Below are 54,618 nucleotides of genomic sequence, written 5' to 3' on the forward strand. Positions count from 1 at the left end.
CTCAGTGGCGGGCAGCAGCAACTGGTGTCCATCGCACAGACGCTGGTGCGCGAGCCGGAAATCCTGCTGATGGACGAACCGACCAGCGCCCTCGACATGCATCGGCAAGCGCAGGTTCTGAACTTCATGCGCAGCCTCGCGCGGCAACGCGAGGTGATCGTGTTCATCGCGATTCATGATCTGAATCAGGCGCTGCGGTTTGCCGATCAGGTGCTGGTTATCGCTGATGGCACCGCCCAGGGCAGCGGCCCTAGCAGTGAGGTGATCACCGAGCAGATGCTGCGCAGCGTGTACAAGGTTGAAGCGCGGATCGAACAGTGCAGCCGCGGGCTGCACCATATTCTGATCGACGATATCGTCTGAGGCGCAGCGATCAGGGATCGACCTGCGCCATCAACTCCGGCACCGATTCCGGCCGGCGCGCATACCGCTGGGCCAGCACCGCGCAGACCATCAATTGGATCTGATGGAACAGCATCAGCGGCAGGATCAGCACGCCGATGGTGCTGCCGGCGAACAACACCTGCGCCATCGGCACACCGGTGGCCAGGCTCTTTTTCGAACCGCAGAACAGAATGGTGATGCGGTCCTCCTGATTGAAACCAAACGCCTTGCCGAGCAGGATCGACGCCAGCAGCACCAGCGCCAGCAGGATGCAGCAGACCACGATCAGCCCGAGCAATTCGAACAGCGGAATCTGCTGCCAGATGCCCTCGTTGACCGCCTCGCTGAACGCGCCGTAGACCACCAGCAGAATCGAACCCTGATCGACGAACTTCAGCCAGTGCTTGTTGCGCCCGACCCAGGCGCCGATCCAGCGCCGGGCGATCTGCCCGGCAATGAATGGCAGCAGCAGCTGCACGCTGATTTTCAGGATGGCATCGAGCGTCGAACCACCATCACCGTGGACGTTGAGCAATAGCGTGACCAGCAACGGCGTCAGGAAAATCCCGAACAGACTCGACGCCGCCGCGCTGCAAATCGCCGCCGGGATATTGCCCCGCGCCAGCGAAGTGAAGGCAATCGCCGATTGCACCGTGGCAGGCAATGCGCACAGGTACAGCATGCCCATGTACAGCTTGTCGCCGATCAACGGTGACAGCAGCGGTTTGAGCGCCAGGCCCAATAGCGGGAACAGCACGAACGTCAGGCCGAACACCAGCAGGTGCAGGCGCCAGTGACCGGCGCCGGCGATGATCGATTCGCGCGACAGTTTGGCGCCGTGCAGGAAAAACAGCAGCGCGATGGCGAGGTTGGTCAGCCAGCCGAAGCCGACCGCGACCTGGCCGCTGGCCGGCAGAAAACTCGCCAGCAGGACCACGCCGATCAGCGTCAGGGTGAAGTTGTCGGGTAGAAAACGTGGACGTGTCATGGTCGTTGATCCGGGGTTGCCAGTGCGTGCGGAGGACTTTAACGTGGCTGGCAATTACCGACTAACGCCGAAGAGCCGCAAGATGCCGCCTAAAGGACATAGCAACAGCGTTCGCCGCAGCATCCCCGGGCTGCCCAGCCTGCCGCGCCCGCTGTACGGCAGAACCGAATCGCTGCCCAATCGGGCCCTGACCCGCCGCCACAGTCACCCGTGGGTGCAGTTGTCCTACGCGATCCAGGGCGTACTCGAGGTGCAGACCAGCGCCGGGCGTTTCGTCGCCCCGCCGGAGCGCGCCGTGTGGATTCCCGCCGGTGTACCGCACCGGGTATTCAGCGCGCCGCACACCGAAATGCGCAGCCTGTACATCGATTGCAGCGTTTCGAGTTGGGCCGCCGGGCATTGCCATGTGTTGGCCGTCAGCGATCTGCTGCGCGAACTGATCCGAGCGTTCAGCCTGGTGCCGGTGGAATATGACGAGAACGGCGCGCACGGGCGTCTGGCGCAAGTCATCCTCGATCAGCTCGCCGAGGCGCCGCAAATCGATCTGATGCTGCCACTGCCGCAAGACCCGCGCCTGAAGCAGATCTACCAGAGCCTCGAACAACATCCGGAACAACAAACCACCCTCAGTTACTGGAGCGAGCGGTTCGGCGTCACCGAAAAAACCCTCACCCGCCTGTTCCTGCGCGACACCGGCCTGACCTTCCGCGCCTGGCGCCAACGCCTGCGCCTGCTCGGCGCGCTGACGCCGCTGGAGAAAGGCGAACGGGTGACCGATGTGGCGCTGGCCTGTGGGTATGACTCGACGTCGGCGTTCATTGCGGCGTTTCGGCAGCAGTTTGGGCAGACGCCGGGCGAGTTTTTTCGCTAGGAAAATCTCCAACACTTCGGTTTTCTCGAACCACTGCCCAAAAATAAACGATTTTTCCTGCGCATAAATCCGTCGTTAGCATGGCCCTGTCTGACCTCAAGCCCATCGACAGGGAGCGTGACATGCCAGCGACCAACCTCAATATCGGCGAACCGTGGATGTGGGGCGCCTTCATCGTTTTTGTGCTGGCGATGCTGGCACTGGACCTGTTTGTTTTCGGCGGGCGCAAGGCGCATCGGGTGTCAGTGCGTGAAGCGCTGGCCTGGGTGATTGCCTGGTGTCTGCTGGCGCTGAGCTTTGCCGGTTTGCTCTGGTGGTATCTGCACGGCGAATTCGGCGGTGAGATCGCCCGGCAGAAAACCCTCGAATTTCTCACCGGTTATTTGATCGAGCAATCGCTGTCGATCGATAACATGTTCGTCTTCGTGATGATTTTCAGCTACTTCGCCGTGCCACCGGAATTGCAGCGACGGGTGCTGTTGTACGGGGTACTCGGGGCGATCGTGATGCGCGCGGTGATGATCTTTGCCGGAGTGTGGCTGGTGTCGCAGTTCGAATGGCTGCTGTATGCGTTCGGGGTGTTCCTGATCATCACCGGGATCAAGATGCTGGTGTTTGCCGAACAGCAACCGGACCTGGATAAAAACCCGCTGCTGCGCTGGGTCCGCAATCACATGCGCATCACCAGCGGCTTTCACGGCGAACGGTTTTTCATCCTGCAGAACGGGGTGCGCTGGGCGACGCCGATGTTTTTGGTGCTGGTGCTGATCGAGGCCAGTGACCTGATGTTCGCGGTCGACAGCATCCCGGCAATCTTCGCCGTGACCACCGACCCGTTCATTGTGTTCACTTCAAACATCTTCGCGATCATGGGATTGCGCGCGCTGTACTTTTTGCTTGCGGACATGGCTGACCGCTTTCATTTGCTCAAGTACGGATTGGCGATTGTGCTGGTGTTCATCGGCGGCAAGATGGTGCTGATGCCGTGGTTCCACATGCCGGTGGAATGGTCCCTGGCAGTGGTGGGCGCGGTGATTCTGGGTTCGGTGTTGCTGAGCCTGGTGATGACGCGCGAGGGTGAACGCCGCACTGAATGACACAACACAAAAACCTTGTAGGAGTGAGCCTGCTCGCGATGGCGGTGGGTCAGGTGACTCAAATGTTGGCTGACACATCGCTATCGCGAGCAGGCTCACTCCTACAGGGGAAGCGCTGTTATTTATCGGACTTGATGCTGGTCCACACGCGGGTCCGCACGCGTTCGAGTTTTTGTGGCAACGGCTGAACCACGTAGAGTTTTTTCAGCGCTTGCGGGGTCGGCGTCAGGTTCGGGTTGTCGGTGATCTCCTTGTTGATCAACGCCAGCGAATCCTTGTTCGCGTTCGGGTAGCCGAGGAAATCGCTGATCGGCGCGATCACTTTCGGGTCGAGCAAGTGGTTGAGGAACTCGTGGGCCTCGGTAACGTTTTTCGCGCTTTTCGGAATCGCGAAGGTGTCGAACCAGATCGGCGCGCCTTCCTTCGGCAAGCGCCAGTCGACCACCACACCATTGCCCGCCTCTTTGGCGCGGTTGCCGAACTGGTAGAAGCTACCGGAGTAACCGATGGCCACGCAGATGTCGCCGTTGGCGATGTCGGTCATGTACTTGGCCGAGTTGAAATAGGTCACGTACGGGCGAACCTTGAGCATCAGCGCTTTGGCTTTCTCATAATCGGCAGGGTTCTGGCTGTTAGGGTCGAGACCAAGATAGTGCAACGCCAGCGGCAGGATTTCCGTCGGCGAATCGAGCATCGCCACGCCGCAGGATTTGAGCTTTTCCATGTTCTCTGGTTTGAACACCAGATCCCAGCTGTCCACCGGCGCGTTGTCGCCCAGCGCCGCCTTGACCTTGGCCGGGTTGAAACCGATCAACACGGTGCCGACCATGTACGGCACACCGTACTGGTTGCCGGGATCGTTCTTGCCCAACAGGTTCAACAGTTCCGGGTCCTGATGGCTCCAGTTCGGCAATTTCGACTTGTCGAGTTTCTGGAACACACCGGCCTTGATCTGCGTTTCGAGGAACTGGTTGGACGGCACCACCAGGTCGTAACCGGAGTTACCGGTGAGCAACTTGGCTTCCAGCGATTCGTTGGTGTCGAAGGTGTCCCAGGTCACTTTGATGCCGGTTTGCGCGGCGAAATCCTTGGGCACGGCGGGCAGGATGTAATCAGCCCAGTTGTAGACGCGCAGTTCGCGTTGCTCGGCCTGGACGGCGCAGGCCAACAGCGTCAGCCCACACACAGTAGCACCCAGAATACGTTTCATCGTGACCATGGTTGTTCCCCAAAAGCGGCGTGAGTTCGATGGTTTTTATGTTCTGTACACGGCAGTGGCCGAAATGGCGGCCAAGGGTAATAAGGTCGAGCGTTTCGTTGTGCCTTTGATTCTTGCCGAGAGCGCCAAGGGATTACAGTGGGGCATCGGCCAAAAGGGGATCGATATGGCCAATTTAGATGACCGCCGGGATGCGCAGACGACAATGCCCGGCACAGGGCCGGGCATTGATTGAACAGCGGATCGACTTAAGCCGTATCAGTCACCTTAGTCGGTATACCCCAACTTCGCCGCCCTGCTCTGCTGCGCCTGACCACGGGTCGCCAGGCAGTAATACAGCGGCACGGTGACCACCAGACCAACCAGCCACGACAGATCGGCGCCTTCAACCAGATTGGCGTACGGCCCGACGTACAGCGAGGTGTTGGCGAACGGCAACTGCACGATGATGCCGATGAAATAGGCAATGATTGCGTGCAGGTTGAAGCGTCCGTAAATCCCGCCGTCGGCGCGGAAGATCGAGCTGATGTCGTAGCAGCCGCGCTTGATCAGGTAGAAGTCGATCAGGTTGATCGAAGCCCACGGCACCAGCACCAGCAACAGCGCCAGAATCAGCCCGATGAACTGCGAGATAAAATCCGCTGAAGCGCCCAGCGCGACCACGCAGCAACCGGCGAGCACCACGCTCGACAACACCACGCGCACCTTGATGCTCGGCGTCCACTGACTGGCAAAGGTCTGGATCGAGGTGATGATCGACAGTACCGCGCCATACAGATTCAGCGCGTTGTGGCTGATGATGTTGAGCAGAAACAGCACCATCAGAATCGGCCCCAGCCAACCGGTCGACTGCTTGACCGCCGCCATCGCTTCGGTGCCTTCCGTGGTCGCCAGCACCGCCACGGCGCCGAAGGCAAACGACAGAATGGTCCCTAGCGTCGCGCCCAGATAGGTCGCCCAGAATGGCTTGGCAATGCCGATATCGGCCGGCAGGTAACGCGAATAATCGGACACGTACGGCGAGAAGCTGATCTGCCAGATGATCCCCAGCGACACCGTCGCCAGCCAGCCGGACAGGTTGAAGCTGCCACGGGTGAAGAAGTCTGCGGGCAGATCATTGGCGAAGATGTAAATGAAGCCGGCGAGCAACGCGCCGCCCATCACCCAGGTGCCGATGCGGTTCAGCGTGTGGATGAAGTTGTAGCCGATCACCCCGATCGCCGTGGCCGCCAATGCACCGATCAGAATGCTCAACGGCGCTGGCACCGAAGGCGCAATGCCGACGATCGATTTGCCCGCCAGGACGATATTGGAAATAAAGAAACCGATGTAGATAAGCGCCGCAAAAAACACGATCAGCAGCGCGCCATACCGGCCGAACTGGCCGCGACTCTGGACCATTTGCGGAATGCCCATGCGCGGGCCCTGGGCCGACGCCAACGCAATCACCACGCCGCCGATCATGTGCCCCAGCGCAATCGCCAGCAGCCCCCAGAGCAGATCGAGATGGAACACCTGAACCACCATGGCGCCGGTGACGATGGGCAGTGGCGCAATGTTGGTGCTGAACCAAAGGGTGAACAGGTCGCGGGCCTTCCCGTGGCGTTCCGCGAGTGGGACGTAATCGACCGTGTGATTCTCGATCAACGGATCTTGCCGGGACATCTGGGACATATGCATGAACTCGAGTTTGTCTGTTCTTATCTTTGTATGAAGCCAAACCGGGGGGACTCTCTGGTCGCCCCTCAGATGCAGACCATATTATGGTATTCCAAGCTTTTCACAAGACTGATCCGTGATTTAACGCGCCATCTGATCCGCCATCCTCGCCCATAGCAGCGCTGCCAAGCCAGCTAAAAGCCCCGTAAACATTGAGTTTCCGACGAGCGTGGCACGTTTATCGGTTCAGCTTGAAAGCGCTTGCAAACTCAGTTTTCTGGTATACCATCAGACCATTAATTTAATAAAAACCGCTGCACACACTCGAGGAATGACCAATGATCGATGCTGCCATTTACAAACAAGTCATGGGCTCGTTCCCGTCCGGCGTCACCGTGATCACCACGCTCGACGATGACGGCCAGATCGTTGGCCTGACCGCCAGCGCCTTCAGCTCGCTGTCGATGGACCCGGCGCTGGTGCTGTTCTGCCCCAACTACAGCTCCGACTCCTACCCCGTGCTGATCAAGAACAAGCGCTTCGCGATTCACGTTTTGTCTGGCGGCCAGCAAAGCGAAGCCTACGCCTTCGCACGTAAAGGCAAGGAAAAGGCGCAAGGCATCGAGTGGACGTTGAGCGAACTGGGCAACCCGATCCTCGCCAATGCGACCGCAGTGATCGAGTGCGAACTGTGGCGTGAATACGAAGGTGGCGACCACGCGATCATGGTCGGCGCGGTGAAAAACCTGATCGTGCCCGAGCAAGTGGCCGGGCCGCTGGTGTATTGCCACGGCAAGATGGGGGCTTTGCCGGTACTGGTTTGATTTCGAATCCGCCTTGGATTCCATGTGGGAGCGAGCCTGCTCGCGATAGCGGTGTGTCAGTTGACTTATATGTTGGCTGACACACCGCCATCGCGAGCAGGCTCACTCCTACAGGGGTTCGGTGTAGTTTGAGCTACTGGTTAGGTACGAAACCGGCTCACCAACTGATTCAACGTCTGCGACAGTGCCGTCAGATTCTGCGCATCCTGACGGGTCGAATCCGCCAGACTCGCCACCAGTTGCGCATCACCATGAATCTGGCTGATGTGCCGATTGATATCCTCGGCCACCTGATGCTGCTCCTCGGCCGCTGTGGCGATCTGCGTGTTCATGTCGCGGATCACGTCCACCGACTCGCGAATCAACTCAAAACTCGCCCGCGCCTCGTTGATCGACACCACGGTTTCCTGCGATACCTCGAGGCTGGCATGCATCTGCTTGCCCATCTGATGAGTACGCCGCGCCAGATTGCCCAGCAGCGCATCGATCTCGCCGGTTGAATCCGAAGTGCGCTTGGCCAGTGCACGAACCTCATCGGCCACTACCGCGAACCCACGCCCCTGCTCGCCCGCCCGCGCCGCTTCAATGGCGGCGTTGAGCGCGAGCAGGTTGGTCTGCTCGGCGATCGAGCGAATGGTGCCGAGGATCGACTGGATGTCGTTGCTGTCCTGCTCCAGTTGCTGCATCGACTCGGCGCTGTGACCGATTTCCTCACTCAGACGGCCGACGTTGCTCACCGCCGCATCGATCTGCTGCTGCCCGGTGTGCGCTTGACGCTGGCCGTTGTCTGCCGAGTCCGCGGCCTGGCTGCAGGAGCGCGCGACTTCATTGGAAGTGGCGACCATTTCATGAAACGCGGTGGAGACCATGTCCACCGCCTCGCGCTGACGCGACGCCACTTCAGCCATCTCTGCCGAGACTTCCGTGGCGCTGCCGGAGCTGCTGTGTATCTGCCCCGCCGCCTGGCCGATGCGCTGAATCAAGGTGCGGATCGCTTCCAGGAACTGGTTGAACCAGCCGGCCAGTTGCGCCGTTTCGTCCTGCCCGCGCACTTCAAGGCGTGCGGTCAGATCACCCTCGCCCTGGGCGATGCCTTCCAGACCACTGGCGACACCGCGAATCGGCTTGACCATCAACCCGGCAAACCACGCCCCGGCCATGGCAAACAGCAGCGCGCAGACGACAGCGATAACGCCGATGATCCAGGTCAGCCGCGTGGCCCCGGCCATCACTTCACTGGCCTTGACCAACCCGACAAACCGCCAGCCCAGCGCCTCGGACGGCCAGACCAGCGCCATGTAGCGCTCGTCGGCCAGTTCCACTTCCACCAGGCCTTTACTCGCCTCGGCCAGTTGCCGGTAGCCATCGCCCAGTTCGTTGAGTTTCTTGAAGTTGTGCGCCGGATCGCTCGGATCGACCAACACGGTGTTGTTCGCCTCCATCAGCATCAGATAACCGCTGTCACCGAGGCGGATCTGCTTGACCAGATCGGTCAGTTGCTTGAGCGAAACGTCGATATTGACCACGCCGGCATTGCTGCCCAACTGGTTGTTGAAGCTGCGCACGGTGCTGACCAGCACGACATCATCGGCCGCCCAGTAATAGGCTTCGGTGCGCAAGGTCTGGCCGGGGTTGGCCATTGCGGTTTTGTACCAAGGCCGCGTGCGCGGGTCGTAATTGGCCAGTTGTGCATCGCCCGGCCAGAACAGGTAACCGCCCTGCTCGGTGCCCAGCGACAGATAGGTGTACGCCGGATGTGCCTTGGCCAGCCCGGCAAACAGTTTGAACAACTGTTGATCCTGCGGCCCCATGGCCACTTGCGCGGCATCGCTGCTCAGGTAGCGTTTGAGGCTGCCGTCGATGCTCTGTAATTGCGGATGTTCGGCCAGATAAGCGACGTTCTGGCTGATCCCCTCAAAGAACAATTGCATCGCATTTTCGACCTGACGCACTTCGCGCCCAGTGCTGTCGACGAAAGTGTCCCGCGCCCCATCGCGGACATTGAGAATGATCAGCGCCGCCACCAGCAACACCGGCAGACTGGCGATCACGGCGAATGCCATGGTCAGTTTTTGTTTGATGTTCATCTGTTGCGCCTTCCTTGTTCGAAGTGTCGGTCAGAAATATTTTGCGGATATCCCGTATTATGGTATACCAATATTCAATCAACCGACCAGCCGTCCTCGAAGGCGTGCCTGAAGGGTGATAAAACTCGCGAGCGTTCAGCGCTCACGGCAGTTCGACAGGCCAGCACACGACCGGCCAATGACAAAAGACTCGAGGTAGCGTCATGAAATTTTCCCTGTTCATCCACATGGAACGCTGGGACGAAAGCGTCAGCCACCGCCAACTGTTCGAAGACCTCACCGAACTGACCCTGATGGCCGAGGCCGGCGGTTTCAGCACCGTGTGGATCGGCGAACACCACGCCATGGAATACACCATCTCGCCGAGCCCGATGCCGCTGCTGGCCTACCTCGCGGCGAAAACCACCACCATCCACCTCGGCGCCGGCACCATCATCGCGCCGTTCTGGCACCCGCTGCGCGTCGCCGGCGAATGCGCCCTGCTCGACGTGATCAGCAACGGCCGCATGGAAGTCGGCCTCGCCCGCGGCGCCTATCAAGTTGAGTTCGATCGCATGGCCGGCGGTATGCCTGCCTCGAGCGGCGGCCAGGCCTTGCGCGAAATGGTCCCGGTGGTCCGTGCCCTGTGGCAAGGCGACTACGCCCACGACGGCGACATCTGGAAATTCCCCACGTCAACCAGCGTGCCGAAGCCGATCCAGAAGCCCAACCCGCCGATGTGGATCGCCGCCCGCGACCCGGACTCGCACAACTTCGCCGTGGCCAATGGCTGCAACGTGATGGTCACGCCATTGATGAAGGGCGACGAAGAAGTCGTCGACCTGAAAAACAAATTCCAGACCGCCCTCGACAACAACCCCGACGTACCGCGCCCACAACTGATGGTGCTGCGCCACACCCACGTGCACACCGCCGACGACCCGGACGGCTGGAAAGTCGGCGCCAAAGCCATCTCGCGTTTCTATCGCACGTTCGACGCGTGGTTTGGCAACAAGCAAACCCCGGTCAATGGTTTCCTCGCGCCGAGCCCGGAAGAGAAGTTTGCCGGGCGTCCGGAGTTTGAACTGGAGAGCCTGCACAAGACGGCGATGATTGGTACGCCGGAAGAGATCATTCCGCGGATCAAGTACTACCAGGAGCTGGGCGTGGATGAGTTCAGTTTCTGGTGTGACAACAGCCTGCCGCATGCGGAGAAAAAGAAGTCGCTGGAGCTGTTTATCAAGCATGTGGTGCCGGCGTTTCGTTGAGTCACTGCTGATTGTTTGCCCTAAATAAAAAAGCCCCGAGCAGTTCGGGGCTTTTCAGTTCAGCATGCACATATTTTTTGGGGATGTTACCACCGCCAAATCAGGACTGAAAAACCTATCTCGAGAAAATCCGCCTCTATACCTTGTCAATCATCAACTCCTGCTGTTGTTGACTCATGGCAGCCTCCGAAAAAATTGGCCTCATCGCCAGAGTCAATTTATATCCAGCAAAAATCAGGCGTAATCTCACAAGCGACCCCAGCCGATACAAGAATATTTCTAACCCGTAAGACCGACTCCGCCTGACCGCTAAATACCAGCGTAGAGCCATGCTGGAGCATATCTCTCGATATTAAAAAATTGTGGCCTGTCACCTCGGAAACCGCCCGTATCTGTGCTTGATTCCGATAGTCGCCGCGACAGCGAACCTCATACCTGCACCCATCCAGCTGGATATCGGGCATGTTGGTTGTAACTACCGACCAGCCACACAGATCGCAGCGTGTTCCCTGAGTGCTACCCTCATTGAAGACAACTAATTTGCCTCTACACTGCTCGCATGCTGTTGGATAGGATTCATTCATTATGGGTTACCACAGTCAATAATCCGAAGGCTCGCTTGTTCCTTCGTGTTCACAACGGCTATACACCGTTCATCGGTTTGAAGTCATCAATGCTTTGATTTCTTTGCTTCAGTAAAGACGTTACAAAATCGGCATCAAAATTCAGTAAAAACACAATAGCATCGTAAATTTTCCAGCGATGAATTTCAAAATTATCGACTATCGACAGAAGATGCTCTTTTATTAGAGGCAGATATTCTTGATATCCTTCTCTCCTTGCAAAATCAAGTGCGCTGGTTATTTCAAATGGATTACTGTTCGCCAGCACAATTATCTTCGATATAAGTGGGAACACTTCAGCTCTCGCGACCTCAGCGCGCCCTCGATCGGCGATATTGGCATAGTATTGAGTCAGGGCAAAAAGTACATGACGATAAGTATCATCATAACCGTGCAATCGATGGGAATAACTCCATTCAATGCTTTCAGGCTTTTCCATACACTTTTGGAGAGCCAGTAAACCGTCTGGGCATCCCCAATGGGTTAAAAGCTTCGCAGCAAGGAACCGCTCTTCATCGCTCTCTGTGCGGCAAAGTAATTCCTTAACAGCTTCAACTCGTTCCTGCGGAATATCCTCTGAATCCAAGTCTCCGGCGTCTACAGCATAATCGGCATGCTCCGGGATATCGTTTAAAAGCTTATATGTTTTCGATTCCATAAAATACCTTTTATACCTTTGTCTGGTCATCCCAACAAAACGAGGGACGCCCCACATTATCGGAGCGCTAACTAAACGTGATCAGTCCTTTTTTGCCTTCCATACCTACTCACTTGCTACGCTCTTACTGCGCACTGAGGCGCATGCATGAATAGGGAAAAAAAGGAAAAAAAGGGGACAGACCACGTTTTTGGAATGCTTTCTAAACGTGGTCTGCCGTCATTTATCCCACTTTAAACGTGGTCTGTCCCCCTTTACTCCCGAGCGCCGTAGATGATCGTGTGTTCAGGATCAGCCGAGTTCCATTCAGATCAACATAATCCAGAGGCAACTGACTCGGCTTGATGACACCGCTCCTCAATGCGCTGGCGAGGTCTTCAACTGTCTTGATTGGTACGCCGGCCATGGAGTAAAAGGGGACAGACCACCTTTTTCGCGTGTTTTCTAAACGTGGTCTGTCCCCTTTTACCCTCAGGCATTGAGTCCGGTAGCAAGCGATAATAGGAAAGGGTCTTAATTATTTAAAATCAACCGGAATATGGGAGCGGAGATAGGGATAGACTACGTTTTTGGAGTGCTTTCTAAACATGGTCTGTCCCCGTTTATCCCCGTTTATCCGTTTTCTGAGTTCCTTCTAATCGTGGTCTGCCCCCCATTTACCCCAAGCCCTCCTAACTGATCGAAACGGGACAAATTCCATGTCGAGTTGTGAGAACATAAGATTCAAAACCATTTTCCTCAGGAATTATCTCAAGCAACTTACGATCATCGAACGTTATTACCAACTTTTCTCCTTTTTCTAAACCCGCTTCTTTCACACGACGATTCAATAGTTCAAAAAGGACGATAGCACTATGAAGATGTTCGCCGTGCCCATATTTCAACGCCCCCTCATCACCGCAGGCGAAGGGACACTGAATCAGCACTGACACACTATTATCAAAAATCAGAACAAACGATCCTATTCCGACAATCACGCCTGTAAGAATTGCTGATTTAAACTCAGCTAAATCTCTCTGCTCAATCATTATTACCACCTCATCTTTTTGGCGGAAAGATATTTGCGGTTTTACTGCCTCCAGCTGCAAACCAGTTGGTATCTGCATAATCGAGCATGCCCGCCGTAAACCCGGCAATAGCCGCATTTTTCAAGCTCCCGGCACTGAAGGTCTCTTTGAAAGCGGCCCCGAGATCACCCTTGTTATTAATGGTGCTGGTGACACCCGTGGTTGCCAGACTTGTGGCGACTGCCCCACCGAAGCCACCGCCGACCAAGCCCAGCCCTGCCGGCCCCATGACAAATGACATCATGATCGCGATTGCGATTTGTGCTGCCGGGCCCAGCCCCGAGTTTTCGTATTTGAAAGACTCGTGAATTTCCTTTACTCGCTGCCAATCGACGTCACCCCGTGCCTCGGCGGCCGACACGGCGACCGTGGTTGAAGCCGAACTGCGCTTCGCTGATGCGGTTGCTGCTCAGCTTGAGCTTGCTGTCTTCGATGAAGTTGTTGGTGCGCAGGTACGAGAGACCGGCGCTGAGGGAGGTCTTGCTGACCGAGTCGCGATGAATCACCCGCTCGGCGCGCAGCTGATGGTTTTCGCTGTCGCCAGTCTGCTTGAAGTTGTAGCCATTGGCGGCGATCTGCGAACGGTACTCGCTCTGGCTGTAGGTGTAGCTGAACGTCCACCAGCCCCACGGCAGGTTGTAATTGAGCATGGCGTTGTTGGAGGTGTGCTGATGGTCAGTCATCGCATCGTGGCCGCCGCGCAAGCTCAACTGATCAGCCAGGCCGAGCGGGCTGTCCCAGTCGAAGGATGTGCCCCACTGTTGTTCGCCGGTGCTGCGCTGACCGTCGGTGCTGCGCGACAGCCCGGCGCGCCATGGCTTCTGCGGCGTGTTGGTCACGCGCACCTCACTGCCACCGACATTCTGCCCGGGGGCCAGCTCCATTTTTGCCTGGTTGGACGGCAGGCGATTGAGCTGATCGACCATCTGCTCGATCTCGCGCAGGTTGACCAGCTCACCGGTCTTGCCGGGAAAGGCCATGGCCAGCTCACGATCCGAGAGTCGACTGTTGTCGGCGCCCTTCATGCCTTCGAGCCGGCCTTCGACCACCAGCACTTGCAGATGTCCGCTGGACAGGTCCTGTTGCGGCAGATAGGCGCGACTGGTGACCAGCCCCTTTTCGATGTAGTGATCGGTGATGACTTTGAGCAGCTCATTGAGCTGGGGCACGCCGAGGCATGCGCCGATGTAAGGCTTGAGCAGGCGAGCCTTTTCGCCCTCGCTCAGGCTGTCTGCGCCTTTGAGTTCGATGTGCTCGATCGGGAAACAGCGGCTATCGGTGGGAGTTGCCGGTTGCGCTGGCTTGAGATCTTTGCCGGGCAAATCCTTGAGATCTTCGAGACGGCGCTGCTGCTCTTCGAGCAGTCGATTCTGGCGGTCGCGGATAAGGTCGGTTTCACCGGGGGTGGGTGCAGCAACGGCGAAATGAAGCGGAGAAAGGCACAGCAACGCTACGCACAACCGCGCCACGAGGGCGGGTGAGGACATGTTCGATCCCTCGAGACAAAAGTGACATCAAAATAGTGGCGCGATATTAGATAGCCATCATTTTGACGTCAAACTTATGTTCTACCATTGGTCGGACTCGAGGCGATGTTGCGCAAGTGAAACCAGCACCTGCGTACAAGTGCAAAACCGTGGTTGCGCAGATAGTGAACGCTGCCTTTTCGGCATTCAGTCATACCCCACACGATCACAAGGAGTTTTCATGAGCACCTTCAAGACCCAAGACGGCACCGAGATTTATTACAAGGACTGGGGCAGCGGCAAACCGGTGCTGTTCAGCCACGGTTGGCCACTGGACGGCGACATGTGGGAATACCAGATGGAATACCTGAGCAGCCGCGGCTACCGCACCATCGCCTTTGACCGTCGCGGGTTTGGCCGCTCGGATCAGCCGTGGACCGGTTATGACTACGACACTTTCGCCGATGACATCGCCGGTCTGATCAACCATCTGGACCTGCGCGACGTGACCCTGGTCGGTTTCTCCATGGGCGGCGGTGACGTCAGCCGCTACATTGCCCGGCACGGCAGCGAGCGTGTGGCTGGCCTGGTGTTGTTGGGTGCAGTAACGCCGCTGTTCGGCAAGAAGCCCGACTTCGCCCAAGGCGTCGACAAGTCGGTATTCGACGGGATCAAGGCTGGCCTGCTGAAGGACCGCGCGCAGTTCATCGCCGATTTTGCCGCGCCGTTCTACGGCACCAATCAAGGCCAGACGGTTTCCGACGGCGTGCTCACGCAGACCCTGAACATCGCCCTGATGGCGTCCTTGAAAGGTACGGTGGATTGCGTCACCGCGTTCTCGGAAACCGACTTCCGCCCGGACATGGCCAAGGTCGATGTGCCGACGCTGGTGATCCATGGTGACGGTGACCAGATCGTACCGTTCGAAACCACCGGCAAACAGGCCGCTGCGCAGATCAAGGGCGCCGAGCTGAAAGTCTATGCGGGTGCGCCACACGGTTTTGCTGTGACTCATGCGCAGGCGTTGAATGAGGATTTGCTGGCGTTCCTGCAACGCTGAGAGATCTGCATGAACGAGAAGAGCCCGCCCTTGTGCGGGCCTTCTTTTTTCTGCTGTGCTATTTATTGGCTTGTGTCGACTCTCGGGAAGGACAATCCATGTTGCGAGTACTCGGAAAGGCTTCATCGATCAACGTGCGCAAGGTGCTGTGGACGTGTGCTGAATTGAACATTGCCTTCGAGCGTGAAGATTGGGGCTCAGGGTTTCAGTCGACGCAAACGCCGGAGTTTCTCGCGCTCAATCCGTGCGCAATGGTGCCGGTGATCCAGGACGATGATTTCACCTTATGGGAATCGAATACGATCATTCGTTATCTGGTGGCGCGTTATGGCGGCGCGGCGCTTTATCCCGTTGAAGCGCGGGCGCGGGCGCAAGTTGATCAGTGGATTGATTGGCAGGCTTCGGAGCTGAACCGTTCGTGGTCGTATCCGCTGATGGCGCTGGTGCGCAAATCCCCGGAGTACCAGGACAGCGCTGCGCTGGCCGCAGGTTGTCGGGATTGGGCGCGGAACATGGAGATTCTTGATCGCCAGTTGCACAAGACCGGGGGTTACGTCAGCGGGGAGGCGTTTTCTCTGGCGGACATTCCGATCGGGCTGTCGGTGAATCGCTGGTTCGAAACGCCGCTGGTGCATCCTGATTTTCCTGCGGTCAGTGCTTATTACGAGCGGTTGAGTTTGCGTGAGGGGTATCGGTTGTATGGGCGTAATGGTACGCCGTGAGCGGTTGGGTTTGATGTGTTGCTCGGGATCTGTGCGCACCGCAAAAACCTGTGGGAGCGAGCCTGCTCGCGAAGGCTTTCTTCCGGGCGGTGGTTTTTTTTGGTTTGGGTACATATCCGTTGCTGCGGGTGCTGCGGCTGGCGGTTTCGCCCTTACGGCGAGTCACCTTTTTCAAACGCCAAAAAGGTAACCCAAAACGCTTGCTCCTACGTACGGCCCTCGCAGGCTCGGGTCCCTTCGCTGCGGGATCGATCCGGGCGCAGCGGCTACGGTTTGCTGCGCTGCACCTACGTCCGCTGTGTCTGGCTGCGCCAGACGGTCGCTGCGCTCCCACGCCCGGATCAATCCCTCCGCTCAGCCTTCCGATGTCGCTGGTTAGGCAAGATCAAGAGCACTCGAGCTGGCGCTCATTGTAATGAGTGGTTAGGAGCGGGTGGTCGGCTTTGGTTTTGCGGTGTGGCTACCCCTCACCCCAGCCCTCTCCCCCTGGAGAGGGAGCCGATTTTGTGCCTTTCAAATCGAGTGTTCGACTCGGTATCACACGTCGGCGTAACTCTTGAATCCACCGCGATCAGTCCCCTCTCCCTCCGGGAGAGGGCTAGGGTGAGGGGCTTTTGATTTTTATCCGCAAGCGATGACATCAGGACAGTCGACCAATCTTGTTGCTGGTCTACCCGGTCCAAACTGTGGGAGCCAGCCTGCTGGCGATAGCGGCGTTCAGATAAAGCAACTGCAACTGACACTCCGCCTTGGCAAACAGTCTCGCTCCTGCAAGGGTCGTTGTTTGCATGGCTATCTGTTTTTGAACGCCTCGCGCCGTGCCTGGCGTTCGGCGACGTAAGCCGCTCGCGGCTGGCTGATCAGATCTTCACGGCGCAACGGTTCACCGCAATGCGCGCACACTGGCCCGAGGCCTGCTGGGTGGTTGCAGGGTTTGTGGGTGAAGACCACCGCCAGTCCTTCATCGGGCGCTTTGCACCAGCTTTCGCCCCAGGCGCGCAAGGCCAGGATCACCGGGTAGAAGGCTTCGCCTTTCGCGGTGAGGTGATATTCGTAGCGTTTCGGCCGTTCGTTGTACAACCGCCGCTCGACCAGTCCGTCCGCCTCCAGACATTTAAGACGCGTGGCAACCATTTGCGGGGTGCCGCCGGTCTGCGCCTGGATCTCGTCATAGCGATGGTTGGCCATGAACAACTCGCGTAGAACCAGCACGGTCCAGCGATCACCGACGATGTTTTCGGCCCGTGAAATCGGGCACAACGTGTCGGGTGCGCTATGGTTTTCAGCCATCGGGGCTTGCCTCTTTTACTGCTACTATGATTATCATATCTACATGATGCCGGGACAAGCCCTGCGCACCGCTCTTTCCACTTTCCGGAGCACGCCGCCATGTCGAACCCTGTTTATCCGCTGGACCGCACCGCCTATCTCTTGGTCGACCCGTACAACGATTTCCTTTCCGAGGGTGGCAAGGTTTTCCCTCTGCTCAAACCCATGGCCGAGCAGAACGAGCTGCTCGACAACCTGCGCAAGCTCGACCGCGCGGTGCGCAGCCTGCGCATTCCGGTGGTGATCGTACCGCATCACCGTTGGGAAAAAGGCGATTACGAAAGCTGGGATCACCCCACGCCCACGCAATGCAAGATCATGCACATGCACCATTTTGCGCGGGGCGAATGGGGTGGCGAATGGCATCCGGATTTTGCCCCGCAGGACGGCGACATTGTCGTTCAGGAGCATTGGGGCTCCAGCGGTTTTGCCAACACCGACCTGGATTTTCGCCTGAAGCAGAAAGGCATTACCCACGTCATCATCGTCGGTCTGCTGGCCAATACCTGCATCGAAGCCACCGCCCGCTATGCAGCGGAACTCGGCTATCACGTCACGCTGGTACGCGATGCGACCGCCGCCTTCAAAGCGGAGATGATGCACGCCGCACACGAGCTAAACGGCCCGACATTCGCTCATGTCATTACCGATACTGACGAACTGATCGCCAGCCTCGAGTCGCAATAAGCACATGCTGGCCCGCGGTAAAGGTGCAGCCGCGGTCAGGCATCCGCCGGCACCACTCCACGCTCCTCCAGCAAGCGCACAAACATGCTCAAGCTGCGCGACACCGTGCCGCGACGCCAGACCAGCCAAGTGGTCAGGTAACGAAAGTCGGCCGTCAGCGGCCAGACGCTGACGGTTGCACTCCCGGGCATGCTTTGCAGCATTTTGCGCGGCATCAGCGCCAGCCCGGCGCCGGCACTGACGCAGGCGAGCATGCCGTGGTAGGACTCCATTTCGAAGATCTTGCCCGGCACGGCGGCGTCGGTGCTGAACCATTTTTCGAAGTGATGGCGATAGGAGCAGTTGGAACGAAAGGCGTAGATGTTTTCGCCGTTCACATCCGCCGCACGCTGCACCGGCGCGTGGTTGAGCGGCGCAATGATGACCATTTCTTCCTCGAAGGCCGGCACACCTTCCAGGGTCGGATGCAACACCGGGCCATCGACGAATGCCGCCGCGAGGCGCCCGGCCAGCACGCCGTCGATCATGGTCCCCGACGGCCCGGTCGACAGGTCCAGATCAACTTTTGGATGCAGTTGGTTATACGCCGCCAGCAGTTCGGGTATGCGCACCGCCGCCGTGCTTTCCAGCGATCCCAGGGGAAACGCACCCTGCGGTTCTTCACCCGCCACCGTTGCCCGCGCCTCCTGCACGAGATCGAGAATCCGCCGCGCATACTCAAGAAAACTCCATCCAGCCGGTGACAGGCGCAAACGGCTTTTCTCGCGGATAAACAGATCCACGCCCAGATCCTGCTCCAGTTGCTTGATCCGCGTGGTCAGGTTCGACGGCACGCGGTGAATCTGCGCAGCGGCGGCGCTGATGCTGCCGTGCTCGGCCACGGCTTTGAAGATTTCCAGTTGCACCAGATCCACAGACATTCTCCAATCGTGAAAGAAACGATCTTTATTATTCAGTTTCCAGAAAACAAACGCCACCCTACTCTAGGCCCATCCACTGAACTCGCAGGACGACGCCATGAGCCAGATTTCCAGCCAGACCTACGCTATCTCGATCAACCCAGCGACCGGTGAGCAGATCGGCCACTATGCGTTCGAATCCGCTGCCGACCTTGATGCTGCGCTGAGCCGCGCTGCCTACGGCTTCGGCAAGTGGAAGCGCAAGCCGTTGCAGGATCGTTCTCGCTTGCTGACCGCCCTCGCCGGCGCGCTGCGCGACACCGCTGACGCCATGGCGACCATGATCACCCTGGAAATGGGCAAGCCGATTGCTCAGGCCCGTGGTGAAGTCGAAAAATGCGCCAAACTCTGCGAGTGGTACGCCGAACACGGCCCGTCCATGCTCGATGCCGAGCCGACTCAGGTCGAAGGCGGCAAGGCGCGCATCGAATACCGTCCGCTCGGGCCGATCCTCGCGGTGATGCCGTGGAACTTCCCGATCTGGCAAGTGCTGCGCGGCGCCGTGCCGGCGCTGATCGCCGGCAACACTTACGTACTCAAGCATGCGCCGAACGTGATGGGCAGCGCTTACCTGCTGCGCGACGCGTTCACCCGCGCCGGTTTTGCCGACGGCGTGTTTGAAGTGATCAACGTCACGCCTGAAGGCGTGTCGACCGCCATCGCCGATCCGCGCATTGCTGCGGTTACCCTGACCGGCAGCGTTCGCGCCGGCATGGCCATCGGTGCTCAGGCTGGTGCAGCCCTGAAGAAATGCGTGCTGGAACTGGGCGGCTCTGACCCGTTCATCGTGCTCAACGACGCTGACATCGATGAAGCCGTGCAAGCTGCTGTCATCGGTCGCTATCAGAACTCCGGTCAGGTCTGTGCAGCGGCCAAGCGGCTGATCATCGAGGAAGGCGTGGTCGAGGAATTCACGCGCAAATTCGTCGAAGCCACACGTCAGTTGAAGGTCGGCGACCCATTGGCTGCCGACACTTATATCGGTCCGATGGCACGTTTCGATCTGCGCGACGAACTCGACCAGCAAGTGCGCGACACCCTGGAAGAAGGCGCGACGCTGCTGCTCGGCGGCGGCAAAGCGACAGGCCCGGGCAACTATTACGAGCCTACCGTGCTGGCTGACGTCACCGACCGTATGACCTCCTTCAAACAGGAACTGTTCGGCCCGGTCGCCTCGATCATCACCGCCCGCGACTGCGCCCACGCCGTGGCGCTGGCGAATGACAGCGAATTCGGCCTGACCGCGACGATCTACACCGCCAACGTGTCACTGGCCCAGCAACTGACCAGCGAACTGGACACCGGCGGCGTGTTCATCAACGGCTACTCCGCCAGCGACCCCCGCGTGACCTTTGGCGGCGTGAAGAAAAGCGGTTTCGGCCGCGAACTTTCACACTTTGGTGTTCGCGAGTTTTGCAACGCGCAGACTGTGTGGCTGGATCGCAAATAGTCACCAGCCTGCTGGCGATGGCGGAGTGTCAGTTGCCATTATCTGAACGCCGCCATCGCTTGCAGGAAAAATCCAAAGCCCCTCACCCTAACCCTCTCCCAGAGGGAGAGGGGACTGACCGTGGTGGATGAGAAAGGTACGCCGACCTGAAATACCGAGTCGTATACAAATATCGAAGCCAACGCAGATCGGCTCCCTCTCCAGGGGGAGAGGGCTGGGGTGAGGGGCAAATCCACCGCAAATCTCAAGTCATACGACGCTTCACACCACTCAACAATGAGAAGGGACCCGAGCCTGCGAGGGCCGGACGCAGGAGCAAAGCCTTTTGGTTCCTTTTTGGCGTCTGAAAAAGGGACTCGCCGTTAGGGCGAAACCCTAAGCCGCCGTTACCGCAGCAACGGATATGTACCCAATCAAAAACAGCAGCCCGGCTCCCACAGGGAAACTGCGTAAATTCGCGAAAATTGCTCGGGCAAACCACGCAGTAAATCCCCTGTACCGCAGCAACCCAGCATTTGCCCAATCCCCCCCGCCTTCTATAGTGATCAAGTCCCCCTGCCCTTGCGGCCAACTGCCGAGCGTGGTTCATGGTCAACACCGAACACCTGATCATCTGCGAGCACTGCGACTGCGTTTACCAGAAAGTCGCTCTCGCCAAACATCAGAAAACCCTCTGCGAACGCTGCGGCGGCGTGTTGCAGCGCTACAACGGCCTGACCATCGAACAGCGTCTCGCCCTGACTTTCACAGCCGCAATGCTCTGGCTGTTCGCCAATTTCTTCCCGGTGATGAGCATCAGCCTCCAGGGCCTGAAGAACAGCGCCACGCTGTGGGATTCGGTACTGGCGCTGAGTCAGGGGCCGATCACCTTCATCGCTATGGTCGCGGCGATCGCGATCATTATCGCCCCGGCCTTCCAACTGGTGCTGCTGATCTGGGTGCTCGGTTTTGCCCTGACGTCGCGACGGGCGCCGGGGTTCAAACTGTCGATGCGCTGGCTGGAAACCCTGCGCCCGTGGAGCATGCTTGAGGTGTGCCTGCTGGGTGCAATGGTCGCGGTGTTCAAACTCGCCGGGCTGCTCGATGTGCTGCCGGGCATCGGCCTGTTCGCTCTGGCGGCGCTGAGCCTGATGATGATCCGCATTGCCGGGCGCGACATCCGTGAACTGTGGGATATTTTATGAAGCGTCCACCGACCGCCGCCGAGCTCAACCTGTGCCTGTGCCACAGTTGCGGCCTGGCCTGCGATATGCGCGACGAACCGCATTATTGCCCGCGCTGCGATGCGCCACTGCACCGACGCAAGACCAATGCGCTGACGCGCACCTGGGCCTATATGCTCGCCGCGCTGGCGTTTTACGTGCCGGCCAATCTGCTGCCGGTGATGAATACGCTGATGCTCGGCAGCGGCGCCGACAGTACGATCATGAGCGGCGTGCTGGAGTTCTGGGAAGCCGGTGCCTGGGACATTGCCCTGATCATTTTCATCGCCAGTATTGCCGTGCCGGGGATCAAGTTCGTCGCCCTGACCTTGCTGCTGGTCACTGTGCAGCGCGACAGCGCCTGGGCGCGCAAGGAGCGCTCGAAGCTGTACCGTTTCGTCGAGCTGATCGGCTATTGGTCGATGCTCGACGTGCTGGTGGTGGCGCTGGTCGCCGCGCTGGTGAAATTCCAGACACTGGGCGATATCGAGCCACGACCGGGCATTCTGTTCTTCGGCCTGGTCGTGGTGTTCACCATGCTCGCCGCGATGAGCTTCGATCCGCGCCTGATCTGGGACAAGGACAGCGACGACAGCGTCAGCGACGCTGAGCCGCCAGCAGCACCTGTAACGGATGACGCAACGCCTGATCCGACTGGCGCTTGACCTGGCTGCGGCACGAATAACCGGTCGCCAGCGCTTCGCCCTGCTCCGCCGATGCGTCGACCTGGCGCGCCCAGGACTGCTCGTAAATCAGCGCCGAGGTCTGGCGATTGCGCGCCTCGTGACCGTACGTGCCGGACATGCCGCAGCAACCGGTGGCCTGCGTCGCCAGTTTCAACCCGGCACGTTCGAACACCTGCTCCCATTGCCGGGTCGCGGCGGGCGCATTGGTTTTCTCGGTGCAATGGGCGAGCAGACGGAATTTTGCTTCGCTGTGCTGCGGCGCCTGCTCGGGCATCACCTTGAGCAACCACTCCTGTACCAGTTGAACTTCCGGGCAGCCCTGCAGACCGGGAACCTTGAGGTATTCCTGGCGATACACCAGCGTCATGGCCGGGTCGAGGCCCAGCAACGGCACGCCGACATCCGCCAGCTCACGCAACTGCCGCGCATTGCGCAGCGCCGCACGGTTGAACGCAGAAAGGAAGCCCTGCACATGCAACGGTTTGCCGTTGGCGCTGAACGGCGCCAGATAAGCCTGATAACCAAGGCGCGAGATCAGCTCGATCAGATCTGCCAGCAGCGGCGCTTCGAAATAACGGGTGAACGCGTCCTGCACGATCACCACGCTGCGTTCACGCTGCGCCGGTGTCAGCGCTGACAGCGTCGCAACGGTTGCCGGCTGTACCTGCCAGCGGCGCATCGCGGCGTGAAAATCGAAACGGCTGAGCAACGGCACATCGACCATGCCACCGACGCGCTCAAGCAGAGTGCGCACCCACGCCGCGCCCATCAAGCCGTTGTACAGCGCCGGAATTCGCGCCATGTACGGAATGCTGTACTCCAGCGAGGCGATCAGATAATCCCGCGCCGGACGCAGATACCGTGTGTGATACAGCTCTAGAAAACGCGAACGAAAATCCGGCACGTTGACCTTGACCGGGCATTGCCCCGCGCAGGATTTGCACGCCAGGCAACCGGCCATGGCGTCATAGACCTCATGGGAAAAGTCCGCCGACTGCGCCCGCGTGTTGCGCCAGCGCTGCCATAACGTCGCGAAAAACGCCGGTCGGCGAATCGCCCCGGACAACACGTCGACACCCGCCTCGCCCTGCAACCGCAACCATTCGCGGATCAACGAGGCGCGGCCCTTGGGCGATTGCGCACGCTCGCGAGTAGCTTTCCACGACGGGCACATGGCGTCATCGGGATCGAAGTTGTAGCAGGCGCCGTTGCCGTTGCAATGCATCGCCGCGCCGTAGTCCTGCCAGACCTTTTCATCGATCTGTCGATCGAGTTCGCCGCGCAGGGTCACTTCATCGATTTTCAGCAATGCCGCGCCGCGGTTGGCCGGCGTGGCGATCTTGCCGGGGTTGAACTGATTGAACGGGTCGAACGCGGCCTTCAGCGCTTGCAGTGCCGGATACAACTCGCCGAAAAACGCCGGCGCGTATTCCGAGCGCAGGCCTTTGCCGTGCTCGCCCCAGAGCAGACCGCCGTAACGCTGAGTCAGCGCCGCAACGCCATCGGAGACCGGGCGCACCAGCGCCGCTTGCTGCGGATCTTTCATGTCGAGAATCGGCCGCACGTGCAGCACGCCGGCGTCGACATGGCCGAACATGCCGTACTGCAAGCCGTGACTGTCGAGCAGATCGCGCAGCTCGGCGATGTACTCGGCCAAGTGCTGCGGCGGCACCGCGGTGTCCTCAACAAACGGTTGCGGCCGCGCTTCGCCGGCGACGTTGCCGAGCAGGCCGACCGCGCGCTTGCGCATGCCGTAGACCTTGTTCACTGCCGCGTGGCCGATCGCCAAGGTGTGGCCCAAACGTTCGACGGTGCGGTCTGTGCTCAAGTGCTCGACAAACGCAGCGACGCGAGTTTGCAATTCATCCGGATCGTCACCGCAGAATTCGACCAGGTTGATACCCAATGTCGGCCGCTCGGCGCTGGCCGGGAAATACTCGGCGACGCCGTGCCAGACAATGTCCTGCATCGCCAGCAGCAACACTTTCGAATCCACGGTTTCGATCGACAGCGGTTTGAGCGCCATCAACGCCCGCGCATCGCGCAGCGCGTCCATGAAACCGGCATAGCGGATGTTCACCAGCATCGTGTGCCTGGGAATCGGCAGCACATTCAGCCGCGCCTCGACGACAAACCCGAGCGAACCTTCGGCGCCGCACAAAACGCTGTTGAGGTTGAAACGGCCGTCCGCCTCACGCAGGTGCGCGAGGTCGTAACCGGTCAGACAGCGGTTGAGATCGGGAAAGCGCTGTTTGATCAGTTCGCCCTGCTCATCGATGATCTGCCGCGCGCAGCGGTAGACTTCGCCGACCCGATCGTCACGCGCGCACAGCGCTTGCAGCTGGTTTTCGTCCAGCGCCTGAGCGTGCAAACGCTCGCCGCCACGCAGAATCATGTCGAGTTCCAGCACATGGTCGCGGGTCTTGCCGTAGGTGCAACTGCCCTGGCCGCTGGCATCGGTGTTGATCATGCCGCCGACGGTGGCGCGATTGGACGTCGACAGTTCCGGGGCGAAGAACAGCCCGGCGGATTTCAGTGCGGCATTGAGCTGATCCTTGACTACCCCGGCCTGCACCCGCACCCAGCGCTGCTCGACGTTGATTTCGAGAATACGGTTCATGTGCCGCGACAGGTCGACGACGATGCCGTCAGTCAACGATTGGCCATTGGTGCCGGTGCCGCCGCCACGTGGCGTGATCACCACTTGCTGATGTGCCGGCTCGGCGATCAGCTTCGCCACCCGCGCGACATCGTCGGCATCCATCGGAAACACCGCCGCTTGGGGCAGGCGCTGATAGATCGAGTTATCGGTGGCCAGCACCACGCGGCTTGCGTAATCGGTGCTGATCTCACCGCGAAAGCCGCTGGCCCTGAGGGCTTTGAGGAACGCCTGATAATCGGCGGTGAGGGTGCTTGCGGGCGACAGCTGGGCAATCATCGGTCGGGAATCTCGGTGAAAATCGGGCCGTGTGGCGGTGAACAGTTGTACGCAACGAATGATTGCGTCAGGCTCCGCCATCTCAGGGTGCCCATGTTCATTGCTGAACAACTCAGGGACAACCGTAAATTCGACCCGCTATCGATGACTTTTGCGAATGAATCCGCGCACGCTCACGCCGTCCATGTCGTTATTGCTGGCTTTCGAGGCCGCTGCCCGCCACGAAAGTTACACCCGCGCCGCCCACGAACTGTCGCTGACGCAAAGTGCGGTCAGCCGTCAGGTGCAGATTCTGGAAAAAATGCTCGGCATGCGCCTGTTCACTCGCGAAGGCCGGCAAGTGGTGCTGACCGACGTCGGACGCCTGTATCAGCGGGAGCTGGCCGAAGCGCTCGGGCAGATACGCAGCGCGACCCTGCAGGCGATGGCATTCGGTTCCGGCATTCATAGCCTGCGCCTGGCGACGCTGCCGACCTTCGGTTCGAAATGGTTGCTGCCGCGCCTCAAGGATTTCTACACCGCACATCCTGGCATGACCGTGCATCTGCATTCGCGCATCGAAGCAATCGACTTCGATACCAGCGAGATCGACGCGGCGATTTGCGTCGGTGGCGGCGACTGGCCGGGGCTGACCGCCCTGCCCTTGCACACCGAAGAACTGGTGGTCATTGCCAGCGCGCAATTGTCCGCCGCCGAGCGCGACGACGCCGAACGGCACATCGCCGGGCAACTGCTGCTCAATGTCAGCAGCAATGCTCAGGCGTGGGCGGAATGGTTCAGTCAGCACGGCTTGCCCCATCGCAGCATGCGCATCGGGCCGAGCTTTGAAATGACCTCACACCTGATTCAAGCAGTGCGTGCCAATATCGGTGTGGGGCTGGTGCCGCGGATTCTGGTCGAGGATGAATTAACGAATGGCGAGCTATCGCAACTGGGTGAGCCCATTACCAGTCGGCGCAGTTATTACCTGGTGTATCCGCCGCGTAATGAGAAGTTGCCGTCGCTGACAGCGTTTCGGGATTGGCTGATGCATACACTCTGAAGAATTCAGTTGCTCCGTTCGCGAGCAGGCTCGCTCCCACATTTGGAATACATTTCCTCGGTGGAGCGAGCCTGCTCGCGAAGGCGCCAGATCTGGTGATCTCAGAACCTCGGCTTGACCGCCCTCCAGTCCGGCTTATACCGCTGCATCTGCCGTACATCATCGCGCTGGCGAATTCCGCAGGTCAGGTACTGATCATGCAGCTTGCCCAACTGCTCATGATCCAGCTCCAGCCCAAGCCCCGGCGCACGGCTGATCTTTACGCAGCCATCGACGATCGGCAGCTTGCCGCCCTTGATCACCTCTTCGTCCGACTCCTGCCACGGGTAATGAGTGTCACAGGCGTAATCCAGATTCGGCACGGCGGCCGCGACGTGTGCCATGGCCATCAGGCTGATGCCCAGGTGCGAGTTGGAGTGCATCGACACGCCGAGGCCGAACACCTCGCACATTTTCGCCAGGGTCTGGGTGTCGCGCAGGCCGCCCCAATAGTGGTGGTCGGCGAGCACGATCTGCACGCTGTTCTGCGCGACGCTGCGGCGAAACTCGTCGAAATCGGTGACCACCATATTGGTCGCCAGCGGCAGGCCGGTGCGCTTGTGCAGTTGCGCCATACCGTCGAGACCCGGCGTCGGGTCTTCGTAATACTGCAAATCATCACCGAGCAGTTCGGCCATGCGAATCGAGGTTTGCAGTGACCAGTTGCCATTTGGATCGATGCGCAGCGGGTAGCCAGGAAAGGCTTTTTTCAGCGCCTTGATGCAGGCCACTTCGTGCTCCGGCGGTAAGGTACCGGCCTTGAGCTTGATGCTCTTGAAACCGTACGCCTCGATCATCCGCGCCGCTTGCGCGACGATTTGTTGTTCGCTGAGCGCTTCGCCCCAGTCATCCGGCTTGTACGGCGAATCGACGTGCTGCGCGTATTTGAAAAAAAGGTAGGCACTGAACGGCACTTCATCGCGGATCGCGCCGCCGAGCAGGTCCACCAGCGGCACGTTCAGGTAATGCGCCTGCAAATCGAGAAATGCCACTTCGAACGCCGAATAGGCGTTGCTCACCGCTTTGCTGGCGTGGGAACCCGGCGCCAGCTCGGCTCCGGCCAGACTGGCCGGTTTGTGCGCCGCCACCGTCGCCTGCACGATCGCGCGTAACTGGTTGAGGTTGAACGGGTCGACACCAATCAGTTGCGCCTGTACTTGTTGCTGGATCGCCAGCGCCGGTGCGTCGCCATAACTTTCGCCGAGGCCGATGTAGCCGTTGTCGCTTTCGATCTCGATGATTGAGCGCAGGGCATAAGGTTCATGGATGCCGCTGGCGTTAAGCAGCGGCGGATCACGAAAGGCGATCGGAGTAACCGTGACACGGGTGATTTTCAAGATGATGCTCCTGACAGATCTACAATCGATTCAATGGCTCGCGGCGGGGCTGACCGTCGCGACGACGGCGGTTTCATCAGCGGGCTTTGCCGGGGTTTTGCATTTGGCGCCCGGCGCCGTACGGGCAAAGAAAATCACCACCGCAGCGATCAGCGAAGTCGCCGCCAGGCCATACAGACCGCCCTCGATCGAACCGGTGGTTTGCTCAAGAATGCCGAACGCGGTCGGCGCGACGAAACCGCCGAGGTTGCCGATGGAATTGATCAGCGCGATCACTGCCGCCGCGATGCGCGCATCGAGATAACTTTGTGGAATCGGCCAGAACAGCGCCGATGCGGCTTTGAAGCCAATCGCCGCAAAGCAGATGGCAACGAACGCGAAGACCGGGCCGCCGGTGGTCGACATGAACATGCCGATGGCGGCGATCACCAAGGTCAGGGCGACCCACGCCTGCTGGAATTTCCATTTGCCGGCCATCGCGGCGAAACCGTACATGGCGACAATCGAAATGATCCACGGGATCGAATTGAGCAGGCCGACCTGGAAGTCGCCGAGGTTGCCCATTTTCTTGATCATGCTCGGCAGCCAGAACGTCGCGCCGTAAATGGTCAGAGCAATGGAAAAGTAAATGAAGCAGAACAGCGCGATCTGCCGATCCGCCAGCAACTTGAACATTGACGGTTGGCTCACTTGCACCGCTTCGCGGGCGCGCTGCTCTTCAGCGATCGCCGCCACCAGCGCTTCACGCTCCTCTTCGCTCAGCCACTTGGCCTGACGCGGATGCGATTGCAGCCAGAACCAGACGAATGCGCACAGCACCACCGACGCCGCGCCCTCGATCAGAAACATCCACTGCCAGCCGTGCAGGCCAAGGCCGCTGATGTGCAGCAACGCACCGGACACCGGGCCGGAGATCACCGAGGCAATCGCCGAGCCGCTGAGAAATACCGCCATGGTCTTGCCCCGTTCGGAGGCTGGCAGCCATTGCGTGAAGTAATAGATGATTCCCGGAAAGAATCCCGCCTCGGCCGCGCCGAGAATAAAGCGCAGCACATAAAAGCTGGTTTCACCGCGCACGAAGGCCATGGCCATGGCGGCCGCGCCCCAGGTGAACATGATCCGCGTCAGCCAGACGCGCGCGCCGTAACGCTGCATAAGCATGTTGGAGGGCACTTCGAACAACGCGTAGCCGATGAAGAACAGACCGGCGCCCAAGCCGTACGCCGCAGCCCCGATACCCAGATCGGCTTCCAGATGACTGCGAACGAAGCCGATGTTGACCCGATCAATGTAGTTGACGATGAACATCACCACGAACAGCGGCAGCACGTGGCGCTTGACCTTGGCGGCGGCACGGGCGAGCACCGTGACGTCCGCTGGACTCTGCAGGGTTTTCAAGGGGCGACTCCCGATCTTGTTGTTTTCAGGAACGGCGTGAAGCGATGGATCGATCATGGACGCCGTGCATTGATCCCGTCTAATCTAACTTGGCATTCGATTGATACCCGGATTAGATCAATGTTCGAATTGACCCAACTGCGCTGCTTCACCACCGTTGCCGCGGAACTGAATTTTCGCCGCGCCGCCGAACGGCTGAACATGACCCAGCCGCCGCTGAGCCGGCAGATCCAATTGCTCGAACATCACCTCGGCGTGGAGTTGTTCACCCGCAGCACCCGTAGCGTTGCGCTGACTGCCGCCGGGCGCGCGTTTTTCATCGAAGCGCAGAATTTGCTCGAGCGTGCCCAGCAGGCAGCAATCACCGCGCGGCGTTTTGCCGAGGGTGATATCGGCTCGGTGAACATCAGTTTTGTCGGCAGCGCGGTGTATGAGTTTTTGCCCAAGGTGATCGCCGAGGCACGGCTGAAACAGCCGCAGGTCAAAATCGATCTGAGCGAGATGAACACCTATCAGCAACACGAAGCCCTGCGCGCGCGACGCATCGATCTGGGCATCTCCCGCGCGCCACTGCTGGAGCCGGGCTATGCGACCGAATGCCTGGTCCGCGAGCCGTTTGTGCTGGCGGTGCCCAGTGCGCACCCGCTGGCAACGGCGGCCGAAGTGCTGGTCAGCGATCTGGATAAACAACCGTTTCTAATGTACTCCCACGCGGCCTATCCACCGTTCAACGAACTGCTGACCGGCATGCTGCGCTCGGCGCGAGTTGCACCGGATTACGTGCAGTGGCTGGGTTCATCACTGACGATTCTGGCGTTGGTCAACGCCGGCATGGGCTTGGCACTGGTACCGCGTTGCGCGACCAGCGTGGTGTTCAAGAACGTGGTGTTTCGCGATATCGATCTGGGCGAAGGGGTGCAGAGCGAACTGCATCTGATCTGGCGTGAGAATAACGACAACCCGGCGTTTGCGATGTTGCTGGAAGCGATCCGCCGGGCTGTGGCGCAGGGTTGGGGCGGGTAAAAAAGCTTACTGGTTTTTAAGCGGTGGTGGACCACTGGGCGCCTTGGGCTGCGCATTCGCCACAGGCTTGCCATCTGGCGTGTAACGACGTGCGACCCATTCTGGCATTGGTTGCGGTGCTCTGGCTGTCATGACGACACCTCCTGTTTCGGGCCGAATTCGACCCATTTGACTTTCCCGGAATCTATCAGCAAAAACTCGGCGCCAAAAGGCACTTCTTTCCCGCCGGCATCCAGCCAACACGGATTTTGCATCACGAACTGGCCATTGCTGGCCTCTGGTGGCCACTCCACAGGCCAGCCAAAAACGCGCCTTTCATCGTTCAGATGCAGCGTGATGAGGCGATGGTGCTGGGCAAAAATGCTGAACCATTCACTGGGGTAGGAAGATTGTTTCGTCACGTTTCGACCGCGTAACCAGCCATGCAATTTATCATTGGTGGCCAGATAACAGGACAGCAGTCCAAGCGTCACCGACACAACGAACGCCCACATGGTTTCGGCTTTGGCATCCCAGCGGCCGATGGAAAAACCTTTCGAACCTACCCACAAACACAGAGAACCAATCGCCCAGACCGCTCCCTGAACCACAAACGTGAAAATCAACGCCTGCACAATCTGCCCGAATGTATCAGGCCGCTTGAACGCTGTGAGCGAATAGAAAATCCACGCGGATAGAAACCCGGGAATCAGATACTGCAACAACGGTATGACTTCTTTGACCAGATCATCCATGATCCGAGGCTCCCTTCAAGGTCTTGCCGACCGACACTCGAAAGCCTAGCGCACGCTGGCAAACCGTTTGCTTACAACTGTCACCGCGCGTTTCACGCCGTAGCCGGCTACAGACAATCACGCACCGATTGGCGCAACGCCCCCGACTTGGCCCATGGCGGCCCCTGATACAACGAAACCCGGCTGCCGTCCTTGTATTTGACGATATCGAGGATCTCATCCGCAGTGATGACACTTGGCGCGGTGATGCGGTAGCCGTTGGAAATCGAGGTTTGCGAGGTCTTCGCCACATCCCGCTGCCACAACGGTAAGACACATGCGGCATAGTCCTTGGGTGCCTTGTCGCTGGTCTTGCTGACATTCGGCTCACCCGGCACAAGCGACCTCGGCAACGAGCAACCCGCCAACAGGGCCAGCGCCAACCCCACGATCCATATCCGCATGGTGTTTTCCTGATCTGAAAAAAAGCGAATGTAACGCGTAACGGGGTGTACATCCATCGTGGCACGCCGCGCGTGATGCAATCTGCACAACTTTTCACAACCTGGACAGACAGACGAACGAGCTTTGCCCATCGGCGAAAAATGCGACTACTCTCTTTTACCGAGAATGTTCAGGAGATGATCATGCGGCTCAATGAATACGAACACGAACTTCAGCGCGACCTGCAAAGCGTTGCATCGGACTTGCGATGGTCAGCTGTCGACCTGAAGCGTATCGCCGAGCAGTTGCGCAAATCGGGCAACGAAGCGGACGCGCAAGCGGTGCTGAGGTCGTGCCAGGTACTGCAAAGCGATGAGGAACGGCTGCAAATCTACGCCAAAGAAGTGAAAGCGCGGGCCATCAGCCGAATCAAGGTGCACTGAGTCTCAACCTGTTTTTCCCTTCAACCAAAGAGCCCCGGCAATTGCCGGGGCTCTCGATTACAACCAGTCACTGAGCTGTGTGACTTTTCGCCCGCGTCGAGCGTTTTTTGTAGCCAGGCAGTGCTGCGGCGTAAGCCAGCGCCTCCTCTTTGCTGGCAAACGATGCCAGCCGGTCACCCTGGGTGCAGACCCGCCAGGGGCCGTTGTTCACGCTAAGCACGTCATAGCCGTTCATGTGCATCTTGTTCAACATAGGCATGCTCATGGACACCTCCATAGTTGCTTACGGTCAGTTCCAGCTTCACCGGTTTACCTTACACCCTGACTCGCTGAATTTGCCGACCGGATGTCGCAAGGTCCGGCTCGCAGAAGTCTTGCACCTTTCGCCCCCACACCCACTCAAAATCTTATTGAAACCATTACTTGGGGCCTCGGCTAAAATATTGCAGTTTGATGACAATTACGTGACAAGCCGTAAACAGGTAACCGATGAAAGTACGTGCCACCGTTATATGCGAACAGGATCGCCACATTCTCCTGGTCCGCAAACCGCGCAGCCACTGGACATTGCCCGGTGGCAAAGTCGAGCCCGGGGAAACCCGTGCGCAGGCGGCCGTGCGTGAATTGCAGGAAGAAACCGGGCTGAATGCCGACGATGTGTTGTATCTGATGGAAATGCAGAGCGGCAGCACCCGCCATCACGTTTACGAAGCGTCAGTGGCAGACCTGGAGCAAGTGCGGCCGCAGAACGAAATCATCGATTGCATCTGGCATCCCCTCGATGCGGTGCGCCATTTGAATACCAATGAAGCGACGCTGCGCATTGTTGAAGCGTTTCAACGGCGTTTATAAGGCTCAACCGGCAAACGCGCGGCGCCCGGCGCTGATTTCCGTGCGCAGCTCGCCGATGAAGTTGGAGATGTCGCGGATGGTGACGAGATGTTCCGGCGATACGCCGTTGAGGAGCAGTTCGACCTGACCGTTTTCCGGTCGATACACCTTGATCTGCAGAAGCCCATGCGACGTGGGTATGCACTCACATTTAAACGTGGGAAAGCCTGATTCAACGATGCGGCAGATGTCGTCAAGAGCAAGCATGGTGGCACGCCTCGCAGGCGATGGGGCCGTTCAATCGGTAGAGCATAGATCAGCAATCTGCTGCGCGTTGTCGCGCAAATGTCTACTGGCTCACAAATCAATCCGAGTCATGGTCCCAGATCCAGTTCCACATACCCGGAAGACTCACCGGCTCCGAGCTTTTTTCAACGGTGCGCGCCAGCGCCGCTTTTTGCAGCGCTTCGTGATCATCATAAAAAGGTTTGCGGTCCAGCTTCACCCCCGTGGCGGCCGCGCTGTCGAGCAGGATCTGCAGATATTCGCGGGTATGCCGCGCGGTGTAGCGATTGAGGTCGTGAAACGTCACCACCACCGGAATCACTCCGTCTACAGTCGGCAATTCCCCCGCGGCAATACGCTCGCGCACCTCGGATAACTGCCGCAGCAGATTAGCGCGCCGGCGTGGGCTGGCATTGAAGCCCCAGATTTTGCCATCGTTGGCGCTCAGGTCCGTCAGCAACACCTGCAAACCGTGCTGCTGATACGCCGCGAAGGTGCGTTTGTCATAATTCCAGAATGGCGGACGCAGCAGTTTCGGTGGCGCCCCGGTGATAGAGGCGATATCGGCCGTGCCGTTGCTCAGCGATGCATCCAGTTGTTGTGGGTCGAGTGAGCGATGATTGGTGTGCCAATGGGTCGCCGTGTGAAACGCGAGGATGTGGCCCTCGTCGTGTTCTCTCCGCATCAGGCTGCGGCCGATCTCGCTGTTGCCCGCTCGCGGCGCCCGGGTCTGCACGAAGAACACCGCTTTGATATTGGCTTGCAGCGGATTGTCCTTGAGGCCGTCGAGCACCATCGCCGTCGGGTTCCACAAGCTCGAAGCACTGGGGCCGTCGTCGAAGGTCAGTAGAAACCGCACCGGCGCCTGGGCTCGCAGCCGCGTTTGGGTTTGCGTGGTCATTTCTATCGGTGCGGCAATACAACCGGCCAGACCGAGCACCATGAGCGCAGCAGTTAAAATCTTCAATCCGGATGTCATGTTTGCCTTGAGCGCGACCGCTGCCGTCATGTTGTCGTTTGGCAACCTCCCTCGCCCTTTCCATCCGTGCATCGCCCTTCGCGAGCGGAGGTTGGATAGGGTACACAGGCTTTGGTTCCGGTGCTCATTACCTCCGTTATTCAACGTGCGATTCGACGTGTGACCTCCACTCGGAACGTCAGCGACTAAGCTGAAGTGTCCAATCGGAGATTCAGCCTATGTGCGGAAGACTCTCGCAATACCGCGGCATTCACGATTTCGTTGCCGCACTGAGCATTCCCGAGGCCTTGATCAATTACGTCGGCGATGCAGCGCTAGCTCGCTACAACGCGGCACCAACCACCGCGTTGGCAGTGCTTCATCAACACGGCCCACATCTTCAAGCCAACAATCTGCGCTGGGGCTGGCGGCCGCATTGGGCCAGGGATCGCCCCGCGCCAATCAATGCCCGCGTGGAGAAAGTCGCCCATGGTGCGTTTTTCCGCGCGATCTGGCGCCATCGCTTGATTGTCCCCATCGACAACTGGTTCGAATGGGTCGATACCGGCGAAAAGACCCGACAGCCCTGGCTGATTCGTCGTGCAGACCAGAGCCCGGTTTTCTGTGCCGCCATCGGACAATTTCCCACAGCCGAAAGCGCGGCTCGAGACGATGATGGTTTTGTGATCATTACTGCCGACGCGGTCGGAGGCCTGCTTGATGTGCATGATCGGCGCCCGGTGGTGTTCGGCGCGGAACAGGCACGCGAGTGGCTCGATCCGGCGACCTCCATTGAGCGCGCCGAGCAGATGTTGTTGTTCGAAGGTGAAAGCAGCGAGTCGTTCGAATGGCACAAAGTCGCCAGAGCCGTCGGTAACGTCCGCAACCAAAATGCTGAATTGATTCAGCCAGTTGCCTGACAGGCGAACGCCGCTCAAGCAAACCATTGACTCGGTGTCGTTACAACGGCTGTTTCACCTGTGAAACGGTGCGAATGTAACCGATACGCAAAAGTACCAACCGCTTGTCAGACAACCCGACCGTCGTACATACATTTCGCTGCACTACAGCTAGCATGCGCGCCGCATTTCCATTTGGTATACCAGTTGACCAAAGAGTCAACGAACCAGGATTCCCTACAACTTCTACTAGCCTTGCAGAGAACTAAGTTGCGCGACGATTTTGCAATCAAACAGGTCGGTGGCCTGGAGTGTATTCATCTGTCCACGACAGAACGCTTGGAACTCGACTGTTTTATCGGCCACTACATCAAGACCCGAAACCTGAGTGCCATTCCCGACATCGAACGCACCCTGCGCAGTACCCTCGAGAACTATCCCGGCCATGCGCCAGTGATGGTCAACGAGCTGAACGCCTGGATCGACAGGACTCTGGGCTATCGGGCCTCACACCCGGACTTCACCCAGCTGGACGATCTTTGAGCCTGTAAAAAGCCCCGCACTTGCGGGGCCTTTCGTATCAAGCACTCAAAATTTGCGATCCGGCTCGGAAAGCTCCTGACTATCGTCATGCTTCCAGGTTTTTTCCTTGCGCTTCTCGCGCTCTATTTCTTCTTCGCTCGGCTCATCCGTTTCCATATCGTTTTCAGGCTGCTTTTGCTCATTCGTCATGCGCACCTCCTGCCACCGTCAACAGTCTTTCTTCAAGCGTAGATCAGGTTTCAGGTAAGGGCCCCATGCGTGACGTCCGCCCTGAGCTTTAATCCCCGCGCCGGCGTAACATGGCGTCATTCACGATCGCGTCAGGGAGACGACATGCTGTACCGAATCGCAGCCGACGGGCTGGTGCTGTTTCATTTGTCTTTCATTCTGTTCGTGCTGTTTGGCGGGCTGCTGGTGCTCAAATGGCCACGATTGCTATGGCTGCATTTGCCGGCTGCCGCCTGGGGCGTGGCGGTCGAGGTGCTGCATCTGACGTGCCCGCTGACCTACTGGGAAAACCTCATGCGCCACGCCGCCGGCCAGACCGAATACGCCGGTGGCTTCATCGAGCATTACATCTGGCCGATCATCTATCCGGCCGGGCTGACCCCGCAGATTCAACTGGCGCTTGGCAGCGTGGTGCTGGCGATCAACTTGTTGGTGTACGGGCGCTTGATCCGCTCGTGGAAGCTGCGACGGGCCGTGGCCCAATCCTGATCGCCTCACGCGCCTGTAAAAGCCGTTAGGACGACGTTCATTTCAACCCGTCCAGCCACGCCGGATCCAGGCGCATCTGCTCGGTATCGAGCCCCTGCGCCTGCATACGCTGTTTATGTTCTTCGACTTCCCGCCACAGCTGCCCCTGATCGCTGGAGTTGCCGTCCAGCTCGTGCATCTGCATCAGGCCCAGATGATAGAAGCGCAGCACTTTCATTGCGGTCGGGTCGTTTTGCGCGACCGCGGCGGTCAGGTGGTGCATCACATTGGTGACACTCATCAGGCTGCGCTTGAGCCGCCAACTGTAAACCGCCGGCGCCATCCAGCTCTGATGCCAGAAGCGTCCACGCAGCAATGCGCCGGTCAGTAGAAAGGCCAGGAACACCCCGCCGACATTGAAGCGCAGGTTGTCACCGTCAGGTTCGCCGAACAGCGCCACGGCCACGCTGGAAAGCAGCATTGCCAATACCAGAAACAGCACGGCGATGATGATCGTGCTGCGCCGGGTCTGCTGGCGGAAAGTAGCGGCGTCCATCGGCTGAATCTCGAACATCACAAATGACTTCCTTGAGCGACAAGAGGGGTAACGGAAAAAACCGGCCGGCGCATTATCGCATCGAGCAAGGATTTAGCTATGCTGGGGCTCCTTTTGATCTTTTCAACGTCCAACGGGGACATGGCGGTATAGCGCAGATCGTGCCATCTTCATTCATGGATACACATTATTCGGATGCCGTTTGCCTGTTCAGGGGATGACATCGTTTTAAGGATCACTGCATGACCCAACGACACGTAATCAATGCCTCGGTCAGCCCGAAAGGCAGCCTGGAAACCCTCTCTCAACGTGAAGTGCAACAACTGAGCGAAGCCGGATCCGGCAGCACCTACACCCTCTTCCGCCAGTGCGCCCTGGCCATCCTCAACACCGGCGCCCATGTCGATAACGCCAAGACCATTCTCGAAGCCTACAAGGATTTCGAAATCCGCATTCACCAACAGGATCGCGGCGTGCGCCTGGAGCTGTTGAACGCGCCGGCCGACGCGTTCGTCGACGGCGAAATGATCGCCAGCACCCGTGAAATGCTGTTCAGCGCCCTGCGCGACATCGTCTACACGGAAAACGAACTGGACAGCCAGCGCATCGACCTGAGCAATTCGCAAGGCATCAGCGACTACGTGTTCCACCTGCTGCGCAACGCGCGCACCTTGCGTCCGGGTGTCGAACCGAAGATTGTCGTGTGCTGGGGTGGTCATTCGATCAACACCGAAGAATACAAATACACCAAGAAGGTCGGCCATGAGCTGGGCCTGCGCAGCCTCGACATCTGCACCGGCTGCGGCCCGGGTGTGATGAAAGGCCCGATGAAAGGTGCGACCATCGCCCACGCCAAACAGCGCATTCACGGCGGCCGCTACCTCGGCCTGACCGAGCCAGGCATCATCGCCGCCGAAGCGCCGAACCCGATCGTCAACGAACTGGTGATCCTGCCGGACATCGAAAAACGTCTGGAAGCGTTCGTGCGGGTCGGCCACGGCATCATCATTTTCCCGGGCGGCGCCGGTACGGCTGAAGAGTTCCTCTACCTGCTGGGCATCCTGATGCACCCTGACAACAAGGGCCTGCCGTTCCCGGTGATCCTGACCGGGCCAAAAAATGCCGCGCCGTATCTCGAACAACTCGACGCGTTCGTTACCGCCACCCTCGGCGAAGCGGCTCGTCAGCATTACGAAATCATCATCGACGATCCGGCTGAAGTGGCGCGGCAGATGACGCAAGGCTTGAAAGCCGTGAAACAGTTCCGTCGCGAGCGCAACGACGCTTTCCATTTCAATTGGCTGCTGAAGATTGACGAAGGCTTCCAGCGCCCGTTCGATCCGACCCACGAAAACATGGCCAACCTGAAGTTGCATCTTGACCAGCCCGCGCATGAACTGGCGGCGAATTTGCGTCGCGCGTTCTCGGGAATCGTCGCCGGCAACGTCAAGGACAAGGGCATTCGTTTAATCGAAGAACACGGGCCGTACCAGATCCGCGGTGACGCGGCGATCATGCAACCGCTCGACGCCCTGCTCAAAGCCTTCGTCGCCCAGCACCGGATGAAACTGCCGGGTGGCGCGGCGTATGTGCCGTGTTATCAAGTAGTGGCGTAACTTTTAGGCCATCTCAAAATCATGTGTGGTGGCTGGCTTGCCAGCGATAGCGGCAGATCAGGCAGATAGGTGCTGACTGATCTACCGCCATCGCCAGCAGGCTGGCTCTCACAGGGGATCAGGTTGTGAGCAGGATTTTTCGCCACTCCGCTAAACCTGTGGGAGCCAGCCTGCTGGCGATGAGGCCCTGAAGAACAACTTCAACTCACCAACCGCGCAGCCAGTGCCTTGGCCTGCAACGCCACATCCGTCACCGCCGTACTCTCCCACCACATCCCGCGCAACGGCGGCCCCATGGCAAACAAACGCCTGGAGGCGTGCCCTTCGGCATCCAGCACTGCGCCATCTGCCGCCGCGGCAATCCCCAGCGCCAGCGGCCCCGGCTGCACCAGGCCGCGTGCCAGCAACTGCTGGGGCAATGGTCGCGCCACACGGCGCCAATCGTACTCAATGCCACTCGAATTGATCAGTGCGGCACCCGTTACCACGCAAGTTTGAGATTCTCCACGAAGGCGGATGCGAATCCCGACTCCGCCTTCCGGACTCGGTTCGAGCCCCTTGAACGCTGCCGCATCAATCGTCAGCCGCCCTGCCCCGTGCAATTGCTCAAGCAACTGCGCACTCAACGGCGGCGAACGGTGATGATGACTCTCCCACCATGGCCGCACATGGCGTACGAATTGTCGCCGCTGTACGTCGGTCGCCTGACTCCACAAGCGCGCGATGTGCACGCGAACCGTGTCCAGCGGTGCCTGCCAGTCGATACCTTGCGCCGTGGCTTCCCGGCACTGTCGACGCAGTTCGCGCAACAACTGCCGTGGCGTGCGCAGGCTTTGATCGGCACCCAGAAAATCTACCCAGGCCGGTGGCTGCCGACGCACATGCGGCAACAAGCCATGCCGGGAAAAGACCTTGATCGGCCCGCGATGCCCGGCCTGCTCCAGTGAAACCAGCGTATCGACCATGGTCAGGCCGGAGCCGATGATCAGCACGGTCGATTGCGGGTCGAGCAGGCGCATGGCGGCGACATCCCATGGGTCCAGCGCAGCGGCGTTGAGACCGCTGGAGGTTTTCTGCGGGGTTCGCGCGGCGGGGAACATGCCGGTCGCCAGCACCGCATAGGTTCCGCGCAGGTTTCGCCCGTCGCTCAAGGTCAGCTGTACCGAATCCGTAGCGGATACCAGGTCAGTGGCTTCGGCGCAGATGTGTTCGACGCTCGAGCCGTGTTGCGCGCCGATTGCGCGGGCTTCAGCCAGACGCTGCTGGACATAGACACCGAACAAGCCACGCGGCGGAAACAGTTCGCTGACCGGCACAGTCTGCTCGGCAGACTCCGGCCAGCCGCCGCCAGCGATGTGCTCGGTGAGCCATTGAGTCAGGTCATCAGGATTATCCGGGTCGACGCTCATGCGCGCGGCGTTACCGTTCAGCGTATGGCCCAGTTCCACGGCGCTGTAGGCCTCGCCCCGGCCGAGTTCGGCGCGCGGCTCGATAATCAGAATCTTGCGCTGCCCGGGCAGACGCAACAATTGCACCGCCAGCATCGTGCCGCTGAGGCCGCCGCCGATGATCAGGACGTCTGCGCTCAGGCTCATTCAAATCACCACATTACGGACGAATCGCGCTGCCACATCGCCGTCATTGCGATAGGAATGCGGCTGGTGGCTGGCAAACATGTAGAACTCTCCGGCATGGATGTGCTGCGGCTGATCGCCGAGCATCAGGGTCAGACATCCTTCAAATACGAAGATCTGCTCGCTCCAGCCCTCGGCATCGACCTGCGAGGGATAGACCTCACCGGGTTGCAGGCACCACTCCCACTGCTCGACCTCGCGTGTAGCGATGGCTTTCGACAGCAAGACTGCTTTGCTGCCGGGGATGCTGCCGGCCCATGCCACTTCATTGATGCGGCTGGGATCACGGGCATCCGGAGCCTGGATGAGATCACTGAATGCCACGTCGAGCGCTTCAGCGACGCGATCAAGCGTGGTCAGGCTGACATTCTTCTCGCCCGCCTCGATCGCCACCAGCATGCGCCGACTGACCCCGGACTTTTCCGCCAGTGCCGTCTGACTCAGGTCGGCGGCATGCCGCAAACGCCGGACATTCTGGCTGACGTGTTGCAGAACGGAAGCGCGTTGCGTGGAATCTTTGTGCACTATATTGCTCACTCGATGGGGTTGGGCAGTATACTGCGCAACGTTGGCCGCATTGTGCGGCCTCCTTTTTATGGTGCGCAAGACCATCATGTCATCGAACAGCTCCCCTAATCCTGTGCGTCTTTCCAGATTCAGCAAAGCCGAGTGCGTGCTCGTGCTGATTACGATGATCTGGGGCGGTACGTTCCTGCTGGTGCAGCATGCGATGACCGTCAGCGGCCCGATGTTCTTCGTCGGCCTGCGTTTTGCGGCAGCGGCGTTAATCGTTGCGCTGTTCTCCTGGCGTCATCTGCGTGAACTGACGGTGTTCGAACTCAAGGCCGGCGCGTTCATCGGCGTGGCGATCATGCTGGGTTACGGCTTGCAGACGGTGGGCCTGCAAACCATTCCAAGCAGTCAGTCAGCCTTTATCACGGCTTTATATGTTCCGTTTGTGCCGTTGTTGCAATGGCTTGTGCTGGGGCGGCGGCCGGGATTGATGTCAAGCCTCGGCATCATGCTGGCGTTTACCGGGTTGATGCTGTTGTCCGGCCCGTCCGGCGCTGCGCTGAATTTCAGCCCCGGCGAGATCGCGACGCTTATCAGTGCCATCGCCATTGCTGCCGAGATCATTCTGATCAGCACTTACGCCGGCCAGGTCGATGTGCGCCGAGTGACAGTGGTGCAACTGGCGACCACGTCGGTGCTGTCGTTCCTGCTGGTCGTGCCGACCGGTGAGCTGATTCCGGATTTTTCCTGGACATTGCTGGTCACCGCGCTGGGACTGGGCGCTGCAAGCGCGGCGATTCAAGTGGCGATGAACTGGGCGCAGAAAAGTGTATCGCCGACTCGGGCAACACTGATTTATGCCGGTGAGCCGGTGTGGGCCGGGATTGTCGGGCGGATCGCTGGCGAGCGGTTGCCGGCGATTGCGCTGGTGGGGGCGGCGCTGATTGTTGCGGCGGTGATTGTCAGTGAGTTGAAGACCAAGGGTAAGGTTGTCGAAGCAGAATCGGAGCTGGAGCGCGAAACACAAGGCTGATCCGAAACATCCAGCGTCCTGCCGATTGCTATCGCGAGCAGGCTTGCTCCCACAAGGGAATGTATTTCAATGTAGGAGCGAGCCTGCTCGCGAGAATGTCATCCGCCACAACATCGCGCTCCTGAAACAAGGCTAAACACTAAATTCCAGACTACTTTGTAGGATTCTGAGACATCCTGGCGTTTGGTGATCGGGGAGCTGGCACGTATGATGCTTCACAAACCTCCGCAGATTAGAAGCCTATGTCCCTGATAGTTCTACTGCTTCTGCCTTTCATAGGCAGCTGTCTGGCAGCAGTGCTGCCACACAATGCGCGCAATGCCGAATCCCTGCTGGCAGGTCTGGTCGCTTTGATCGGCACCGTCCAGGTTGCGATGCTGTACCCGCAAATCGCCCATGGCGGCGTGATCCGCGAAGAATTCATGTGGCTGCCCGGCCTCGGCCTGAATTTCATTCTGCGCATGGACGGCTTCGCCTGGCTGTTCTCGATGCTGGTGCTCGGCATCGGCACCCTCGTTTCCTTATATGCCCGTTATTACATGTCGCCGAATGACCCGGTGCCACGTTTCTTCGCATTTTTTCTGGCGTTCATGGGCGCCATGCTCGGGCTGGTGATTTCCGGCAACCTGATTCAAATGGTGTTTTTCTGGGAGCTGACCAGCCTGTTCTCGTTTCTGCTGATCGGCTATTGGCATCACCGTGCCGACGCCCGGCGCGGTGCCTACATGGCGTTGATGGTCACGGGGGCCGGCGGATTGTGCCTGCTGGCGGGGGTCATGATCCTCGGCCATGTGGTCGGCAGCTATGACCTCGACAAGGTCCTGGCCGCCGGCGACATGATTCGTGCACATGCCCTCTACCCCATCCTCTTGCCGCTGATTCTCATCGGCGCTCTCAGCAAAAGCGCGCAGTTCCCCTTCCACTTCTGGCTGCCCCACGCAATGGCGGCGCCCACACCGGTTTCGGCCTATCTGCACTCGGCGACCATGGTCAAGGCCGGGGTTTTCCTGCTTGCACGTTTGTGGCCGTCGCTATCGGGCAGCGAAGAATGGTTCTACATCGTCAGCGGTGCCGGCGCCTGCACGCTTTTACTCGGCGCGTATTGCGCAATGTTCCAGAACGATCTCAAGGGTCTGCTGGCCTATTCGACCATCAGCCATCTCGGCCTGATCACCTTGCTGCTGGGCCTTAACAGTCCGCTGGCAGCCGTGGCGGCGGTATTCCATATCCTCAACCACGCCACCTTCAAGGCCTCGCTGTTCATGGCCGCCGGCATCATCGATCATGAAAGCGGTACCCGCGATATCCGCAAACTCAGCGGTCTGTTCAAGCTGATCCCCTTCACCGCAACACTGGCGATGGTCGCCAGCGCCTCGATGGCTGGCGTGCCGTTGCTCAACGGTTTCCTGTCCAAGGAAATGTTCTTCGCCGAAACCGTGTTCATCAATGCCACGGCCTGGGTCGAAATCAGTCTGCCGATTGTCGCCACCATCGCCGGCATGTTCAGCGTCGCCTACTCGCTGCGGTTCACTGTCGATGTGTTCTTCGGCCCGACCGCCACCGACCTGCCGCACATCCCGCATGAACCGCCGCGCTGGATGCGCGCGCCGGTCGAGTTGCTGGTGTTCACTTGCCTGCTGGTGGGGATTTTTCCCGCGCAGATTGTCGGCCCGCTGCTCGCCGCTGCGGCGCTGCCCGTGGTCGGCGGCGAGTTGCCTGAATACAGCCTGGCGATCTGGCACGGCCTGAACGCGCCGATGATCATGAGCCTGATCGCCATGTCCGGCGGCATCGTCCTCTACTGGCTGCTGCGCAGGCAATTTCGACTGGGCCGTTTCAAATATCCGCCGCTGGTGGGTCGCTTCAATGGCAAGCGTCTGTTCGAGCGCAGTCTGGTGCTGATGATGCGTCTGGCCAGGCGCGTCGAACGTCGCCTCGGCACCAAGCGCCTGCAGATGCAGTTGTTTCTGGTGGTATTGGCGGCAGTGCTTGCCGGCCTGATCCCAATGCTGCACAGCAGCCTGAGCTGGGGCGACCGGCCGAAGATCCCCGGCTCGATCGTCTTCGTCACTCTATGGCTGCTGGCAATCGCCTGCGCTCTCGGCGCCGCCTGGCAAGCCAAGTATCACCGTCTCGCGGCACTGACCATGGTCAGCGTCTGCGGCTTGATGACCTGTGTGACCTTCGTCTGGTTCTCCGCACCGGATCTGGCGCTGACCCAACTCGCCGTCGAAGTGGTCACCACCGTGCTGATCCTGCTCGGTCTGCGCTGGCTGCCACGCCGCATCGAAGAAGTCTCGCCATTGCCGAGCAGCCTGCGCAAGGCGCGGATTCGTCGTCTGCGCGACTTGCTGCTGTCGATTACCGTCGGTGGCGGCATGGCGTTGCTGTCCTACGCCATGCTGACCCGGCAGACGCCCAACGACATTTCCTCCTTCTATCTCAGTCGCGCACTGCCCGAAGGCGGCGGCAGCAATGTGGTCAACGTGATGCTGGTGGATTTCCGCGGCTTCGATACGCTCGGCGAAATCACCGTGCTGGTCGCCGTGGCGTTGACCGTGTTCGCCCTCCTGCGCCGCTTTCGCCCACCGAAGGAAAGCCTGCAATTGCCAGCCCAGCAACGCCTGCTGGCACCGGATGTGGTCACCGATCTGGTCAACCCGCGCTCGGCCAGCGACACCGCACTCGGCTTCATGATGGTGCCGGCGGTACTGGTGCGTCTGCTGTTGCCAGTCGCGCTGGTAGTGTCGTTCTACCTGTTCATGCGCGGTCACAACCAGCCGGGCGGCGGTTTTGTCGCCGGTCTGGTGATGTCGGTGGCGTTCATCCTGCAATACATGGTGGCAGGGACGCAGTGGGTCGAGGCGCAAATGAGCCTGCGACCGCTGCGCTGGATGGGCACCGGGTTGCTGTTCGCTACCGCTACAGGGCTCGGAGCGATGCTGGTCGGTTATCCGTTCCTGACCACGCATACCTGGCACTTCGAACTGCCGGTGCTGGGCGATATCCACGTCGCCAGCGCACTGTTCTTCGACGTCGGTGTGTATGGCGTGGTGGTCGGTTCGACGCTGTTGATCCTGACCGCCCTCGCCCACCAATCGGTGCGCGGCCACAAGACCGCGTCGCTACCCAGGTCCGTCGCCAGCAAAGGAGCCGTCTGATGGAAGAAGTCATCGCAATCGCCATCGGCGTTCTTGCCGCGTCCGGGGTCTGGCTGATATTGCGGCCACGGACGTTCCAGGTGGTCATGGGCCTGTGCCTGCTGTCGTATGGGGTCAACCTGTTCATTTTCAGTATGGGCAGCCTGTTCATCGGCAAGGAGCCAGTGGTCAAGGACGGCGTCACCCAGGACTTGCTTCACTACACCGACCCGCTGCCGCAAGCGCTGGTCCTCACGGCGATTGTCATCAGCTTCGCCATGACTGCGCTGTTCCTCGTCGTGCTGCTCGCTTCACGCGGCCTGACCGGCACCGACCATGTAGACGGCCGGGAGCCCAAGGAATGATGGCGATGACGCACCTGATCGCCGCACCGATTCTGTTGCCGCTGCTCACGGCCGCGCTCATGTTGATGCTCGGCGAACGGCACCGGCCGCTGAAAGCGAAAATCAACCTGTTCTCCAGCCTGCTCGGCCTGTTCATTTCAGTGATGTTGCTGCAATGGACGCAGACCACCGGTGTGCCTGGTTCGATGGGCGTGTACTTGCCGGGCAACTGGCAGGCGCCCTTCGGTATTGTGCTGGTGATCGATCGACTGTCCGCGCTGATGCTGGTGCTGACCGGGATCATCGGCGTCAGCGCCCTGCTGTTCGCGATGGCACGCTGGGATGGCGCCGGGTCGAGCTTCCACGCACTGTTTCAGATTCAACTGATGGGGCTGTACGGCGCGTTCCTGACCGCGGACCTGTTCAACCTGTTCGTATTTTTTGAAGTCCTGCTCGCCGCGTCCTACGGCTTGCTGCTCCACGGCTCGGGCCGGGCGCGGGTGTCGTCGGGGTTGCACTACATCTCGATCAACCTGCTCGCCTCGTCGCTGTTTCTGATTGGCGCGGCGCTGATCTACGGCGTGACCGGCACCCTGAACATGGCTGATCTGGCGCTGAAGATTCCGCTGGTGTCGGAGGCCGACCGTGGCTTGCTGCACGCGGGCGCCGGCATTCTTGCGGTTGCGTTTCTGGCCAAGGCTGGCATGTGGCCGCTGAATTTCTGGCTGGTCCCGGCGTATTCCTCGGCCAGTGCGCCGGTGGCGGCGATGTTCGCGATCATGACCAAAGTCGGCGTCTACACCTTGTTGCGCCTGTGGACGCTGCTGTTCTCCGGGCAAGCCGGGGCTTCAGCATTTTTTGGCGGCGACTGGCTGATCTATGGCGGCATGGCAACCATGGGCATCGCAGCGTTGGCGATTCTCGCGGCGCAACGACTCGAGCGCATGGCCAGCCTGAGCATTCTGGTCTCGGCAGGGATTCTCCTGTCGGCGGTGGGTTTCGCTCAGCCGAACCTGATTGGCGGCGCGCTGTTCTATCTGGTCAGTTCGACCCTGGCATTGAGTGCGCTGTTCCTGCTGGCGGAGCTGATCGAGCGTTCGCGCTCGGCCAACGAAATCCCGCTGGAAGATGAAAGCGAATTGCTGCCGCGACCGCAGGAATCACTGCAACCGCCCAAAGGCATCAACCTCGACGACGAGCAAAAAGCCGTGGTCGGTCAAGTGATTCCATGGACCATGGCCTTCCTCGGCCTGAGCTTTATTGCCTGCGCACTGTTGATCATCGGCATGCCACCGCTGTCGGGGTTCATTGGCAAACTCAGCCTGATCGGTGCGCTGCTCAATCCGCTGGGACTGGGCAACGGCGGGCCAATCTCCAATGCCGCGTGGGCGCTGCTGGCCTTGCTGATTCTTACCGGGCTGGCTTCGTTGATGGCGTTTTCGCGCCTGGGCATCCAGCGTTTCTGGACGCCCGAAGAGCGCCCTTCGCCGCTGCTGCGCAAACTGGAATGCGCGCCGATCTTCCTGCTGCTGGGGCTGAGCATCGTGCTGACGTTCAAGGCTGAGCCGCTGTTGCGCTATACCCAGGCCACTGCCGAGGCGCTGCACAATCCTCAGCAATATGTCATGGCGGTGCTCGGCACCCGCGCCGTGCCCAGTCCGGAAGGCAAAGCTGCGCTGCTGGAGATGCAGCCATGAAACGATTGTTTCCGGCACCGTGGTTGTCTCTGGCACTTTGGGTTTTGTGGCTGACACTGAACCTGTCCATCAGCCCGGGCAACTTGCTGCTCGGCGCGGCGCTGGGTTTTGCGGCACCCCTGATGATGCGCAAACTGCGCCCCAAACGCGCACGCATTCGCCGCCCCGGCAGCATCGTGCGCCTGTTCTTTCTGGTCGGCCGCGACGTGGTGATGTCGAACCTGATCGTCGCCTGGGGCGTGCTCAACACCGGCCGCCGTGCCCCGCGCTCTTGCTTCGTCAAAGTGCCGCTTGATCTGCGCGACGCTCATGGTCTGGCGACGCTGGCGATGATCTGTACGGTGGTGCCCGGTACGGTGTGGTCGGAGCTGGCACTGGATCGCAGCGTTTTGCTGTTGCACGTCTGGGATCTGCAAGATGAGGCGCAATTCATCGAGCACTTCAAAAGCACCTACGAGCGACCGTTGATGGAGATTTTCGAATGAGCCCATTGCTGTCGAATGCAATTCTACTGACGCTGTTCCTGTTTTCGCTGGCCATGGTACTGACGCTGATTCGCCTGTTCAAAGGCCCTTCGGCGCAGGATCGCGTCCTGGCGCTGGATTACCTGTACATCGTCGCGATGTTGATGATGCTCACGCTGGGCATCCGTTATGCCAGTGACACTTACTTCGAAGCAGCGTTGCTGATCGCGCTGTTCGGCTTCGTCGGCTCGTTTGCCCTGGCGAAATTCCTGCTGCGTGGCGAGGTGATCGAATGACCGACGAACTGTCTCTATGGGTCGAAATCCCGGTGGCGATTCTGCTGGTGCTCAGCGGCGTGTTTGCACTGATTGGCGCCTTGGGTCTATTACGCATGAAGGATTATTTCCAGCGCATGCATCCGCCGGCACTGGCGTCGACACTGGGCGCCTGGTGCGTGGCGCTGGCCTCGATCATTTGTTTTTCGGCGCTGAAATCCACGGCGGTGGTGCACGCCTGGCTGATCCCTATCCTGCTGGCGATTACCGTACCGGTGACGACACTGCTGCTGGCGCGGGCGGCACTGTTCCGCAAGCGCATGGCCGGGGAAGATGTGCCGGCTGAGGTCAGTAGCCGGCGGACTGAAAGCGGTAGCTGAAGTCTTCTATCGCCTGAAATGTTGTTATCGCGAGCAGGCTCACTCCTACATGGGAACGCATTTCAAATGTAGGCGTGAACCTGCTCGCGAAAGCGATATTCCATTCATCTCAAACCCAAGCCACCGCCAACAACCCCGCCCCCAACACCGCACACAACGGCGAATACACCCAGGTATCCAGCCGGGCAAACCGCGAATCCTTCACGTCCTTGAAAAACCCCACCAGATTCGAATCGCCAATCGCCCGGGCGAACAGCAACAGGGCAATCGCGCTGATTACCCATTGCAATGCCTTGTGCTGCACCGCCGGCATACCCCAGCCGACACGCATACAGACCAGCACGGCAATCAGCAACAGAGCGGCGGCTACCAGCAAGGTGATCCAGCCCGACGGCTTGAACGCCGGCCGCACCGTTTCGACAAAACCGGCCACCGGCACTTGCGGCACCACCACGGCCGCCGCCCATTGCCCACCCAACGCCCAATACACATGCATCAGGCTGATCAATGCAAAAACGGTCACCAGCCATTGAGCCAACACAAAGGTCATGGTTGAAATCCTTGGAAAGGGATTTGAACAAACCATCCTAGTCGGATTTTTTTCCTGTGCACGACCGGTCGGCGGTACGCAGGGGAATGAGCCGGATTTTCAAAAACATCGCCAGCAGGCTGGCTCCCACATTGGGCATGCGTTCCCCGGTGGGAGCCAGACTGCTGGCGATGAACTCAGTTGCCGAGACTACTATTTCAGATCAGCCGAAACCTTCTCGGCCACATCCTTCGGTAACCACGCCTGCCACACATCAGGATGCGCCTTCATGAACGCCACCGCCGCCTCCCGTGGTGCGGTGTGTTTCTCGCTCATCTGCGCCAGCGCTTTGTTCAGCGGCTCGATCGGGAAGTCTACCTTGCTGAAGAATTCAGCGATCTGCGGATATTGCTTCTGGAACGGCGTAGACACGCCGATCGACAGCTTCGAGGCCAGCGAGCGGGTCGGTTTTGGATTGGGGTTGTCGGCGTCAGTCAGGGTCTTCCAGGCTTCGGCATCGAACGGGGGCTCTTCCAGCTGCACCAGTTTGTACTTGCCGAGCAGCGGGGTTGGCGACCAGTAATAAAACAATACGGGCTTGCCGCGACGGATCGACGAGCTGATCTCGGCATCCAGCGCGGCCCCCGAACCGCTGCGGAAATTGGTGAAATCGTTCTGCAGACCGTATGCCGTCAACTTCTGCTTGTTGACTACTTCTGACGTCCAGCCGATCGGGCTGTTCAGAAAGCGCCCCTTGCTGGGGTTTTCCGGGTCCTTGAACACGTCCTTGTACTTTTTCAGATCACTGACGCTACGCAAATCCGGAGCCATCGGTTTGATGCTCTTGGCCGGGTCGCCCTTGATCACGTATTCCGGCACCCACCAGCCTTCGGTGGCGCCTTTGACCGTATCGCCCAGACTGGCCACTTTGCCCTCGGCCTCGGCCTTGACCCACACCGGACTTCGCCCGGCCCACTCCTCGCCAATCACCTGAATGTCATTGTTGGCGAGTGCGGTTTCCAGCGTGATGGTGGTTCCAGGCAACGTGTCGGTCGGCAATCCATAGCCCTTCTCGACGATGACCCGCAGGACATCGGTGATCAGGCTGCCACTTTCCCAGTTGAGATCGGCGAAATGGATCGGCGCCTGCGCCGCCGAGACCGATTGCGCTGACGCCAGCAAACCGAAGGTGGCCACGCTGGCGGCCAGTAACCGTCGAAATCCGTTCATGCATTACACCTCGTGCTGTTCACAGCCATGGCCGTTGGCCTGAGAGAAGACCGCAAGCCGCTGAATACTCAGTCAACTCACTGTAGCCGAGGTTCCTGCTTTTTCCGGGACTGCACCACGACGAGGTCAGGTTTCAGACTTTTCCTGCAAGCTTTGCAGCTCGCGTCTGACCATCCCGGCGTATTCCGCGGGGCGCAAGGTATAGAGCTGCGCCGCCACCCAGTTGAGCCATGCGCCTTGCAGCTCGGTCTTTGCGGCGAACAACCGTCGGGCCTCTTCGCGTGCGGCTTCGAGGTATTCCAAATGGAAATCCGCGCGACTCACTCGCTGGCCTTGAAGGTCACGAGTTCACCCTTGCGCCACTTGGCCGCTTTGGCGGTGACGGCTTTGAGAGTCTTGGTCAGGCCTTCCTGCAACTGTTGATGAGCGGCGAACACGGTCACCACACTGTGACCTTCCTTGAACAGGATCGCATGGCCGTCAGCGGTCTCGACGAAGGCGTAATCGCCCAGGCCATACACCGTCAGTTTGATTTCACGGAAGCGGATATCCATCTTGCCGCCTTCACGGCTGGGCAAGACCGAGGCACTGAAATGATCGCCGACCTTTAGCTTGAGGCCGGGTTTGTCGTCGACGACCAAAGCACTTTCGGTGTCGATCTCGGCAACGTAAATGCCTTCGGCGTTTTGTTCGGTGATGTAAACAAAACGCGATTGGAAAAGTTTGACCAGCTTTGCGCGCAAATCACCCAACACGAACAAAGCATGCATATCGAGATTACTGACTGCCAAGGAAACATCCCCACATCTGAAAAACCGCACACGGAAAACGCGCACGGCAAAAAACGTCCAGGCCGATGAAGCTGCCAAAACTCAACTGAAATCCGATTCGAGCAGAGCGCTCGTTCAACGCGAGGTTGGTAAGACTACTGGATTGTCACCCGCAAGACTCGTCCCAAAGTCGCCACAGCCCGAAGGAAAAATCCTTACTGCTGGCGCAAGTAGAGTGACTACAAACCTTAGGGAAAATTCTCACGAAAAAAAGCACTTTTCCGACATATCGCTGGCGAAAAATTGCTTTAGATAAGCCCTGTCGTCAACAGGCACTGGCGATTCTAGAGCAGCGATGCTCATTCCGACTACCCGAATCGGCCGCTAATTCCCGGCCGACTGATGAAAAGGACTTCATATGTGCACTCTGACGCATTTCGCCGTATCGACTGACGCCCGAATCACCGCACCGCTGATCATGCAGGTGACCCATCTGACTGATCTGCCGACAACTTCTAACAACCAACAGCACCCGCGTTATCAAGTCGTCCCCGCCGGTAACGCGTTCTTTCATATAAAGGAAACATCCACCGGCCTTGTCAGAGGTTTCCGGGGCGATCACAACGAAGCCTGCGCCCTCGCCCGCGCCCTTGAAACACAAATCGAACTCCGCGCCAGCTGCCGCCTCTGATAAGGGGAATAAACGAACACGCCGCACCGGCACCGAACCAGGAGTAGACGATGGAACTGCCAACCGAGCTTAACCTGACCACCCTTTTTGACCAGCTGGGCTTGCCGTCGGACGTAGATTCAATCAACGATTTCGTCGAAGCACACCCGCTGGACCCGGACACCAAGCTTATTGATGCTGATTTCTGGTCGCCGCAACAGGCGCAATTACTCAAGGAATGGCTGCGTGCAGACGGCGAAGAAGCGCCGATTGTCGATGAGCTCAACGTGCGCCTGCACCGCGGCAAATAAGCCAATCAGTGCAAACGGTCGCCGGGCTCGAACTTGAGTTGATCGAGCCAGGCAGCCTTGCACGCCTCAGCCTCGTCGCGGCTGGCAAACGCCGTCCCACGCCGCTCACCGTTGAGCAATACCACCCAGCACACACAGCGCCCCATGGCGCGCAAACCGGCCGGCACGCCACTGCCGATCATCACCGCCACATCGATTCTGCATTGCATGCAGCCCTCCCAAAATCATTAGCAACCTAACAAGTTTGCAGATTAAGGGTTTCGGGCGAGCGGAAACAGCAACGCCCGTGCACAGATTCATTGCGCCAGCCGTAACAATCGCTCAGCGCGGACGCTCAGGCTTATACCCCAGACGCAGCCCGCCCCAATGCCGACCCTTGACCATGATCGGCACCGACAGATCGTGCATCAGCTCACCTGTGTCGCGCGTATACGTTTGCAGCAGCACCGGTTGTTGATGACTGCCACAACGAATTCCGGTGCGGTCGGCGAACTTGCGTTTGGTACGGTTATTGATGGCGTCGACCTGTGCATCGCCCGTCAGCGGCTGACTGAACTGCTGATTGTGCGTCGGCACATAACCTTGCGGCGTACAGGCGATGGCGAACACCAGCCCTTCGTGACGTGGCAACAACGGCTCCTGAATCGCCGGCAACACCTGATCGGTGTAGCGGTCGAAACGGCTGTGAAATTTTGCCGGTTGGGTATTCGGGATCGGCTGGTACTGGCGGTCGAACAGATCCTCCAGGCTGATCTTGCCCTGCTCGACATCCGCCTCGAAACGCGCGGCAATCTGGCTAGCGCCTTCACGCGCGAGATCGTAGACGCGCTGGTGATAGTCATCCAGCCCGACTTCGGCCAGACGCTCGCTGATGGTTTCCGCCTGCCCTTCCATCTGTACCGCTGCTTCAGCAAGTCGCCGAGTCTGTTGGTCGCTGATCGCCAGGTCGCTGCGCATCTGCTCGATCGCTATGAACAAGCTGTCGAGCTGCTCGCGATTGGTTTGCGCACCATGGGCGATTTCGCCAACCTGGCTTTCCACCCCGGCTGCCAGTCGGGCAATGTTTTCCAGATGCTCGCCAGTGTGCTCGACCTGCTCAACGCCGGTTTGAAGATCGCTGGAGAGCTGGCGGATCTGCTCAACCACCTGAGCCGTGCGCTGCTGAATATCGGCGACCATTTCGCCAACCTCGCCAGTCGCCGACGCCGTGCGCGCCGCCAGACCACGCACTTCATCGGCCACCACGGCAAACCCGCGACCGTGTTCACCGGCCCGCGCCGCCTCGATCGCCGCGTTCAACGCGAGCAGATTGGTCTGGCTGGCAATCGACTGGATCACCAGTGTGACGCGCTGAATGTCGTCGCTGCGCAGACTCAAGGCTTCGATCAGTTGCCTGCTGGCATTGGCGCGCTCACTGAGCTGATGCATGCGCGCAATCGAATCCACCAGCTCCGTGCGCCCCGCCGCGCTGCTGTGATGTGCCTGACTGGCGGCTTCCAGCGCTGCGCGGCTGAGCTGCGACGTGGCCTGTTCGGTGGCGATCATCACTTCGGCATTGCTGACGATCTGCGCCGCCGCGTCGAGTTGCGATTCGAGCTTGCTCGCCAGCTCTTTGACCGAAAACGCCACGCCAGCCGCCGACAGCGCGTTATGGCTGGTGGTGTAGGAAAGATCGCGAGTGAGTTCGGAAATTGCGCTACGGTTGTCGGCGGGCAGCGCAGCGGGGACAGCGCGGCTGCGCAGGCGCGGCAGCCAGACAATCAGCACCGCCAGCGGCAGAATGACGTACAGCGACCATTCGGCCAGAGTCATGCCGGTCAGCAATAGCATCAGGGCGATGCTTTGCAGGGTCGGTGCGATCCAGCGGTTTTTTGCTGATTGCACTGGTGCAGGCAGCGCTGCAACCAGAGATCCGTCTCTCGTCATATCATCACCCCACGCCTGTTCTCATTGTTGTGACTGCATTAAACGCCACTACAACGCCATTATCCATGGTCCGTTAGTCGTGAGGTCTGTGGCAGGTCAATGCAAACGCGGAGGAAATGTAGCAGGCGATAAAAAGCTTCGCGGGCAAGCCCGGCGCCTACCGGTTCGATTCGAACCTGATGGGGCGGACTTGCCCGCGATCACAGCGCCGGAAAAATCAGGCCTGACGCTGGTGCTTGTCGATCTGCTCGTGACGTTCCTGAGCTTCGATGCAGTACTTGGTGGTCGGACTGATCAGCAGGCGCTTCAGGCCGATAGGCTCGCCGCTGTCGTCGCACCAGCCGAAGCTGTCTTCCTTGATGCGCTCAAGGGCTTGTTCCAGTTGCGGCAGCATGCGCTGATCGCGATCGATCGCGTTGACCAGCCAGGTGCGCTCTTCTTCAACCGAAGCCGCGTCCGCCGGGTCAGCCGGGGTGTCCAGGCTTTCGATGGCGATACGGTTTTGCTCAATGCGCTCGTGGGTTTCGACTTTCATGTTCTGCAACAGCTCAGTGAAGAAAGCATGTTGCTCTGCATTCATGTAGTCATCTGCCGGCATCGCCAGCAACTTGTCCTTTGTCATTGATATCTCTATAAAAAAACGTGCATTAAGGCGAATTAGGGAGCGTTTCGGCGAGCCGTGTCCGGTCGTCGAAAAGGCATCGTTTATTGCAAACGCCACCCGGCACTCAATTTACGAAGGGGCGGCAGTCTAAGGCCCGATCGAGGCCTCAGCAACTGTAAATACTGGGAATTTGTCCGACAACGCCCGGAAACTGCTCTGACACAGGCTTCACACGGCCATCGGAGTGCGTTTATAGCAAGAAATTCAGTCGAGCGGCTGTATATAGAAGACAAACGGCTAACTACGCCGCGCTTGCCAATGATTTTTTCCGCGCGCGGTGCATCGTTTCAGCACAGCAGAGCGCGCCAAGCCCCACTACTATCAGGCGCAACCTGTGCTCAAACAGCCTGAAGGATGACGTATGCCCCGCCCCGATCTGCCGGCCACCGCCGAGGTTGCCCTCGCTAGCCCCCCGATCAACGCCGAGCGTTTGCTACACCTGATCACCGAGCAATACGACAGCCTGCCGCGCCAGCTCAGACGCATCGCCAGCTACATCAGCCAGCAGAGCGAGCGGATCATGGTCGACCGCATCAGTGACATCGCCCGCGAATGCGAAGTGCAGCCCTCCGCCATCGTACGCTTCTCGCAACGCTTCGGTTTCAGCGGCTTCAGCGAAATGCAGGCGTTGTTCCGCAGCGCCTACACGCACAAAGCTTCGCCCGCGCAAAACTACCAGCAACGCATCCGCAGCCTGATCGCCAGCCCCTCACGCAACGCCAGCGACGGCGACCTCGCCCGCGAATGCATCGACGCGACGCGCTCGGGCATCGAACGCCTCGGCCGCGAACTTGACGACGCAGCGTTCGCCACAGCCGTCGACCTCATCGTTAACGCTGACAACATTTATGTCGTCGGCGTCCGCCGCTCCTTCGCGGTGGCCGATTACCTCGTCTACAACCTGCAACACACGCAGAAACGCATTCATCTGGTGTCAGGGCTTGGCGGCAGCTATCGCGAGCAAATGCGCAGTGTGCGCGCCGATGATCTGG

General features: G+C 59.4%; 57 protein-coding genes and 3 pseudogenes (2 of these 60 only partly in view). 30 read left to right on the forward strand and 30 right to left on the reverse strand.

Annotation, left to right across the window (positions count from 1 at the left end; translation table 11 throughout):
- Positions 1-363: the final stretch of an ABC transporter ATP-binding protein gene (locus V6F91_RS08580; protein WP_332763455.1), read on the forward strand. It extends 393 nt beyond the left edge of the window; only the last 363 of its 756 coding nucleotides appear in the window; the start codon falls outside the window, past its left edge; the stop codon is at positions 361-363.
- Between the two features lie 10 nt (positions 364-373).
- Here V6F91_RS08580 and V6F91_RS08585 read toward each other — a convergent pair whose 3' ends face one another.
- The gene (locus V6F91_RS08585; RefSeq protein ID WP_332763456.1) at positions 374-1,372 is read right to left on the reverse strand and encodes a bile acid:sodium symporter family protein; all 999 of its coding nucleotides are present in this window, start codon (positions 1,370-1,372) and stop codon (positions 374-376) included.
- 82 nt (positions 1,373-1,454) lie between these two features.
- On the opposite strand from V6F91_RS08585, the gene V6F91_RS08590 reads away from it, so the two are divergent.
- The gene (locus V6F91_RS08590; RefSeq protein ID WP_332763457.1) at positions 1,455-2,243 is read left to right on the forward strand and encodes a helix-turn-helix transcriptional regulator; all 789 of its coding nucleotides are present in this window, start codon (positions 1,455-1,457) and stop codon (positions 2,241-2,243) included.
- A 122-nt stretch (positions 2,244-2,365) separates the two neighbouring features.
- Positions 2,366-3,340: a TerC family protein gene (locus V6F91_RS08595; RefSeq protein WP_332763458.1), complete on the forward strand. Its 975-nt coding sequence runs from the start codon at positions 2,366-2,368 to the stop codon at positions 3,338-3,340.
- 118 nt (positions 3,341-3,458) lie between these two features.
- Here the strand turns inward: V6F91_RS08595 and V6F91_RS08600 are convergent, their stop codons facing one another.
- Positions 3,459-4,559 (reverse strand): polyamine ABC transporter substrate-binding protein, encoded by a 1,101-nt coding sequence (locus tag V6F91_RS08600; protein WP_332763459.1) that lies wholly within the window; start codon positions 4,557-4,559, stop codon positions 3,459-3,461.
- Here V6F91_RS08600 and V6F91_RS08605 point away from each other — a divergent pair.
- Positions 4,552-4,794, forward strand: coding sequence for a hypothetical protein (locus V6F91_RS08605; RefSeq protein WP_332763460.1), 243 nt, complete (start codon positions 4,552-4,554; stop codon positions 4,792-4,794). The two genes, V6F91_RS08600 and V6F91_RS08605, sit on opposite strands and share 8 nt — an antisense overlap.
- A 32-nt stretch (positions 4,795-4,826) precedes the next feature.
- Here V6F91_RS08605 and V6F91_RS08610 read toward each other — a convergent pair whose 3' ends face one another.
- A complete protein-coding gene (locus V6F91_RS08610; protein ID WP_332763461.1) occupies positions 4,827-6,233 on the reverse strand; it encodes a purine-cytosine permease family protein in 1,407 nt (468 codons plus the stop codon).
- 323 nt (positions 6,234-6,556) lie between these two features.
- Here V6F91_RS08610 and V6F91_RS08615 point away from each other — a divergent pair, with 323 nt between their 5' ends.
- Entirely contained in the window at positions 6,557-7,042 is a 486-nt protein-coding gene (locus V6F91_RS08615) for a flavin reductase family protein (protein WP_332763462.1), read from the forward strand.
- 140 nt (positions 7,043-7,182) lie between these two features.
- On the opposite strand, the gene V6F91_RS27365 is transcribed toward V6F91_RS08615, so the two are convergent.
- Together V6F91_RS27365 and V6F91_RS27405 are read right to left on the reverse strand one after the other, a co-directional pair.
- Entirely contained in the window at positions 7,183-7,950 is a 768-nt protein-coding gene (locus V6F91_RS27365) for a methyl-accepting chemotaxis protein (protein ID WP_408003564.1), read from the reverse strand.
- 90 nt (positions 7,951-8,040) lie between these two features.
- Positions 8,041-9,129 (reverse strand): annotated as a pseudogene (locus V6F91_RS27405) (cache domain-containing sensor histidine kinase); the annotation flags it as partial.
- A gap of 203 nt (positions 9,130-9,332) precedes the next feature.
- Here V6F91_RS27405 and V6F91_RS08625 point away from each other — a divergent pair.
- A complete protein-coding gene (locus V6F91_RS08625; protein ID WP_208937775.1) occupies positions 9,333-10,376 on the forward strand; it encodes an LLM class flavin-dependent oxidoreductase in 1,044 nt (347 codons plus the stop codon).
- Positions 10,377-11,018: 642 nt separating this feature from the next.
- Here V6F91_RS08625 and V6F91_RS08630 read toward each other — a convergent pair.
- The 4 genes and pseudogenes from V6F91_RS08630 to V6F91_RS08645 all read right to left on the reverse strand — a co-directional run.
- Positions 11,019-11,657 (reverse strand): hypothetical protein, encoded by a 639-nt coding sequence (locus V6F91_RS08630; protein WP_332763464.1) that lies wholly within the window; start codon positions 11,655-11,657, stop codon positions 11,019-11,021.
- 671 nt (positions 11,658-12,328) lie between these two features.
- Entirely contained in the window at positions 12,329-12,685 is a 357-nt protein-coding gene (locus V6F91_RS08635) for a hypothetical protein (protein ID WP_332763465.1), read from the reverse strand.
- A 10-nt stretch (positions 12,686-12,695) separates the two neighbouring features.
- Positions 12,696-13,076: pseudogene (locus tag V6F91_RS08640) on the reverse strand (DUF637 domain-containing protein); the annotation flags it as partial.
- 1 nt (position 13,077) lies between these two features.
- Positions 13,078-14,211, reverse strand: a pseudogene (locus V6F91_RS08645) (ShlB/FhaC/HecB family hemolysin secretion/activation protein); the annotation flags it as partial.
- A 220-nt stretch (positions 14,212-14,431) separates the two neighbouring features.
- On the opposite strand from V6F91_RS08645, the gene V6F91_RS08650 reads away from it, so the two are divergent.
- Both V6F91_RS08650 and V6F91_RS08655 read left to right on the forward strand, forming a co-directional pair.
- The gene (locus tag V6F91_RS08650) at positions 14,432-15,250 is read left to right on the forward strand and encodes an alpha/beta hydrolase (protein ID WP_332763466.1); all 819 of its coding nucleotides are present in this window, start codon (positions 14,432-14,434) and stop codon (positions 15,248-15,250) included.
- A gap of 98 nt (positions 15,251-15,348) precedes the next feature.
- Positions 15,349-15,972, forward strand: coding sequence for a glutathione S-transferase (locus tag V6F91_RS08655; protein ID WP_332763467.1), 624 nt, complete (start codon positions 15,349-15,351; stop codon positions 15,970-15,972).
- A 792-nt stretch (positions 15,973-16,764) separates the two neighbouring features.
- Here the strand turns inward: V6F91_RS08655 and V6F91_RS08660 are convergent.
- Positions 16,765-17,262, reverse strand: a complete 498-nt coding sequence (locus V6F91_RS08660; RefSeq protein WP_332763468.1) for a helix-turn-helix domain-containing protein — start codon at positions 17,260-17,262, stop codon at positions 16,765-16,767.
- 99 nt (positions 17,263-17,361) lie between these two features.
- Between V6F91_RS08660 and V6F91_RS08665 the strand changes: the two genes are divergently transcribed.
- On the forward strand, positions 17,362-17,988 hold the full coding sequence (locus V6F91_RS08665) for an isochorismatase family cysteine hydrolase (RefSeq protein ID WP_332763469.1): 627 nt from the start codon (positions 17,362-17,364) through the stop codon (positions 17,986-17,988).
- A 35-nt stretch (positions 17,989-18,023) separates the two neighbouring features.
- On the opposite strand, the gene ptrR is transcribed toward V6F91_RS08665, so the two are convergent.
- The gene (gene ptrR, locus V6F91_RS08670) at positions 18,024-18,902 is read right to left on the reverse strand and encodes a putrescine utilization regulator PtrR (protein ID WP_090288565.1); all 879 of its coding nucleotides are present in this window, start codon (positions 18,900-18,902) and stop codon (positions 18,024-18,026) included.
- Between the two features lie 103 nt (positions 18,903-19,005).
- On the opposite strand from ptrR, the gene V6F91_RS08675 reads away from it, so the two are divergent.
- The 3 genes from V6F91_RS08675 to V6F91_RS08685 all read left to right on the forward strand — a co-directional run bounded on the left by V6F91_RS08675 (position 19,006) and on the right by V6F91_RS08685 (position 22,264).
- Positions 19,006-20,397 carry an aldehyde dehydrogenase family protein gene (locus V6F91_RS08675; RefSeq protein ID WP_332763470.1) on the forward strand — a complete coding sequence of 464 codons (1,392 nt, stop codon included), beginning with the start codon at positions 19,006-19,008 and terminating at the stop codon, positions 20,395-20,397.
- A 587-nt stretch (positions 20,398-20,984) separates the two neighbouring features.
- Entirely contained in the window at positions 20,985-21,581 is a 597-nt protein-coding gene (locus V6F91_RS08680; protein WP_332763471.1) for a paraquat-inducible protein A, read from the forward strand.
- Positions 21,578-22,264 carry a paraquat-inducible protein A gene (locus V6F91_RS08685; protein ID WP_332763472.1) on the forward strand — a complete coding sequence of 229 codons (687 nt, stop codon included), beginning with the start codon at positions 21,578-21,580 and terminating at the stop codon, positions 22,262-22,264. The genes V6F91_RS08680 and V6F91_RS08685 overlap by 4 nt, the downstream gene beginning before the upstream one ends.
- On the opposite strand, the gene ydiJ is transcribed toward V6F91_RS08685, so the two are convergent.
- The gene (gene ydiJ, locus V6F91_RS08690) at positions 22,197-25,223 is read right to left on the reverse strand and encodes a D-2-hydroxyglutarate dehydrogenase YdiJ (RefSeq protein WP_332763473.1); all 3,027 of its coding nucleotides are present in this window, start codon (positions 25,221-25,223) and stop codon (positions 22,197-22,199) included. The genes V6F91_RS08685 and ydiJ overlap by 68 nt on opposite strands.
- A gap of 157 nt (positions 25,224-25,380) precedes the next feature.
- Between ydiJ and V6F91_RS08695 the strand changes: the two genes are divergently transcribed.
- Complete coding sequence (locus tag V6F91_RS08695; protein ID WP_332763474.1) at positions 25,381-26,265, forward strand: LysR substrate-binding domain-containing protein; 885 nt, start codon at positions 25,381-25,383, stop codon at positions 26,263-26,265.
- A 101-nt stretch (positions 26,266-26,366) separates the two neighbouring features.
- Here the strand turns inward: V6F91_RS08695 and V6F91_RS08700 are convergent, their stop codons facing one another.
- Together V6F91_RS08700 and V6F91_RS08705 are read right to left on the reverse strand one after the other, a co-directional pair.
- The gene (locus tag V6F91_RS08700; protein ID WP_332763475.1) at positions 26,367-27,641 is read right to left on the reverse strand and encodes a glucarate dehydratase family protein; all 1,275 of its coding nucleotides are present in this window, start codon (positions 27,639-27,641) and stop codon (positions 26,367-26,369) included.
- A 30-nt stretch (positions 27,642-27,671) separates the two neighbouring features.
- Positions 27,672-29,039 carry an MFS transporter gene (locus V6F91_RS08705; RefSeq protein ID WP_332763476.1) on the reverse strand — a complete coding sequence of 456 codons (1,368 nt, stop codon included), beginning with the start codon at positions 29,037-29,039 and terminating at the stop codon, positions 27,672-27,674.
- A 120-nt stretch (positions 29,040-29,159) separates the two neighbouring features.
- On the opposite strand from V6F91_RS08705, the gene V6F91_RS08710 reads away from it, so the two are divergent.
- Positions 29,160-30,062: a LysR substrate-binding domain-containing protein gene (locus V6F91_RS08710; protein ID WP_332763477.1), complete on the forward strand. Its 903-nt coding sequence runs from the start codon at positions 29,160-29,162 to the stop codon at positions 30,060-30,062.
- A 128-nt stretch (positions 30,063-30,190) separates the two neighbouring features.
- Here V6F91_RS08710 and V6F91_RS08715 read toward each other — a convergent pair whose 3' ends face one another.
- On the reverse strand, positions 30,191-30,796 hold the full coding sequence (locus tag V6F91_RS08715; RefSeq protein WP_332763478.1) for a DUF6338 family protein: 606 nt from the start codon (positions 30,794-30,796) through the stop codon (positions 30,191-30,193).
- A gap of 107 nt (positions 30,797-30,903) precedes the next feature.
- Positions 30,904-31,239, reverse strand: coding sequence for a hypothetical protein (locus V6F91_RS08720; RefSeq protein ID WP_203418503.1), 336 nt, complete (start codon positions 31,237-31,239; stop codon positions 30,904-30,906).
- A 183-nt stretch (positions 31,240-31,422) separates the two neighbouring features.
- Between V6F91_RS08720 and V6F91_RS08725 the strand changes: the two genes are divergently transcribed.
- On the forward strand, positions 31,423-31,662 hold the full coding sequence (locus V6F91_RS08725) for a hypothetical protein (protein WP_208937797.1): 240 nt from the start codon (positions 31,423-31,425) through the stop codon (positions 31,660-31,662).
- Between the two features lie 67 nt (positions 31,663-31,729).
- Here the strand turns inward: V6F91_RS08725 and V6F91_RS08730 are convergent, their stop codons facing one another.
- Complete coding sequence (locus V6F91_RS08730) at positions 31,730-31,927, reverse strand: DUF2188 domain-containing protein (protein ID WP_208937798.1); 198 nt, start codon at positions 31,925-31,927, stop codon at positions 31,730-31,732.
- 224 nt (positions 31,928-32,151) lie between these two features.
- On the opposite strand from V6F91_RS08730, the gene V6F91_RS08735 reads away from it, so the two are divergent.
- Entirely contained in the window at positions 32,152-32,514 is a 363-nt protein-coding gene (locus V6F91_RS08735) for an NUDIX hydrolase (RefSeq protein WP_090284179.1), read from the forward strand.
- A gap of 3 nt (positions 32,515-32,517) precedes the next feature.
- Here V6F91_RS08735 and V6F91_RS08740 read toward each other — a convergent pair whose 3' ends face one another.
- Together V6F91_RS08740 and V6F91_RS08745 are read right to left on the reverse strand one after the other, a co-directional pair.
- Positions 32,518-32,760 (reverse strand): DUF1652 domain-containing protein, encoded by a 243-nt coding sequence (locus V6F91_RS08740; RefSeq protein ID WP_332763479.1) that lies wholly within the window; start codon positions 32,758-32,760, stop codon positions 32,518-32,520.
- A 97-nt stretch (positions 32,761-32,857) separates the two neighbouring features.
- Positions 32,858-33,757: a polysaccharide deacetylase family protein gene (locus V6F91_RS08745; RefSeq protein WP_332763480.1), complete on the reverse strand. Its 900-nt coding sequence runs from the start codon at positions 33,755-33,757 to the stop codon at positions 32,858-32,860.
- 218 nt (positions 33,758-33,975) lie between these two features.
- Between V6F91_RS08745 and V6F91_RS08750 the strand changes: the two genes are divergently transcribed.
- A complete protein-coding gene (locus V6F91_RS08750) occupies positions 33,976-34,656 on the forward strand; it encodes an SOS response-associated peptidase family protein (RefSeq protein WP_332763481.1) in 681 nt (226 codons plus the stop codon).
- 249 nt (positions 34,657-34,905) lie between these two features.
- Positions 34,906-35,178 (forward strand): hypothetical protein, encoded by a 273-nt coding sequence (locus V6F91_RS08755; protein ID WP_332763482.1) that lies wholly within the window; start codon positions 34,906-34,908, stop codon positions 35,176-35,178.
- A gap of 45 nt (positions 35,179-35,223) precedes the next feature.
- On the opposite strand, the gene V6F91_RS08760 is transcribed toward V6F91_RS08755, so the two are convergent.
- Positions 35,224-35,367, reverse strand: a complete 144-nt coding sequence (locus V6F91_RS08760; RefSeq protein WP_332763483.1) for a hypothetical protein — start codon at positions 35,365-35,367, stop codon at positions 35,224-35,226.
- A gap of 144 nt (positions 35,368-35,511) precedes the next feature.
- Here V6F91_RS08760 and V6F91_RS08765 point away from each other — a divergent pair, with 144 nt between their 5' ends.
- Positions 35,512-35,895, forward strand: coding sequence for a DUF2784 domain-containing protein (locus tag V6F91_RS08765; protein ID WP_332763484.1), 384 nt, complete (start codon positions 35,512-35,514; stop codon positions 35,893-35,895).
- A gap of 37 nt (positions 35,896-35,932) precedes the next feature.
- On the opposite strand, the gene V6F91_RS08770 is transcribed toward V6F91_RS08765, so the two are convergent.
- On the reverse strand, positions 35,933-36,448 hold the full coding sequence (locus tag V6F91_RS08770; RefSeq protein ID WP_332763485.1) for a DUF3087 family protein: 516 nt from the start codon (positions 36,446-36,448) through the stop codon (positions 35,933-35,935).
- A 224-nt stretch (positions 36,449-36,672) separates the two neighbouring features.
- Between V6F91_RS08770 and ppnN the strand changes: the two genes are divergently transcribed.
- The gene (gene ppnN / locus V6F91_RS08775) at positions 36,673-38,046 is read left to right on the forward strand and encodes a nucleotide 5'-monophosphate nucleosidase PpnN (RefSeq protein WP_332763486.1); all 1,374 of its coding nucleotides are present in this window, start codon (positions 36,673-36,675) and stop codon (positions 38,044-38,046) included.
- 200 nt (positions 38,047-38,246) lie between these two features.
- Here the strand turns inward: ppnN and V6F91_RS08780 are convergent, their stop codons facing one another.
- Both V6F91_RS08780 and V6F91_RS08785 read right to left on the reverse strand, forming a co-directional pair.
- Positions 38,247-39,641: an FAD/NAD(P)-binding protein gene (locus tag V6F91_RS08780; RefSeq protein WP_332763487.1), complete on the reverse strand. Its 1,395-nt coding sequence runs from the start codon at positions 39,639-39,641 to the stop codon at positions 38,247-38,249.
- On the reverse strand, positions 39,642-40,205 hold the full coding sequence (locus tag V6F91_RS08785) for an XRE family transcriptional regulator (protein WP_332763488.1): 564 nt from the start codon (positions 40,203-40,205) through the stop codon (positions 39,642-39,644).
- Between the two features lie 70 nt (positions 40,206-40,275).
- Between V6F91_RS08785 and V6F91_RS08790 the strand changes: the two genes are divergently transcribed.
- The 7 genes from V6F91_RS08790 (at position 40,276) to V6F91_RS08820 (ending at position 47,526) form a co-directional block, all read left to right on the forward strand.
- Entirely contained in the window at positions 40,276-41,226 is a 951-nt protein-coding gene (locus V6F91_RS08790; protein ID WP_423815322.1) for a DMT family transporter, read from the forward strand.
- A gap of 242 nt (positions 41,227-41,468) precedes the next feature.
- Positions 41,469-44,387, forward strand: coding sequence for a monovalent cation/H+ antiporter subunit A (locus tag V6F91_RS08795; RefSeq protein ID WP_332763490.1), 2,919 nt, complete (start codon positions 41,469-41,471; stop codon positions 44,385-44,387).
- Positions 44,387-44,731 carry a Na+/H+ antiporter subunit C gene (locus V6F91_RS08800; RefSeq protein WP_332763491.1) on the forward strand — a complete coding sequence of 115 codons (345 nt, stop codon included), beginning with the start codon at positions 44,387-44,389 and terminating at the stop codon, positions 44,729-44,731. Before V6F91_RS08795 ends, V6F91_RS08800 begins: the two co-directional genes overlap by 1 nt.
- Positions 44,728-46,407: a monovalent cation/H+ antiporter subunit D gene (locus V6F91_RS08805; RefSeq protein WP_332763492.1), complete on the forward strand. Its 1,680-nt coding sequence runs from the start codon at positions 44,728-44,730 to the stop codon at positions 46,405-46,407. The genes V6F91_RS08800 and V6F91_RS08805 overlap by 4 nt, the downstream gene beginning before the upstream one ends.
- Positions 46,404-46,892: a Na+/H+ antiporter subunit E gene (locus V6F91_RS08810; protein WP_332763493.1), complete on the forward strand. Its 489-nt coding sequence runs from the start codon at positions 46,404-46,406 to the stop codon at positions 46,890-46,892. Before V6F91_RS08805 ends, V6F91_RS08810 begins: the two co-directional genes overlap by 4 nt.
- Positions 46,889-47,167 (forward strand): K+/H+ antiporter subunit F, encoded by a 279-nt coding sequence (locus V6F91_RS08815; RefSeq protein WP_090284207.1) that lies wholly within the window; start codon positions 46,889-46,891, stop codon positions 47,165-47,167. Before V6F91_RS08810 ends, V6F91_RS08815 begins: the two co-directional genes overlap by 4 nt.
- The gene (locus V6F91_RS08820; protein ID WP_332763494.1) at positions 47,164-47,526 is read left to right on the forward strand and encodes a Na+/H+ antiporter subunit G; all 363 of its coding nucleotides are present in this window, start codon (positions 47,164-47,166) and stop codon (positions 47,524-47,526) included. The genes V6F91_RS08815 and V6F91_RS08820 overlap by 4 nt, the downstream gene beginning before the upstream one ends.
- A 109-nt stretch (positions 47,527-47,635) precedes the next feature.
- On the opposite strand, the gene V6F91_RS08825 is transcribed toward V6F91_RS08820, so the two are convergent.
- From V6F91_RS08825 to V6F91_RS08840, 4 genes are all read right to left on the reverse strand, one after another.
- On the reverse strand, positions 47,636-48,076 hold the full coding sequence (locus tag V6F91_RS08825; RefSeq protein WP_332763495.1) for a DUF3995 domain-containing protein: 441 nt from the start codon (positions 48,074-48,076) through the stop codon (positions 47,636-47,638).
- Between the two features lie 192 nt (positions 48,077-48,268).
- The gene (locus tag V6F91_RS08830; protein WP_332763496.1) at positions 48,269-49,285 is read right to left on the reverse strand and encodes an ABC transporter substrate-binding protein; all 1,017 of its coding nucleotides are present in this window, start codon (positions 49,283-49,285) and stop codon (positions 48,269-48,271) included.
- A 126-nt stretch (positions 49,286-49,411) separates the two neighbouring features.
- Positions 49,412-49,609 carry a hypothetical protein gene (locus V6F91_RS08835; protein ID WP_332763497.1) on the reverse strand — a complete coding sequence of 66 codons (198 nt, stop codon included), beginning with the start codon at positions 49,607-49,609 and terminating at the stop codon, positions 49,412-49,414.
- A complete protein-coding gene (locus V6F91_RS08840) occupies positions 49,606-50,076 on the reverse strand; it encodes a hypothetical protein (RefSeq protein ID WP_038366424.1) in 471 nt (156 codons plus the stop codon). Before V6F91_RS08840 ends, V6F91_RS08835 begins: the two co-directional genes overlap by 4 nt.
- Positions 50,077-50,533: 457 nt before the next feature.
- Here V6F91_RS08840 and V6F91_RS08845 point away from each other — a divergent pair, with 457 nt between their 5' ends.
- Positions 50,534-50,746, forward strand: a complete 213-nt coding sequence (locus tag V6F91_RS08845) for a hypothetical protein (protein WP_423815325.1) — start codon at positions 50,534-50,536, stop codon at positions 50,744-50,746.
- A gap of 50 nt (positions 50,747-50,796) precedes the next feature.
- Complete coding sequence (locus V6F91_RS08850; RefSeq protein ID WP_332763499.1) at positions 50,797-51,036, forward strand: DUF2789 family protein; 240 nt, start codon at positions 50,797-50,799, stop codon at positions 51,034-51,036.
- Between the two features lie 5 nt (positions 51,037-51,041).
- On the opposite strand, the gene V6F91_RS08855 is transcribed toward V6F91_RS08850, so the two are convergent.
- The 3 genes from V6F91_RS08855 to V6F91_RS08865 form a co-directional block, all read right to left on the reverse strand.
- The gene (locus V6F91_RS08855) at positions 51,042-51,245 is read right to left on the reverse strand and encodes a hypothetical protein (RefSeq protein ID WP_332763500.1); all 204 of its coding nucleotides are present in this window, start codon (positions 51,243-51,245) and stop codon (positions 51,042-51,044) included.
- A gap of 112 nt (positions 51,246-51,357) precedes the next feature.
- On the reverse strand, positions 51,358-52,962 hold the full coding sequence (locus tag V6F91_RS08860) for a methyl-accepting chemotaxis protein (protein WP_332763501.1): 1,605 nt from the start codon (positions 52,960-52,962) through the stop codon (positions 51,358-51,360).
- Between the two features lie 217 nt (positions 52,963-53,179).
- Positions 53,180-53,584: a TraR/DksA family transcriptional regulator gene (locus tag V6F91_RS08865; protein WP_065260998.1), complete on the reverse strand. Its 405-nt coding sequence runs from the start codon at positions 53,582-53,584 to the stop codon at positions 53,180-53,182.
- 403 nt (positions 53,585-53,987) lie between these two features.
- Here V6F91_RS08865 and V6F91_RS08870 point away from each other — a divergent pair, with 403 nt between their 5' ends.
- A protein-coding gene (locus V6F91_RS08870) for a MurR/RpiR family transcriptional regulator (protein WP_332763502.1) crosses the window boundary here: on the forward strand, positions 53,988-54,618 show its 5' portion. 278 nt of this gene lie beyond the right edge of the window; only the first 631 of its 909 coding nucleotides appear in the window; its start codon is at positions 53,988-53,990; the stop codon falls past the right edge of the window.

The sequence above is a fragment of the Pseudomonas koreensis genome, assembly GCF_036668835.1.
Classification (GTDB): domain Bacteria; phylum Pseudomonadota; class Gammaproteobacteria; order Pseudomonadales; family Pseudomonadaceae; genus Aquipseudomonas; species Aquipseudomonas koreensis_I.

What these genes read in the sequence shown, in the direction of transcription:
- V6F91_RS08585 (WP_332763456.1), bottom strand. Translation starts at nt 1,372, where the DNA reads ATGACACGTCCACGTTTTCTACCCGACAACTTCACCCTGACGCTGATC.
- V6F91_RS08590 (WP_332763457.1), top strand. Translation starts at nt 1,455, where the DNA reads ATGCCGCCTAAAGGACATAGCAACAGCGTTCGCCGCAGCATCCCCGGG.
- V6F91_RS08595 (WP_332763458.1), top strand. Translation starts at nt 2,366, where the DNA reads ATGCCAGCGACCAACCTCAATATCGGCGAACCGTGGATGTGGGGCGCC.
- V6F91_RS08600 (WP_332763459.1), bottom strand. Translation starts at nt 4,559, where the DNA reads ATGGTCACGATGAAACGTATTCTGGGTGCTACTGTGTGTGGGCTGACG.
- V6F91_RS08610 (WP_332763461.1), bottom strand. Translation starts at nt 6,233, where the DNA reads ATGTCCCAGATGTCCCGGCAAGATCCGTTGATCGAGAATCACACGGTC.
- V6F91_RS08615 (WP_332763462.1), top strand. Translation starts at nt 6,557, where the DNA reads ATGATCGATGCTGCCATTTACAAACAAGTCATGGGCTCGTTCCCGTCC.
- V6F91_RS27365 (WP_408003564.1), bottom strand. Translation starts at nt 7,950, where the DNA reads ATGGCTGAAGTGGCGTCGCGTCAGCGCGAGGCGGTGGACATGGTCTCC.
- V6F91_RS08625 (WP_208937775.1), top strand. Translation starts at nt 9,333, where the DNA reads ATGAAATTTTCCCTGTTCATCCACATGGAACGCTGGGACGAAAGCGTC.
- V6F91_RS08630 (WP_332763464.1), bottom strand. Translation starts at nt 11,657, where the DNA reads ATGGAATCGAAAACATATAAGCTTTTAAACGATATCCCGGAGCATGCC.
- V6F91_RS08635 (WP_332763465.1), bottom strand. Translation starts at nt 12,685, where the DNA reads ATGATTGAGCAGAGAGATTTAGCTGAGTTTAAATCAGCAATTCTTACA.
- V6F91_RS08650 (WP_332763466.1), top strand. Translation starts at nt 14,432, where the DNA reads ATGAGCACCTTCAAGACCCAAGACGGCACCGAGATTTATTACAAGGAC.
- V6F91_RS08655 (WP_332763467.1), top strand. Translation starts at nt 15,349, where the DNA reads ATGTTGCGAGTACTCGGAAAGGCTTCATCGATCAACGTGCGCAAGGTG.
- V6F91_RS08660 (WP_332763468.1), bottom strand. Translation starts at nt 17,262, where the DNA reads ATGGCTGAAAACCATAGCGCACCCGACACGTTGTGCCCGATTTCACGG.
- V6F91_RS08665 (WP_332763469.1), top strand. Translation starts at nt 17,362, where the DNA reads ATGTCGAACCCTGTTTATCCGCTGGACCGCACCGCCTATCTCTTGGTC.
- V6F91_RS08675 (WP_332763470.1), top strand. Translation starts at nt 19,006, where the DNA reads ATGAGCCAGATTTCCAGCCAGACCTACGCTATCTCGATCAACCCAGCG.
- V6F91_RS08680 (WP_332763471.1), top strand. Translation starts at nt 20,985, where the DNA reads ATGGTCAACACCGAACACCTGATCATCTGCGAGCACTGCGACTGCGTT.
- V6F91_RS08685 (WP_332763472.1), top strand. Translation starts at nt 21,578, where the DNA reads ATGAAGCGTCCACCGACCGCCGCCGAGCTCAACCTGTGCCTGTGCCAC.
- ydiJ (WP_332763473.1), bottom strand. Translation starts at nt 25,223, where the DNA reads ATGATTGCCCAGCTGTCGCCCGCAAGCACCCTCACCGCCGATTATCAG.
- V6F91_RS08695 (WP_332763474.1), top strand. Translation starts at nt 25,381, where the DNA reads ATGAATCCGCGCACGCTCACGCCGTCCATGTCGTTATTGCTGGCTTTC.
- V6F91_RS08710 (WP_332763477.1), top strand. Translation starts at nt 29,160, where the DNA reads ATGTTCGAATTGACCCAACTGCGCTGCTTCACCACCGTTGCCGCGGAA.
- V6F91_RS08715 (WP_332763478.1), bottom strand. Translation starts at nt 30,796, where the DNA reads ATGGATGATCTGGTCAAAGAAGTCATACCGTTGTTGCAGTATCTGATT.
- V6F91_RS08720 (WP_203418503.1), bottom strand. Translation starts at nt 31,239, where the DNA reads ATGCGGATATGGATCGTGGGGTTGGCGCTGGCCCTGTTGGCGGGTTGC.
- V6F91_RS08725 (WP_208937797.1), top strand. Translation starts at nt 31,423, where the DNA reads ATGCGGCTCAATGAATACGAACACGAACTTCAGCGCGACCTGCAAAGC.
- V6F91_RS08730 (WP_208937798.1), bottom strand. Translation starts at nt 31,927, where the DNA reads ATGAGCATGCCTATGTTGAACAAGATGCACATGAACGGCTATGACGTG.
- V6F91_RS08735 (WP_090284179.1), top strand. Translation starts at nt 32,152, where the DNA reads ATGAAAGTACGTGCCACCGTTATATGCGAACAGGATCGCCACATTCTC.
- V6F91_RS08740 (WP_332763479.1), bottom strand. Translation starts at nt 32,760, where the DNA reads ATGCTTGCTCTTGACGACATCTGCCGCATCGTTGAATCAGGCTTTCCC.
- V6F91_RS08745 (WP_332763480.1), bottom strand. Translation starts at nt 33,757, where the DNA reads ATGACATCCGGATTGAAGATTTTAACTGCTGCGCTCATGGTGCTCGGT.
- V6F91_RS08750 (WP_332763481.1), top strand. Translation starts at nt 33,976, where the DNA reads ATGTGCGGAAGACTCTCGCAATACCGCGGCATTCACGATTTCGTTGCC.
- V6F91_RS08760 (WP_332763483.1), bottom strand. Translation starts at nt 35,367, where the DNA reads ATGACGAATGAGCAAAAGCAGCCTGAAAACGATATGGAAACGGATGAG.
- V6F91_RS08765 (WP_332763484.1), top strand. Translation starts at nt 35,512, where the DNA reads ATGCTGTACCGAATCGCAGCCGACGGGCTGGTGCTGTTTCATTTGTCT.
- V6F91_RS08770 (WP_332763485.1), bottom strand. Translation starts at nt 36,448, where the DNA reads ATGTTCGAGATTCAGCCGATGGACGCCGCTACTTTCCGCCAGCAGACC.
- ppnN (WP_332763486.1), top strand. Translation starts at nt 36,673, where the DNA reads ATGACCCAACGACACGTAATCAATGCCTCGGTCAGCCCGAAAGGCAGC.
- V6F91_RS08780 (WP_332763487.1), bottom strand. Translation starts at nt 39,641, where the DNA reads ATGAGCCTGAGCGCAGACGTCCTGATCATCGGCGGCGGCCTCAGCGGC.
- V6F91_RS08790 (WP_423815322.1), top strand. Translation starts at nt 40,276, where the DNA reads ATGGTGCGCAAGACCATCATGTCATCGAACAGCTCCCCTAATCCTGTG.
- V6F91_RS08795 (WP_332763490.1), top strand. Translation starts at nt 41,469, where the DNA reads ATGTCCCTGATAGTTCTACTGCTTCTGCCTTTCATAGGCAGCTGTCTG.
- V6F91_RS08800 (WP_332763491.1), top strand. Translation starts at nt 44,387, where the DNA reads ATGGAAGAAGTCATCGCAATCGCCATCGGCGTTCTTGCCGCGTCCGGG.
- V6F91_RS08805 (WP_332763492.1), top strand. Translation starts at nt 44,728, where the DNA reads ATGATGGCGATGACGCACCTGATCGCCGCACCGATTCTGTTGCCGCTG.
- V6F91_RS08810 (WP_332763493.1), top strand. Translation starts at nt 46,404, where the DNA reads ATGAAACGATTGTTTCCGGCACCGTGGTTGTCTCTGGCACTTTGGGTT.
- V6F91_RS08815 (WP_090284207.1), top strand. Translation starts at nt 46,889, where the DNA reads ATGAGCCCATTGCTGTCGAATGCAATTCTACTGACGCTGTTCCTGTTT.
- V6F91_RS08820 (WP_332763494.1), top strand. Translation starts at nt 47,164, where the DNA reads ATGACCGACGAACTGTCTCTATGGGTCGAAATCCCGGTGGCGATTCTG.
- V6F91_RS08825 (WP_332763495.1), bottom strand. Translation starts at nt 48,076, where the DNA reads ATGACCTTTGTGTTGGCTCAATGGCTGGTGACCGTTTTTGCATTGATC.
- V6F91_RS08830 (WP_332763496.1), bottom strand. Translation starts at nt 49,285, where the DNA reads ATGAACGGATTTCGACGGTTACTGGCCGCCAGCGTGGCCACCTTCGGT.
- V6F91_RS08845 (WP_423815325.1), top strand. Translation starts at nt 50,534, where the DNA reads ATGCAGGTGACCCATCTGACTGATCTGCCGACAACTTCTAACAACCAA.
- V6F91_RS08850 (WP_332763499.1), top strand. Translation starts at nt 50,797, where the DNA reads ATGGAACTGCCAACCGAGCTTAACCTGACCACCCTTTTTGACCAGCTG.
- V6F91_RS08855 (WP_332763500.1), bottom strand. Translation starts at nt 51,245, where the DNA reads ATGCAATGCAGAATCGATGTGGCGGTGATGATCGGCAGTGGCGTGCCG.
- V6F91_RS08860 (WP_332763501.1), bottom strand. Translation starts at nt 52,962, where the DNA reads ATGACGAGAGACGGATCTCTGGTTGCAGCGCTGCCTGCACCAGTGCAA.
- V6F91_RS08865 (WP_065260998.1), bottom strand. Translation starts at nt 53,584, where the DNA reads ATGACAAAGGACAAGTTGCTGGCGATGCCGGCAGATGACTACATGAAT.